Annotated in this window: 48 protein-coding genes and 2 pseudogenes (1 of these 50 only partly in view); 24 read left to right on the top strand and 26 right to left on the bottom strand. The window is 73.8% G+C overall.

What is annotated here, in order from left to right; all coding sequences use genetic code 11:
• Positions 1 to 381, bottom strand: the 5' portion of a protein-coding gene (locus ABZ318_RS04610; protein WP_356901026.1) for a hypothetical protein. It extends 42 nt beyond the left edge of the window; 381 of the gene's 423 nt are visible here — the first part of the coding sequence; it begins with the start codon at positions 379 to 381; its stop codon lies off the left edge, out of view.
• 253 nt (positions 382 to 634) lie between these two features.
• On the opposite strand from ABZ318_RS04610, the gene ABZ318_RS04605 reads away from it, so the two are divergent.
• Positions 635 to 1,816, top strand: coding sequence for a low temperature requirement protein A (locus tag ABZ318_RS04605; RefSeq protein ID WP_356901025.1), 1,182 nt, complete (start codon positions 635 to 637; stop codon positions 1,814 to 1,816).
• A gap of 52 nt (positions 1,817 to 1,868) precedes the next feature.
• Here ABZ318_RS04605 and ABZ318_RS04600 read toward each other — a convergent pair whose 3' ends face one another.
• From ABZ318_RS04600 to ABZ318_RS04580, 5 genes are all read right to left on the bottom strand, one after another.
• Positions 1,869 to 2,054, bottom strand: coding sequence for a hypothetical protein (locus ABZ318_RS04600; RefSeq protein WP_356901024.1), 186 nt, complete (start codon positions 2,052 to 2,054; stop codon positions 1,869 to 1,871).
• 58 nt (positions 2,055 to 2,112) lie between these two features.
• On the bottom strand, positions 2,113 to 2,496 hold the full coding sequence (locus ABZ318_RS04595) for a hypothetical protein (RefSeq protein ID WP_356901023.1): 384 nt from the start codon (positions 2,494 to 2,496) through the stop codon (positions 2,113 to 2,115).
• 66 nt (positions 2,497 to 2,562) lie between these two features.
• Positions 2,563 to 3,981 carry an amino acid permease gene (locus tag ABZ318_RS04590; protein WP_356901022.1) on the bottom strand — a complete coding sequence of 473 codons (1,419 nt, stop codon included), beginning with the start codon at positions 3,979 to 3,981 and terminating at the stop codon, positions 2,563 to 2,565.
• Positions 3,982 to 4,047: 66 nt separating this feature from the next.
• On the bottom strand, positions 4,048 to 6,198 hold the full coding sequence (locus ABZ318_RS04585; RefSeq protein ID WP_356901021.1) for a phage holin family protein: 2,151 nt from the start codon (positions 6,196 to 6,198) through the stop codon (positions 4,048 to 4,050).
• A gap of 93 nt (positions 6,199 to 6,291) precedes the next feature.
• A complete protein-coding gene (locus tag ABZ318_RS04580; RefSeq protein ID WP_093873244.1) occupies positions 6,292 to 6,696 on the bottom strand; it encodes a hypothetical protein in 405 nt (134 codons plus the stop codon).
• Positions 6,697 to 6,806: 110 nt separating this feature from the next.
• Between ABZ318_RS04580 and ABZ318_RS04575 the strand changes: the two genes are divergently transcribed.
• On the top strand, positions 6,807 to 7,586 hold the full coding sequence (locus ABZ318_RS04575; protein WP_356901020.1) for an MBL fold metallo-hydrolase: 780 nt from the start codon (positions 6,807 to 6,809) through the stop codon (positions 7,584 to 7,586).
• On the top strand, positions 7,583 to 8,302 hold the full coding sequence (locus ABZ318_RS04570) for a VTT domain-containing protein (RefSeq protein WP_356901019.1): 720 nt from the start codon (positions 7,583 to 7,585) through the stop codon (positions 8,300 to 8,302). Before ABZ318_RS04575 ends, ABZ318_RS04570 begins: the two co-directional genes overlap by 4 nt.
• On the opposite strand, the gene ABZ318_RS04565 is transcribed toward ABZ318_RS04570, so the two are convergent.
• From ABZ318_RS04565 to ABZ318_RS04555, 3 genes and pseudogenes are all read right to left on the bottom strand, one after another.
• Positions 8,282 to 9,352 (bottom strand): MBL fold metallo-hydrolase, encoded by a 1,071-nt coding sequence (locus ABZ318_RS04565; RefSeq protein ID WP_356901018.1) that lies wholly within the window; start codon positions 9,350 to 9,352, stop codon positions 8,282 to 8,284. The genes ABZ318_RS04570 and ABZ318_RS04565 overlap by 21 nt on opposite strands.
• A 76-nt stretch (positions 9,353 to 9,428) precedes the next feature.
• Positions 9,429 to 10,661 carry an aminotransferase class I/II-fold pyridoxal phosphate-dependent enzyme gene (locus ABZ318_RS04560; protein ID WP_356901017.1) on the bottom strand — a complete coding sequence of 411 codons (1,233 nt, stop codon included), beginning with the start codon at positions 10,659 to 10,661 and terminating at the stop codon, positions 9,429 to 9,431.
• A gap of 223 nt (positions 10,662 to 10,884) precedes the next feature.
• A pseudogene (locus tag ABZ318_RS04555) lies at positions 10,885 to 11,013 on the bottom strand (molybdopterin-dependent oxidoreductase); the annotation flags it as partial.
• Between the two features lie 269 nt (positions 11,014 to 11,282).
• On the opposite strand from ABZ318_RS04555, the gene ABZ318_RS04550 reads away from it, so the two are divergent.
• Together ABZ318_RS04550 and ABZ318_RS04545 are read left to right on the top strand one after the other, a co-directional pair.
• Positions 11,283 to 11,801 carry a GNAT family N-acetyltransferase gene (locus ABZ318_RS04550; protein WP_356901016.1) on the top strand — a complete coding sequence of 173 codons (519 nt, stop codon included), beginning with the start codon at positions 11,283 to 11,285 and terminating at the stop codon, positions 11,799 to 11,801.
• Between the two features lie 90 nt (positions 11,802 to 11,891).
• Entirely contained in the window at positions 11,892 to 12,728 is an 837-nt protein-coding gene (locus tag ABZ318_RS04545) for a methyltransferase domain-containing protein (protein WP_356901015.1), read from the top strand.
• Positions 12,729 to 13,055: 327 nt separating this feature from the next.
• Here ABZ318_RS04545 and ABZ318_RS04540 read toward each other — a convergent pair whose 3' ends face one another.
• Positions 13,056 to 15,149, bottom strand: a complete 2,094-nt coding sequence (locus tag ABZ318_RS04540) for a DUF5107 domain-containing protein (RefSeq protein WP_356901014.1) — start codon at positions 15,147 to 15,149, stop codon at positions 13,056 to 13,058.
• 178 nt (positions 15,150 to 15,327) lie between these two features.
• Here ABZ318_RS04540 and ABZ318_RS04535 point away from each other — a divergent pair, with 178 nt between their 5' ends.
• Complete coding sequence (locus ABZ318_RS04535) at positions 15,328 to 15,660, top strand: DUF6204 family protein (protein WP_356901013.1); 333 nt, start codon at positions 15,328 to 15,330, stop codon at positions 15,658 to 15,660.
• On the opposite strand, the gene ABZ318_RS04530 is transcribed toward ABZ318_RS04535, so the two are convergent.
• From ABZ318_RS04530 to ABZ318_RS04520, 3 genes are all read right to left on the bottom strand, one after another.
• The gene (locus ABZ318_RS04530; RefSeq protein WP_356901012.1) at positions 15,657 to 16,205 is read right to left on the bottom strand and encodes a GNAT family protein; all 549 of its coding nucleotides are present in this window, start codon (positions 16,203 to 16,205) and stop codon (positions 15,657 to 15,659) included. The genes ABZ318_RS04535 and ABZ318_RS04530 overlap by 4 nt on opposite strands.
• 138 nt (positions 16,206 to 16,343) lie before the next feature.
• Positions 16,344 to 16,694: a hypothetical protein gene (locus ABZ318_RS04525; RefSeq protein WP_356901011.1), complete on the bottom strand. Its 351-nt coding sequence runs from the start codon at positions 16,692 to 16,694 to the stop codon at positions 16,344 to 16,346.
• On the bottom strand, positions 16,691 to 16,942 hold the full coding sequence (locus ABZ318_RS04520; protein ID WP_356901010.1) for a DUF1049 domain-containing protein: 252 nt from the start codon (positions 16,940 to 16,942) through the stop codon (positions 16,691 to 16,693). Before ABZ318_RS04520 ends, ABZ318_RS04525 begins: the two co-directional genes overlap by 4 nt.
• Before the next feature lie 188 nt (positions 16,943 to 17,130).
• Here ABZ318_RS04520 and ABZ318_RS04515 point away from each other — a divergent pair, with 188 nt between their 5' ends.
• The gene (locus ABZ318_RS04515) at positions 17,131 to 17,892 is read left to right on the top strand and encodes a GntR family transcriptional regulator (RefSeq protein WP_356901009.1); all 762 of its coding nucleotides are present in this window, start codon (positions 17,131 to 17,133) and stop codon (positions 17,890 to 17,892) included.
• A 178-nt stretch (positions 17,893 to 18,070) separates the two neighbouring features.
• Positions 18,071 to 19,159, top strand: coding sequence for an adenosine deaminase (locus ABZ318_RS04510; RefSeq protein WP_356901008.1), 1,089 nt, complete (start codon positions 18,071 to 18,073; stop codon positions 19,157 to 19,159).
• 19 nt (positions 19,160 to 19,178) lie between these two features.
• Here the strand turns inward: ABZ318_RS04510 and ABZ318_RS04505 are convergent, their stop codons facing one another.
• Positions 19,179 to 20,966: a CocE/NonD family hydrolase gene (locus ABZ318_RS04505; RefSeq protein ID WP_356901007.1), complete on the bottom strand. Its 1,788-nt coding sequence runs from the start codon at positions 20,964 to 20,966 to the stop codon at positions 19,179 to 19,181.
• Positions 20,967 to 21,166: 200 nt separating this feature from the next.
• Here ABZ318_RS04505 and ABZ318_RS04500 point away from each other — a divergent pair, with 200 nt between their 5' ends.
• A complete protein-coding gene (locus ABZ318_RS04500; RefSeq protein ID WP_356901006.1) occupies positions 21,167 to 21,853 on the top strand; it encodes a GntR family transcriptional regulator in 687 nt (228 codons plus the stop codon).
• A gap of 150 nt (positions 21,854 to 22,003) precedes the next feature.
• Here the strand turns inward: ABZ318_RS04500 and ABZ318_RS04495 are convergent, their stop codons facing one another.
• The 5 genes from ABZ318_RS04495 to ABZ318_RS04475 form a co-directional block, all read right to left on the bottom strand.
• The gene (locus tag ABZ318_RS04495) at positions 22,004 to 22,951 is read right to left on the bottom strand and encodes an LD-carboxypeptidase (RefSeq protein ID WP_356901005.1); all 948 of its coding nucleotides are present in this window, start codon (positions 22,949 to 22,951) and stop codon (positions 22,004 to 22,006) included.
• Positions 22,948 to 24,969 carry a prolyl oligopeptidase family serine peptidase gene (locus ABZ318_RS04490; RefSeq protein ID WP_356901004.1) on the bottom strand — a complete coding sequence of 674 codons (2,022 nt, stop codon included), beginning with the start codon at positions 24,967 to 24,969 and terminating at the stop codon, positions 22,948 to 22,950. Before ABZ318_RS04490 ends, ABZ318_RS04495 begins: the two co-directional genes overlap by 4 nt.
• Before the next feature lie 21 nt (positions 24,970 to 24,990).
• Positions 24,991 to 26,325: a M20/M25/M40 family metallo-hydrolase gene (locus ABZ318_RS04485; protein ID WP_356901003.1), complete on the bottom strand. Its 1,335-nt coding sequence runs from the start codon at positions 26,323 to 26,325 to the stop codon at positions 24,991 to 24,993.
• Positions 26,318 to 27,151, bottom strand: a complete 834-nt coding sequence (locus ABZ318_RS04480; protein WP_356901002.1) for a M55 family metallopeptidase — start codon at positions 27,149 to 27,151, stop codon at positions 26,318 to 26,320. Before ABZ318_RS04480 ends, ABZ318_RS04485 begins: the two co-directional genes overlap by 8 nt.
• 95 nt (positions 27,152 to 27,246) lie before the next feature.
• Entirely contained in the window at positions 27,247 to 28,998 is a 1,752-nt protein-coding gene (locus tag ABZ318_RS04475) for a hypothetical protein (protein WP_356901001.1), read from the bottom strand.
• 199 nt (positions 28,999 to 29,197) lie between these two features.
• Here ABZ318_RS04475 and ABZ318_RS04470 point away from each other — a divergent pair, with 199 nt between their 5' ends.
• The gene (locus tag ABZ318_RS04470) at positions 29,198 to 30,295 is read left to right on the top strand and encodes a hypothetical protein (protein ID WP_356901076.1); all 1,098 of its coding nucleotides are present in this window, start codon (positions 29,198 to 29,200) and stop codon (positions 30,293 to 30,295) included.
• An 11-nt stretch (positions 30,296 to 30,306) separates the two neighbouring features.
• Here the strand turns inward: ABZ318_RS04470 and ABZ318_RS04465 are convergent, their stop codons facing one another.
• From ABZ318_RS04465 to ABZ318_RS04450, 4 genes are all read right to left on the bottom strand, one after another.
• Positions 30,307 to 31,515: an FAD-dependent monooxygenase gene (locus tag ABZ318_RS04465; RefSeq protein WP_356901000.1), complete on the bottom strand. Its 1,209-nt coding sequence runs from the start codon at positions 31,513 to 31,515 to the stop codon at positions 30,307 to 30,309.
• A gap of 45 nt (positions 31,516 to 31,560) precedes the next feature.
• A complete protein-coding gene (locus ABZ318_RS04460; RefSeq protein ID WP_356900999.1) occupies positions 31,561 to 34,461 on the bottom strand; it encodes a BTAD domain-containing putative transcriptional regulator in 2,901 nt (966 codons plus the stop codon).
• A gap of 144 nt (positions 34,462 to 34,605) precedes the next feature.
• Positions 34,606 to 37,116, bottom strand: a complete 2,511-nt coding sequence (locus tag ABZ318_RS04455) for an MFS transporter (RefSeq protein ID WP_356900998.1) — start codon at positions 37,114 to 37,116, stop codon at positions 34,606 to 34,608.
• Between the two features lie 199 nt (positions 37,117 to 37,315).
• The gene (locus ABZ318_RS04450; protein WP_030686492.1) at positions 37,316 to 37,759 is read right to left on the bottom strand and encodes an SRPBCC family protein; all 444 of its coding nucleotides are present in this window, start codon (positions 37,757 to 37,759) and stop codon (positions 37,316 to 37,318) included.
• A 149-nt stretch (positions 37,760 to 37,908) separates the two neighbouring features.
• On the opposite strand from ABZ318_RS04450, the gene ABZ318_RS04445 reads away from it, so the two are divergent.
• The 4 genes from ABZ318_RS04445 (at position 37,909) to ABZ318_RS04430 (ending at position 42,618) form a co-directional block, all read left to right on the top strand.
• On the top strand, positions 37,909 to 38,940 hold the full coding sequence (locus tag ABZ318_RS04445; RefSeq protein ID WP_356900997.1) for an Rv2578c family radical SAM protein: 1,032 nt from the start codon (positions 37,909 to 37,911) through the stop codon (positions 38,938 to 38,940).
• A 123-nt stretch (positions 38,941 to 39,063) separates the two neighbouring features.
• Positions 39,064 to 40,692 (top strand): alpha/beta hydrolase, encoded by a 1,629-nt coding sequence (locus ABZ318_RS04440; protein WP_356900996.1) that lies wholly within the window; start codon positions 39,064 to 39,066, stop codon positions 40,690 to 40,692.
• A gap of 82 nt (positions 40,693 to 40,774) precedes the next feature.
• Positions 40,775 to 41,182, top strand: coding sequence for a RidA family protein (locus tag ABZ318_RS04435; RefSeq protein ID WP_356900995.1), 408 nt, complete (start codon positions 40,775 to 40,777; stop codon positions 41,180 to 41,182).
• Between the two features lie 179 nt (positions 41,183 to 41,361).
• Entirely contained in the window at positions 41,362 to 42,618 is a 1,257-nt protein-coding gene (locus ABZ318_RS04430) for an MFS transporter (protein ID WP_356900994.1), read from the top strand.
• Here the strand turns inward: ABZ318_RS04430 and ABZ318_RS04425 are convergent.
• Complete coding sequence (locus ABZ318_RS04425) at positions 42,589 to 43,191, bottom strand: HEAT repeat domain-containing protein (RefSeq protein WP_356900993.1); 603 nt, start codon at positions 43,189 to 43,191, stop codon at positions 42,589 to 42,591. The genes ABZ318_RS04430 and ABZ318_RS04425 overlap by 30 nt on opposite strands.
• Before the next feature lie 299 nt (positions 43,192 to 43,490).
• On the opposite strand from ABZ318_RS04425, the gene ABZ318_RS04420 reads away from it, so the two are divergent.
• The 9 genes from ABZ318_RS04420 (at position 43,491) to pssA (ending at position 54,409) form a co-directional block, all read left to right on the top strand.
• Complete coding sequence (locus tag ABZ318_RS04420) at positions 43,491 to 45,272, top strand: 3-hydroxybutyryl-CoA dehydrogenase (protein WP_356900992.1); 1,782 nt, start codon at positions 43,491 to 43,493, stop codon at positions 45,270 to 45,272.
• 115 nt (positions 45,273 to 45,387) lie between these two features.
• Positions 45,388 to 46,227 (top strand): TetR family transcriptional regulator, encoded by an 840-nt coding sequence (locus tag ABZ318_RS04415; protein ID WP_356900991.1) that lies wholly within the window; start codon positions 45,388 to 45,390, stop codon positions 46,225 to 46,227.
• Between the two features lie 412 nt (positions 46,228 to 46,639).
• Positions 46,640 to 47,977 carry a crotonyl-CoA carboxylase/reductase gene (gene ccrA / locus ABZ318_RS04410; RefSeq protein WP_356900990.1) on the top strand — a complete coding sequence of 446 codons (1,338 nt, stop codon included), beginning with the start codon at positions 46,640 to 46,642 and terminating at the stop codon, positions 47,975 to 47,977.
• A 10-nt stretch (positions 47,978 to 47,987) separates the two neighbouring features.
• Complete coding sequence (locus ABZ318_RS04405; RefSeq protein ID WP_356900989.1) at positions 47,988 to 50,024, top strand: protein meaA; 2,037 nt, start codon at positions 47,988 to 47,990, stop codon at positions 50,022 to 50,024.
• On the top strand, positions 50,021 to 50,986 hold the full coding sequence (locus ABZ318_RS04400; RefSeq protein ID WP_356900988.1) for a CoA ester lyase: 966 nt from the start codon (positions 50,021 to 50,023) through the stop codon (positions 50,984 to 50,986). The genes ABZ318_RS04405 and ABZ318_RS04400 overlap by 4 nt, the downstream gene beginning before the upstream one ends.
• A 5-nt stretch (positions 50,987 to 50,991) precedes the next feature.
• Positions 50,992 to 51,516 (top strand): MaoC family dehydratase, encoded by a 525-nt coding sequence (locus ABZ318_RS04395; RefSeq protein WP_019890462.1) that lies wholly within the window; start codon positions 50,992 to 50,994, stop codon positions 51,514 to 51,516.
• 2 nt (positions 51,517 to 51,518) lie between these two features.
• Entirely contained in the window at positions 51,519 to 52,724 is a 1,206-nt protein-coding gene (locus ABZ318_RS04390) for an acyl-CoA dehydrogenase family protein (protein ID WP_356900987.1), read from the top strand.
• Between the two features lie 169 nt (positions 52,725 to 52,893).
• The gene (locus tag ABZ318_RS04385; RefSeq protein ID WP_356900986.1) at positions 52,894 to 53,550 is read left to right on the top strand and encodes a phosphatidylserine decarboxylase; all 657 of its coding nucleotides are present in this window, start codon (positions 52,894 to 52,896) and stop codon (positions 53,548 to 53,550) included.
• Complete coding sequence (pssA, locus tag ABZ318_RS04380) at positions 53,543 to 54,409, top strand: CDP-diacylglycerol--serine O-phosphatidyltransferase (protein WP_356901075.1); 867 nt, start codon at positions 53,543 to 53,545, stop codon at positions 54,407 to 54,409. Before ABZ318_RS04385 ends, pssA begins: the two co-directional genes overlap by 8 nt.
• A gap of 77 nt (positions 54,410 to 54,486) precedes the next feature.
• Here the strand turns inward: pssA and ABZ318_RS04375 are convergent, their stop codons facing one another.
• Positions 54,487 to 54,999 carry a GNAT family N-acetyltransferase gene (locus ABZ318_RS04375; protein WP_356901074.1) on the bottom strand — a complete coding sequence of 171 codons (513 nt, stop codon included), beginning with the start codon at positions 54,997 to 54,999 and terminating at the stop codon, positions 54,487 to 54,489.
• Positions 55,000 to 55,059: 60 nt separating this feature from the next.
• Positions 55,060 to 55,485 (bottom strand): annotated as a pseudogene (locus ABZ318_RS04370) (GNAT family N-acetyltransferase); the annotation flags it as partial.
• Between the two features lie 58 nt (positions 55,486 to 55,543).
• Between ABZ318_RS04370 and ABZ318_RS04365 the strand changes: the two are divergent.
• Positions 55,544 to 55,840, top strand: coding sequence for an NAD-dependent epimerase/dehydratase family protein (locus ABZ318_RS04365; RefSeq protein ID WP_356900985.1), 297 nt, complete (start codon positions 55,544 to 55,546; stop codon positions 55,838 to 55,840).
• The last annotated feature ends 125 nt before the right edge of the window (positions 55,841 to 55,965 follow it).

The raw sequence follows: 55,965 nt of genomic DNA, 5'->3' as shown, positions 1-55,965 counted from the left end.
GAAGCCGGCGACGGTGGCCGCCTGCACGGGGGTCCAGAACAGGCCGGCGGTGGTCGGCTCCAGCCAGGCGACGAGGGCGACGACGCTGAGGACGGCCCAGATCACGTTGGCGTCGACGACGAGCTTCACGGCGAGGGCCGGGGGCTGTGGGCGGCTCGCGAGCCAGGCGACGCCCGCGGCGAACGCGGTGAGGAAGACGCCGAGTCCGAGGAGGAGCCCGGCGTCGACGCCGAGGAGTTCGCCGAGGGGGCCGGAGGCGGCGAGGTAGGCGATCCCGTTGGCTCCGGTGACGACGGCGTCGAGGGCGAGGAAGCGGCGCACCGCGGACTGGGGCCGGGTGGTGCGGGCGGTCCTCAAAGATCGGCGTAGGGCCTGGGACATGGCGGATCACCCTCCAAAGGGGGACGTTCGTGCTGGTGGTGGGCCCGGAGCCCGAGCGGAGTGCGCCGCCCGGGTTCCGGTGTCCATGAGCATGCCGGGCGGCGCGGAAGGGGTCGATTACCTGACGGGTAATGCCGGGCTGTGGACAACCGCGTCGCCGCTCCCCCGGGTGTGAGTAGTCTTCCCGCCGGGGTGGCCGAGGCCGGTGCTCCGAAGGGGGAGAACGCAGATGACGTGGAACAGGGAACGGGCCATGGTGGCCACAGAGGACGATCACAAGGTGACGCCCGCGGAGCTCTTCTTCGACCTGGTGTTCGTGTATGCGATCACGCAGGTCACCGCCCTCATGGCGGCCGCGCCCTCACCGGTGCGGATGGTGGGCGCGATGGTCGTGCTCGCGCTGCTGTGGTGGTGCTGGTGCGCCTTCGCCTGGCTGGGCAACGTCGTACGGGCCGACTCCGGCGCGCTGTTCGGCGTGCTCGTCACCGCCATGGCCGTCGTCCTGATCGTGTCCCTCGCCGTGCCGGAGGTCTTCGCGGACGCGCCCGGCGGGCTCTCGGCACCGCTGGTGTTCGTGCTCTGTTACGGCGCGGTGCGCGTCCTGCACCTGGCCTCGTACTGGCTCTCCAGCCCGGGCGACGCCGCGCTGCGGGCGACCCTGCGGCGCACGGCCATGGCGTCCGTGCTGCCGCCGCTGATGCTGCTGCTCATCGGCTGCGCGTACGACGGCCGGACCCAGCTCCTGTGGTGGCTGGGGGCGGTGGCCGTCGACTACGGCGGGATCTACGTCACCGGTTCCTCCGGCTGGCGGGTCAACGCCCCCGGGCACTTCGCCGAGCGGCACGGTCTGATCGTGATCATCGCCCTCGGCGAGTCCATCGTGGCGATGGGCGTCGGCGTCTCCGGTTTCCCGCTCTCGTACGCCGTGCTCGGCGCCTCGGCCGCCGGGCTGCTGCTCTCGGCCGGGCTGTGGCGGCTGTACTTCCGGCAGCTCGGCGAGGCCGCCGAGCACCGTCTCACCGGGCTGGACGGCGACGACCGCACCCGCTTCGCGCGGGACGTCTACACGTTCCTGCACCTGCCGCTGGTCGCCGGGGTCGTGCTCTGCGCGCTCGGGATGAAGAAGGTCCTCCAGCAGGTCGCCGACACCGGGCACTACGGCCTCGCCGAGCCGCTGCACGGCGTCGTGGCCTGGTCCCTGACCGGGGGCGTCGGCGTCTATCTGCTGGGCGCCGCCGCGATCGTGCTGCGGACCTCGGGGCGGCGGCCCACCGCCCTGGCCGTGGGCGGGGTGTGCTGCCTGGCGGCGGGCCCGCTGGTCGGCCTCGTCCCGGCCCTGGTGGCGCTCACGGTCCTCGCCGCGGCGGCGGCGCTCCTCGTGGGGCTGCACTCCCGGCGGGGCACGCGGACGCTCGGAGCGGTGGAGGCGGCCTGACACCCGGCCGGTCGGTGCCCGGCGCGGCGGTGGCCGCGCCGGGGACGGGGGTTCAGCGCAGGCGGTCCTCCCGGTGGGCGGTCGGTTCGGGCGTGCGGGCGGGGCGCCCGGAGGTCCGGGCGGTCGGCTCGACGGGGCGGGTGGGCGCCGGGGATCCGGGCTCGGGAGCGGTGCGCCGGGCGCGCGAGGCCTCGGCGCGCAGCAGGGCCTGGAGGACGGCGTACGGGTCGACGGGCATGACGGAACTCCTCGTGGTGCGGGGGTGATGTGGGGGAACTGCGGGGAGGCGGGGCCTCTCAGCAGCGCATCACCACGCACCGGAGCGCGTCGCCGCACGGGGCGGGTACGGGGGCGGGGGCCGGAGTCCGGCGGTGGCCCCGGGGGGCGTGGGGCCGGGGCACGGGCCCGACGGCGCGGAGGTGCGCGCGGTGGGTGCGGGTCCGGCCGGGGAGTCCGGCCACGGTGCCGACCGGGTCGTGGGTCTCGCCGCCCGGGTCGGAGGCCGGGGCGGCGGCCGCGGCGCGCGTCTCGGCGACGGGGAGCGCGGCGGCGGCCCCGGCGCCGAACAGCGCGGCGAGGACGAGGAGGAACGCGACCCACCGGTGCCGGCCCCGGGCCGGGCGCGCCCGGTGCCCCGCCGGGGCGGCGGGCGCGGCGGGCGTCTGGTGCGCGGGGCTCACGGAGATCCGTACTGCCCCGCCGTGGGACCGGTACGGCTCCCCCGGCCGGGGATCCGCCCGAGCGGCCTACGCCAGGGCCCCGGATTCACCGCCCCGGCGGTCACCGTCAGAAGACACCCCCTGAGCGGTGGCGCGCTGCCTGCGGGCCGCCATCCAGGCGTACACGAGGACGCCGGCGAAGAGGAACAGGACTCCCTGGTAGACGGCGGCGTAGCCGGAGCCGGCGACCAGCCAGAGGGAGAAGCCGAAGGCGGCGAGGGCGAGGACGGCGTCGCGGACCAGGCGGGGACGGTGGACCCGGTCGGTCTGTCCGGAGAGCAGGAAGTAGAGCTGCGCGGCGGTCGACAGGAGGTACGGGACGGTGGCGGTGAAGGTGGTGACGAGGACGAGGACCTCGAAGACGCCCTCCGTGCCGGCCGTGTAGTTGTAGACCGTCAGGAACGAGGCGAGGACGACGGTGACGAGGACGCCGACGGTCGGAACACCGCGCCGCTTGACCGTGAACACCTTCGGGAAGAGTCCGTCGCGGGCAGCCGCGTAGGGGGCCTGGGCGCTCAGCAGGGTCCAGCCGTTGAGGGCGCCGAGCATGGAGACCATGGCCATGCAGGCGACGGCCGCGCCGCCCCAGGAGCCGCCGAACATGGCGTTCACGGCGTCGGAGAAGGGCGCGGTGGACGTGACCAGCTTGTCGTGGGCGACGGTGCCGAAGACGGCGAGGGTGCCGAGGAGGTAGACCGCGGCGGCGCCGAGGGTGCCGAGGACGGTGGCGCGGCCGACGTTGCGGCGCGGGTCGCGGACCTCGCCGGCGCTGACGGCGGCGGACTCGACGCCGAGGTAGCTGAAGAGCAGGATCGCGGCGGAGGCGGAGACCGCGCCGAGCGCGCTGCCGTCGCTCGCGTGGAAGGGGCCGAGGTTGGCGCTGTCGAAGAAGAGCAGGCCGCCGACGGCGACGAGGATCAGCGGGACGAACTTGAGCACGGTCGCGACGATCTGTACCGCGCCGACGTAGCGGGTGCCGGCCAGGTTGGCGAGCGCGGGCAGCCACTGGAAGAGCAGGGCGGCGGCGATGGTTGCGGCCTTCGACCCGTGGACGGGGACCAGGACGTCGAGGTAGCCGACGGCGGCGACGGCGAGGGCCGCGTTGGAGACCCAGGTGGTGATCCAGTACGACCATGCGGTCAGGAATCCGGCGAAGTCGCCGAAGGCCTCGCGGGCGTAGACGTAGGGTCCGCCGGTCTGCGGGTGGCGGTGGGCGAGGCGGCCGAAGACGAGGGCGAGGGCGATCGCGCCGAGGGTGAGGACGCCGAAGGCGACGAGGCTGAGGGTGCCGTAGGGGGCGACGGAGGCGGGCAGCAGGAAGATTCCGCCACCGATGATGTTGCCCATGACCAGGGCGGTCGCGATGGGGAGGCCGAAGCGGCGGGCGTGCTTGTCGTCCGTCCGCTGTGCCGCGTCCCGCTGTGGAGTTGTGGTGGCCGTGCTCATGGGGTGGTGCGCCTTCCGTCGTACAAATCCGGACCATCGTCCGGTAAGGGCGAACAGGCGTCCAAATCAGTGGTTTTTGTCCTGCGGGACCGGACCCTCAACCGGAAGAAGTGGTTCCGAATCGTCCGTGGACGGGGAAATCTCCAGAGGACCGAGCGGCACCTGCGGACCCGAGGACTCGCGCAGCCAGCGCCGCAGCACCCGGTGCACCTGCTCCGCCCCGACCAGCTCCTCCCCCGCCCCCACCGGCGGCGACAGGTCCGGCGGCGAAAGGAGGAAGGCGTGCGACTGCTCCCCGCCGAGACCGCCGTGCGAGCCGATCTGCTCCTCGAAGGCGTGCACGCTCCCCGTCGCCGGGTCGTACATGGAGTTGACCATGATGTCCGCGACGTGCGGGAAGCCGTCCGTGCGCCGCACCGCCCGCGCCGCGCCCCGCCCGAAGACCGCGAGCGGTCCGTCGTCCGCGAGCTCGGCGACCGGCACCTCCGCGCCGTCGCGGGCGAGCACCACCGAGCCGTGCTCGGCGCTCGCCACCAGCACGAAGCCGATGCCCGGGTGGTGCGCAAGGGTGCGCAGGAGGGCCGGATGACGCCGGTCGATCTCCTCCCGGGTCATCCGGTGCGGCACGTCGGGGAAGGAGACGAGCCCCAGATTGCCCGAGGCCAGGACCACCGGCTCGGAGGGCCGGGCGGGCAGCTCCCGGGCCGTCTCACCGCTCTCGTCCACCGGCCGGTGCAGCGCGCTGCGCAGCGCGTCCCTGGCCGCGTCCCGTGCCTCCGAACCGCTCCGGGTGCGCCGCACGCGGCGCGGCACCGGCAGCCCGCACCCGGCCCGTACGAGGTCCTTGAGCGTCAGCCCGTACGCCGACTCGAAGGTCTCGCCGGGGCTCTGCCCGTGGTCGGAGAGGAGCACGATCCGGTACGGACGCGGGGCGTGCTCGGCGACGGTGGCGATGAGCGCGATCGCCCGGTCGAGGCGCGCCAGGACCTGGTCCGTGTCACGGCCGTGCGGCCCCGAGTGGTGCGCCACCTCGTCGTACGCGACGAGGTCGGCGTAGACGGCGGTCCGCCCGGCCAGCATGTCCCCCATCACGGCGGAGACCACGACGTCCCGCTCGACGACCGTCGCGAAGGCGCGGACGAAGGGGTACGTGCCGCCGCGCGAGACCCTCGGCGTCTCCCGGCGCAGCCGCGCCCGCGTCGACTGGTACACCTCCCGGACGCACTCGGCGACGAGCGATCCGGCGGTGCGGACGGCGTTGGCCGGGTCGGAGAAGTACGCGAAGTAGCCGGCCCGGGAGCGGTTGCGGCGGCCGCGCCGGGCGGCCATCGACAGGACGAGGGCGAGCTGGTCGGCGCCGCCGCTGAAGAGGTTGCCCCGGGAGGCCCCGTCGACGGTGAGCAGACCGCCGTCCCCGGTGCGGCGCACGGCCCTGCGCTGGAGCTCGACGGCGCTCGCCGGGCGGTTCGACACCATGAGCCGGCCGGTGTCCTTCTCGTACCAGCGGAAGGCGGGCACGTCCTCGTTGGAGCCGTGCAGGATGCCGAGCTGGCTGGCGCCGGTCTGGCTGGACCAGTCGGTGCGCCACGGGGTGAGCCGGTGGCCGGCCTCCAGCCATCCCGCCACGGTCGGCATGAGGCCGTCGGCGACGGCGCCGCGCAGCACGTGGTGGCCGACGCCGTCGAGTTGGAGGAAGACCGTGCCGGGCACGGACCCCGCCGTGTCGCCGGGGTCGCGGGGGCGGGTGCGGCCGGTGAGCCGGTAGAGCCGGCGCCGGTAGGCGTCGTCGTCGCGGACAGCGAGGGCGGTGGAGGTGGCGGAGGCCACGGCGGACATGACGGCGGCCACCGCGACCGCGGTCTCGGGGTCGGCGGCACCTCGCCCGTCGGGGATCAGCCACAGCGCGACGAGCAGCAGCGAGCCGTTGAGGAAGAAGACGAGCAGCCCGAGGACGAGCGCCGGGACGAGGAGCAGCGCCCGCACGATCAACGGCCAGACGAGCGCGCCGAGCAGACCGAACGCGCCGGCGGCCGTGGCGGCGGTGAGGGCGGTCCTGGTGAAGCTGTCGCCGTCGGCGGACTGGAGCTGGAAGTCGGGCAGCAGCCCGGCGAGGAGGAGCATGGTGAGCGTGGACACCGCCCAGACCAGGAGCACCCGCGCCAGAGTCCTGCCCGCGGACCGCCAGCGGTCGGCGCCACCCCATCGCCCGTCACCCACGCCCACTTCGCCTTTCGCCCGTTTCCTGCCCCAAGCGTGGCACAACGGCCGCGATCGGGCGTGGGAGGCGGGAACCCCGCCGGGGACGGGACGTCAGGAGCCGTCGTACCCGGCGGTGGGCATCGAGAGCCGCCGGTGCACGCCCGCCTTGGCCGCCTTGTCGTACGGAGGTTCGTCAAGTCCGACGGTCTCCACCCGCACACCGCGCCGCTCGCACTCGGCGCGGAAGCCCGGAACGGAGGTCAACGCGCGGGCGAGGACCCGTTCGTTGGGGGCCACGAAGAGGTCCACCGTCCCGGCCTCCACATCGGCCCAGAGCGCCGCGTGGTCCGGGCGGATTCCGTAGCAGAACAGCTGGCGGGCGAGCACGTACCCCTTGTCGTCGGCCCAGCGGGCACACACCGCGTGCTGGCCCCGCGTGTCGACCAGGAAGGGGTCGCTGTCCAGCTCTTCGAGCGGGGTGAGGCTGGCGATCGCCGCCACCCGAACGTCGTCCATGGACCGACCCTACTGCCGGAAGGTGACGCCCGAACATCCTCCGGAGCGCGCTCCGGACAATTACCCTCGTTACGACAGACGTCTGACGAGACGGACAGCGGAAGGGCGGCATGCCGGTGGAGGTCACCTGGTGGGGGCACGCCACCTGCACGGTCGAGGACTCCGGGGTCCGCTTCCTCACCGATCCGCTGTTCGCGCGGCGGCTCGCGCACCTGCGCCGGCGGCGCGGCGCCCTGCCGCCGCCCGAGGCCGCCCGCGCCGAGGCCGTCCTCGTCTCGCACCTGCACGCCGACCACCTCCACCTCCCCTCGCTCGCCCGGCTCCCCCCGGGGACGCGGATCCTCGTGCCGCGCGGCGCGCCCGCCGCCGTGCCGGGGCTGCGCAGGCTCGACCGGAACGGGCTGCGGCTGACCGAGGTGGAGCCGGGTGACGCGGTGACGGTGGAGGGCCTGACGGTACGGGTCGTCCCCGCGCTCCACGACGGGCGGCGGCTGCCCGTGGGACCGCACCGCTCCCCCGCGCTCGGGTACGTCGTCGAGGGCGAGGCGCGCACGTACTTCGCCGGGGACACCGGCCTGTTCGACGGCATGGCGGACGCGGTGGGCCCGGTGGACGTGGCCCTGCTGCCGGTCGGCGGCTGGGGTCCCTACCTCGGGCACGGCCACCTCGACGCGGGGCGGGCGGCCCAGGCGCTCGCCGCGCTCTCACCGGCGGCGGCGGTGCCGGTGCACTACGGCACGTACTGGCCGATCGGGCTCGACGGGGTCCGGCCGCACGAGTTCCACGCGCCGGGCGACGAGTTCGTCCGCCACGCGGCCCGGCTCGCGCCGAAGGTGGCGGTCCACCTCCTCGGCCACGGCGACCGGGTGCGGCCGGAGGTCGCGCGGTGATCGGTGGACTCGTGGGGGCCGTGCGCGAGCTGCCGCCGGAGTCGACGCAGCAGGCGGTCGGCTATCCCTCGCTGTTCCTGCTCGTGGCGCTCGGCGCGCTGGTGCCGATCGTGCCGACGGGCGCGATCGTCAGTTCGGCGGCGGTGGTCGCCTTCCACCAGTCCTCGCCGTTCTCGCTGCTCTTCGTCTTCCTGGCGGCGGCGTTCGCCGCGTTCCTCGGCGACACGGTGCTGTACTGGCTCGGGCAGCGCGGGGTCCGCTCCCGCAACGGCTCGCGCTGGCTCGCCGCGCTGCGGTCCCGGGTGACGCCGGAGCGGCTCGCGCACGCGCGGGAGCGGCTCGACACGCACCAGGTGTCGGTGCTCGTGCTGTCCCGGCTCGTGCCGGCCGGCCGGATCCCGGTGATGCTGGCGTGCCTGCTCGCCCAGATGCCGCTGCGCCGCTTCGCGCGCGGGGACGTGGCGGCCTGCCTGGCGTGGGCGGCGACGTACCAGCTGATCGGGATCCTGGGCGGCTCGCTCTTCCCCGAGCCCTGGCAGGGCGTGGTCGCGGCGGTGGGTCTGACGGTGCTGGTCAGCGCGGTCCCGGCGCTGTGGCGGCGGCTTCGGGGCTCCGGGTCTCCGTCGGGGCACGAGCACCGCGAGGGCTCGCCCGGCGCGTCGGGGCACGAGCACCACGAGGGCTCGCCCGGCGCGTCAGGGCACGAGCACCCGTGACCCGCCGACCGGCAGGTCCCACAGGTCCTCGCGGGGCAGACCGGCCTTCTCCCAGGCGGCCCTGACCCGGGTGAGGGGTTCGAGGACCGGCTCGGAGGACAGCACGAACGTGGCCCAGTGCATGGGCGCCATCCGTCGCGCGCCGAGGTCCTGGTGGGCGCGGACCGCCTCCTCGGGGTCGGTGTGGACGTCGCTGAGCCACCAGCGCGGGGCGTACGCGCCGATCGGGAGCAGCGCCAGGTCGATGCCGGGGTAGCGGCGGCCGATCTCGGCGAACCAGTGGCCGTATCCGGTGTCGCCGGCGAAGTGGATCCGGCGCCCGGCCCGGTCGGTGAGGACCCAGCCGCCCCACAGGGAACGGCAGGTGTCCAGGAGCGTGCGCTTGGACCAGTGGTGCGCGGGGACGAAGTCGAAGCGCACCCCGTCGAGTTCGGCCGCCTCCCACCAGTCGAGCTCGGTCACGCGGCTGAACCGGCGGCGGGTGAACCAGCGGCCGAGTCCGGCCGGGACGAAGACCGGGGTGTGCCGGGGCAGCCGCTTGAGGGTGGGGCCGTCGAGGTGGTCGAAGTGGTTGTGGCTGATGACGACGGCGTCGACGGCCGGCAGGTCCTCCCAGCGGACCCCGACGGGGGTGAGGCGGGCCGGCGTGCCGAAGATGCGGCGGGACCAGACCGGGTCGGTGAGAACGGTCAGCCCGCCGACGCGCAGGATCCAGCTGGCGTGCCCGGCCCAGGTGACGGCGAGGGTGTCGGGTCCCGCGGGCGGCAGCGGGCCGGGCTCGAAGGGCAGCAGGGGGATGTCGCGGAGGCCCTCGGGGCGGGGGCGTACGGCTCCCTCGCGGGCGAGGCGCGCCAGGGCCCGGACGCCGGGGAGGGGCGCGGTGAGCCGGTCGGCGAAGGTGCGGGGCCAGTCCTGCCGCAGCCGGCCGACGGGCTGCAGTGCGGGCTCGGGGGCGGGGGGCCCGGCCTGGCCGGGAGGCGCGGCCTGGCCGGGGTGGTGCGGGGCCGGGGCCTGTCCGGCCCGGGCGGGAGGTGCCGTCCGTTCGGTCATCTGCGGGCTCCGTTCCGCTCGTGCTCGGCACATCGTGGAGGGGCGGTGGTCGCGGGGCGCCGGCGCCCGGGCCCGGTCATCTGAGCTCCTCCAGGGCTCCTCCGAAGTCCTCCAGCGCGCGGGCGACGTGCGGCAGTTCCACGGGGTCGGACGCCCCGAGGGCCTCGGCGCGCTCCTCCTCGGTGGCACCCAGGAACATGCCGGTGCCGAACCTGACGCGCAGCGCGCCGAGTTCGTCGCCGAAGCGGTGGCCGCCGGTCGCCGGGGCGCCGAGCCGCGCGGTGAGGTGGCTCTCCAGCTCCAGGGAGTCGGTGACGCCCCGGGCGGCGAGCCCGGCGCGCAGCGGCCCGAGGTCGGCGTAGAGGTGGCGGCCGGCCTGCGGCGGCCGGGCCAGGGCTCCGGCGGCGAGGACGGTGTGGTGCGCGGCCCCGGCGAGCCGCCCGTGGACGGCGGCGGCGCGCCGGGCCCGTACGGTGACGTCCTCGGGTTCGTCGAGGGCGTGGGCCATGGCGGGGGCCACGGGCCCGGGGACGAGGGCTCCGAGGGCGGTGAGCACGTCGAGGACGCGGGCCCTGCGGTCGGTCCAGCGGTCGGCGCGGGACGGGTCGGTGGGCGGGAAGCGGGCGACGGCGCAGGGCCAGGCGGCGGGGGTGAGGGCGCCGCCGAGGTCGGTGAGGACGGTGACGTCGTCGGGGCACATCTCGGCGGGGCTGAGCAGCACGGCGCCGCCCGGCTGGTGGAGGGTGTCGCGCCAGGTCTCGTCGCTGACGACGTGCAGGCCCTCGGCGACGGCCGCCTCGCAGGCCTCGCGGACGAGTTCCGGCGCGGCGACGGTGGCGGTGGGGTCGTCGGCGACGGAGAGCAGCACGACCCGGGGGTCGCCGCCCTCGGCGCGGATCCGGCGGACGGTCTCCAGGAGGGCGTACGGGTCGGGGACGCCGCCCGCCTCGGCGGGCGTGGGCACGTGGTAGGCCGGGCGGCCGAGGAGCCGGGCCTGCGGGGTCCACCAGGCGGGGCAGGGGCGGGGCAGCAGGAGGTCGCCGCCGTGGGCGGCGATCAGGGCCAGGAGGAGCGCGGGGGCGCCGGGCGCGGCCACCACGTCCTCGGGGTGGGTGCGCAGGCCGCGACGCCACCAGTAGCCGGCGGCGGCCTCGCGCAGGACGGGCCCGCCGCCGGGCGGTTCGGGGGCGGTCCGTCCGGCGGCGGCGGCGAGCAGCCCGGCGAGTCCGGGCAGGACGGGGAGGCCGGTGTCGGGCGCGGGAGGGCCGTAGCGCACCGGCCCGCGGCCTTCCGGAGCCGTCTGCCGCATGTCCCGTACCTCCTGAGCGCGCGGGGGCGCCGGCGGGCACCCCCGTGCCCTTTATACGAAGATTCGGGCGTTCTCGCCCCTTCAGGCGACGGTGACCGGTGACGCACGCCCGCGTGTGGCGCACGATCCGCTCCGGCCGGGTGTTCCCGGCGGCGCCGGTGGAGGCCTCACGGTCCGCACGGGCGCGAGGGCGGACCGGGGCGCCGTCGACGGGCCGGACCGGGTGTCCGGGGTCGTACGGGAGCGGCTCGCCGTTCGTCCCGTACGCGAGGATCACGTCGTCGAGCGCCTGGGCGACCGGCTCGCCCTGCTGGGCGGCGTAGGGGCCGCGGCTGTTTCCGGCGCATCCGATCGGGGCCGTACGGGTGACGGAGGGCAGGTCCCGCGGCCGCCCGCAGGTGAAGCGGACCGGGCCCCGACCGCGGAGCCCTCCGGAGGGCGGGCGGTACGGGCGGGGCGCGAGCTCTCCGGAATGCGGGGGTGGTGCGGGCGGGCATCGGGGCCCGGAATGCGGCGGCGGTACGGGCGGGTATCGGGTCCCCGGAATGCGGGGCGGTACAGGCAGGCATCGGAGCCCGGAATGCGGCGGCGGTACGGGCGGGGGCCGGGTCAGAATGCCGCATGCCGATACGTGAAGCGCTTCCCGAGGACGCCGCGGCCCTCGCCGCCGTGCACGTCCTGTCCTGGCGGGCCGCCTACCGCGACCTGCTCCCCGGCCCGTATCTCGACGCCCTGGACGTCGAGGAGCGCGCCGGCGTCTGGCGCGCCCGCCTCGCGGCGCCGGACCGGCCCACGGTGCTGGTGGCGACGGGGGACGGCGGGCGGCTCGTCGCCTTCTCGTGCTTCCGGCCGTGGCCGGACGGGGAGTTCGCGCCCGGGAGCACGGCCGAGCTGGCGGCGCTGTACGCCCTGCCTGAGGTCTGGGGCACGGGTGTCGGGCGGGCGCTCATGGCGGCGTCCGCCGAGGCGCTCGTCGCGGCCGGGTTCCGGGCGGCGGCACTGTGGGTGTTCGCGGACAACGCGCGAGGGCGGAGGTTCTACGAGGCGGCGGGCTGGCGGCCGGACGGGACGGCGGTACGGGAGGAGACGGGCGGCCGGGTCCTGGAGGAACTCCGGTACCGAAGAGCCCTGTTGGAATGACCCTTTGTCCACATGACAAGACACGGGTCTCATCATCCGGCCATCGTGCGTACGGTGGAGGCACGCACCCACACCGAGGGAGTCGCTTCGATGACGCACGCCTCCGCGCAGCCCGCGGCCTCTGAGACCGCCGTCTACACGCATGGCCACCACGAGTCGGTCCTGCGCTCGCACAGCTGGCGGACCGCCGCCAACTCCGCCGCCTACCTGCTGCCCGAACTGCGCCCGGGCCTGGACGTCCTGGACGTGGGCTGCGGGCCCGGGACCATCACGGCCGACCTGGCCGCACTGGTCGCGCCGGGCCGGGTCACCGGGGTCGACACCGCCGAGGACGTACTGGCGAAGGCCCGCGGAGTCGCTTCCGAACGCGGCCTGACGAACGTGGAGTTCAGGATCGCCGACGTCCACGCCCTGGACTTCCCCGACGACTCCTTCGACGTCGTCCACGCCCATCAGGTACTGCAGCACGTCGGCGACCCGGTCCAGGCGCTGCGCGAGATGCGCCGGGTGTGCCGGCCCGGCGGTGTCGTCGCGGCCCGCGACAGCGACTACGGAGCCTTCACCTGGTTCCCCGAGCGGCCCGCCCTGGACGGCTGGCTGGACCTGTACCACCGGGTCGCGCGCGCCAACGGCGGCGAACCGGACGCGGGACGACGACTGTTCTCCTGGGCCCGGCAGGCCGGCTTCACCGAGATCACGTCGACGGCCGCCACCTGGTGTTTCGCCACCCCCGAGGAGCGGGACTGGTGGAGCGGCCTGTGGGCGGACCGCACGACCGCCTCCGGCTACGCCGAGCTGGCCGTGGACGGCGGGCACACGACCGCCGCCGAGCTGGAGTCGATCGCGGAGGCCTGGCGGGAGTGGGGCGGGCAGGAGGACGCCTGGTTCATGGTCCCGCACGGCGAGATCCTGTGCCGGGTGTCCTGACGCCCGACGACGGAATCGGACCGCCTCAGTCCCGGAAGAAGTCGTGGAACCCGAGGCAGTCCGGGTCCTGGAAGGGACAGCTCGGATGCGGGGTGCGGTCCGGCTCCGGCCGGGCGGGCTCGGGATCAGCGGAGCCGGCCGCCGGCGGCGGCAGCTCGAACCCACCGCACAGGCAGGCGCCGCAGGCACCGGAGAACCGGGGCTCGGAATGGCGGAAACGCGGGTGGCCGCACCGGCACTCGGCCGTCGCCCAAGTCGCCATCTCCGTCCCCCGCCCCTTCCGCCCTCGCCACTCGGTCCACGCTACCGCCGCCCGACGCCCGCCCGTCAGCTCGGACGCATCCTGAACTCGTAGGCGTCCGGAAGGGGTTCGTCGGTGAGCTCCGCCCACAGCTCGCCCAGGATCTCGGCGCCCTCGCGCAGATCGGCGACCTCGAAGCCCGCGTCGAAGACGGCACGGGCTTCGCCCGTCCTGCCCTCGGCGAGCAGGATCCGCGCCTCCAGGAGTCGGAACGCTCCCCGTTCCCGGACCTCCTCCGGGAGGCTCGCCCACAACTCCCCCGCCGTGCCGGGCCGCCCGGCGGCGAGCAGGGCGACGATCGCCTCGCGCCCGAGGGCCGCGACCACCGCGACGTCTTCGGCGGCCCGCGAGGCGGGACCGGCGCCCACAGGCCCGGTCTCGGCACCGGCGGTCTCGGCACCGGTGGTCTCGGCACCGGTGGTCTCGGCGTGGTCGGACTTCGCATGGTCGGACTTCGCATGGTCGGACTTCGCGTGGTCGGTCTCCGCGTGGTCGGCGAAGGCCTCCGCGAACCGCTCGGCGGCCCGCCGCGGATGCCCGTCTTCCTGGTCCGCGACGGCCAGGCAGTACAGCAGGGGCCAGCGCACCTCGGCCCGGTGGAGTCCGCGCTCCCAGCTCCGTACCGCCTGGGCGCGGTCTCCCGCGTGCCACTGGGCGATGCCGAGGTGGTACTCGGTGGACGGGTCGGCGGGGGCGGTCTCCAGCATGTCCCGCCAGGGGGTGGCGACCAGCGGCGCACCGGGTCCCGCGCCCTTCGCCGGGGGCGGCAGGACGCCGGTGCGCAGGAGCTCCCGCCAGGGTTCCTGGTCCGGGCCGAGGGTCGACTCGGGGAAGGGCGTACCGGGCAACGCGTGTCCCCCGCGCAGGACTTCGAGGGCTCCCCAGCCGGAGCCGACCGCGAGGACGGTCTCCGGTTCGGCGTCCGCGGCGCCCTCCCGCCAGGCGGTGTACGCCGCGTCGACGGCGGTGCGGGGCAGCGCCGCCGCCAGCTTCGCCTCGACGTCGGCGCGGGCGGCGGCCCAGTCGTCGCCGAGGGCCGCGGCGGGGTCGGCGGCGAGCGGCCCGTACGCCTCCAGCCAACTGAACTCGGCGCCGCCCGCGAGCTCCAGGTGCTCCAGCTGGGTGCGGGCGAGTCCGGCCTGCATCTCGGCGTAGCCGGGGGTGCCGGGCTCGGTCAGCCACTCCTGCCAGCGCCGGCCGCCGCGCCCGGCGCCCCACAGGAAGAGCTTGCGGCCGCGCAGCGCGTCGGTGGAGGTCTGGACGAGTCCGTGGCCGTCCGCGTCGAGGGCGGCGATCCAGCGGCGCTGCCCCTCGGGCAGGTCGTAGAAGTAGTCCGCGGCGTGGGCGCCGTTCAGCGGGTACGAGTGGTCGGTGCCGTCCTCGGCGACCGGCACGGGGAGGCGGTCCAGGCCGTGTTCGTAGCCGTGGTGCCAGGCCGCGTCGGCGGGCGCGAGGATCCTGTGCTCCTCGGGGACGGCGGTGTTGGACCACCAGTAGGCGGGGGCGGTCCGCTCGTGGGGGTTGCGGACGCGGACACCGACGTACAGGAAGTCGGAGCCCTCCGGGAGCCACAGGTCGACCTGGAAGGGCAGGTCGCGCAGGCGCTCCCACTCCCACAGGCGGAGCATCGGACCGCCGTCGGGGGCGCGGACGACGGCCGCGTGGAGGGGCGAGCAGGAGAGGGTGGTGTGGCCGGTGGCCCCGATGTTCCACTCGATGCCGCCGGAGAACCAGGCGCCGTTGAGGGCGAAGGCGGCGGGCTGGAGGACGGGGTTGCGGTAGAGGAGTTCGCGTCCGGTGGGCTTGTGGTGCAGGGAGTGGACGCGGCCGCCGAGGCCGGGCAGCACGGTCACCCGGAGCCGGTCGTTCTCGATCACGATCGTGTCGAGGTCCGCGGGCGTGCGCTCGCGGCCGTAGCCGTCGCGCACGGGGGCCGGAAGCAGGCTGCGCAGGGGCGCCCGTCCGATGCCCCGGGCCATGTCGCGCGGGAGCTCCGCGAGGGTCCGCGCGTCGACCGCGTGGGACCCGGCGCCGGCGGGGGCCCGCAGTGCGGGGAGGGGGTTGTCCGGGCCCAACGGGGCCACGGGCAGCGTCAGTACGGCACGTCGTACGGTCGTCATCGATCCATGGAACACGCCGGGGCCGGTCCTGACCAGGGGTTCTCCGCGTCGGGCTTCGGCAGAGCCGCCGGAGGACCGGGCCGGATATTCCCGGCGCCGGGGGTGCCCGCCGCCGTAGTGTGGAGGGTCGGCCCGCCGCCTGGGCGGGCGGGGACCAGTGGCACAGGGAGTACGAGGAATGGGCACGCAGCACACCTACCGGGTCATCGTGCGCGGCACGTTCGACGGTCTGTCCGAGGAGAGCCGGTCCCGGCTGCTCGCCGAGGTGGACGCGCACGGGCTGACGGCGATGCAGTTCACGGAGGAGGGCTCGCTGGCCTACGACCGGACGCTGAAGCACTTCTCGTACCGCCTGGTCGTCGTCTCGGACGCCGAGGACGGCGACGAGATGGCGGGCGCGATCGCGGAGGACCGGGTGGAGAAGGCGCTCGGCGAGCTGGGCCACGGGTACAAGGCGCTGCGCTCGACGGTGACGGACCTCGACACGATGAAGATCAACTACAAGCGTTAGGGCTGGTCGGGTGCGGTGATCGCCCAGCGTTCGTGGTCCCGCCAGGCCCCGTCGATGTGCAGCATCGCGGGCGAGAAGCCCTCCAGGCGGAAGCCGGCGCGGCGGACGAGGGCGCGGGAGGCGGTGTTGCCGGGCTGGATGTTCGCCTCCAGCCGGTGCAGTTCCAGGGGGCCGAAGGCGTGCTCCAGGACCAGCCCGAGGGCCTCGGTGAGGAGTCCGCGTCCAGCGGCGTGCGCGAAGGCGCCGTACCCGAGGGCGCCGCTGCGGAACGCCCCGCGGACGATGTTGTTGATGTTGACGAAGCCGGCGATCCCGCCGCCGTCGGCGCGCTCGCACACCAGGAACCCCGCGCGCGCCGGGTCCTCGATCAGGACGCCCGCGTAGGCGGCGTACGCCTCGGTCGTGCACGGCGGGAAGAGCCAGGGGCGGTGGAGCTCCCGGCTCTCCCGGGCGCGGGCGGTGAACTCCTCGGCGTCGGCGAGGGAGAAGGGACGCAGGCCCACCCGGGGCCCGACGGCGAGGTAGGCGGCGGGTTCGTCGGACATGGGGCCAGGCTATTCGGTGCGGAGGCGGGGCAGCGTCTCGTACGGGCGGGGCAGCGTTTTGTACGGGACAGCGTCGCGTACGGGCGGGGGCAGCGTCTCGTACCCGCGCGGCATCGTCTCGCACCCGCGCGGCAGCGCTCAGCGGCGGGCGTCGCGGACGCGGGGTGGGCAGGTCTCGCCCTTGCGTACGACTCCGATCATGGCGGTGGTCCGCCGGTCGAGGGCCGTGCCCGCCGTCGGGTACTGGGTGCAGACCGCCCAGCGCGGCGGCCAGAGCACCCGCCGGTCGCGGCCGCTCACGTCGTGGACGTCGAGCCGGGTCCGGCGGTCGAGGCGGGTGAAGACCTGCCACAGGCCCCGGCCCAGGAAGTCCGGCATCGGCCGTGTCCCGGCCTCGTCGCCGGGCGTGGCGGCGTCCTCCGCCGAGGAGGCGGCGACGGCCGCGAACGCCAGGACCGCGCCGACGCCGACGACGGCGGCCCGTCTCACTTCCGCCTCCGGGCGGCGAAGTAGCAGCCGCAGCCCGCGCCGAGGAGGGCGGTCGCGAGCAGCGCCACGTAGAGCGGCAGGGTGACCTCGGGGACCAGCAGGCGGATCTTTACCTCGCGGGTGTTCTCGAAGATGAGGACCAGGGTGAGGACCGCGACCGCGACCATCGCGATCCGCCCCGGGGCGAGGGCTCCGGCCGTCCGGGAGGCGCCCCCGCCCGCTGCCCGTGACGCCTGCTTGGGACTCATGCCCGGCCCCTCTCCTCCGTCGTGCCGTCGGTCGTACCCGGCCGCAGCCGTGGGACCAGAATGGGACGCGCGGCGCCTCCCCGTGACGGCGAGCAGAGCCGTACGGGTGACTTGTCAGACAACGTGAGCCGACTACCGTGGTGCGAAGACCGGCACGGAGCGGGCCGGGGACGAGACGAGGAGGGGCCGTGGCGGTCAGCGGACAGCGGCGGCGACCGGTCGTGGCGCTCTACGAGCGGATCGCGGACGCCGTCCACGACGGCACCTACCCGCCGGGCTCCACGCTCCCCTCCGAGCCGAAGCTCGCCGCCGAGCTGGGCGTCAGCCGGCCGGCCCTGCGCGAGGCGCTGCTGCTGCTCCAGGAGGACGGCGTCCTCACGGTGCGGCGCGGGGTGGGCCGTACGGTCAACGACCGCCCGCCCCGGCGCGGCTTCGAGCACGTCCAGCCGCTGGAGGAGCTGATCGGCGCGGGCGCCCCGCTGCGGGTGCGGGCGCTGCTCAGAAGCGTCGAGGAGCCGACCGACTTCACCACCCAGCACCTGCTCGCGCCCGCCCGCGCCGAGCTGCGGTTCTGGGAGTCCGTACTCGGCGGGGAGGGCACGGCGGCGGCGCTGAGCCACGAGTGGGCGGCGCCCGACGAGCTGCTCGACCGGGTGCACCCGGAGTTCGCGCGGGCCCTGCGGGCGACGGAGGCGGACCCGAAGGCCCGCGGCGCGGTCTCGATGCTGGCGGTGCTGGTGGGGGCCTCGCGGGAGACGGCCCTGAGCGCGCACAGCGGGATCACGGCGACGCTGCTCGGGCGGCGGCGCGGGGAGCAGCTGGGGCGCCCGGCGGACACCCCCGCCGTCCTGGTCACCCAGGTGGTGCGGGTCGGCGAGACGCCGGTCCTGGCGGCCAAGCACATGCTCCCGACGGGCACGCCCGCGCTGCCGGTGCTGCAGTCGTACTGAGCGGGGACGCTCCTTCGACCCCGGCCGCCGCTCCTCGATCATCACCCCGGCCGCCGCCGCACCGAGCGCCGCCGTCGCACCGAGCGAGGGAGGGGGAGCCCGCCCGGGGCCCGGCCCGCCGGCCGCCCGTCGGGCCCGTCACAGCACCCCGCGCGCCCTTGGCGTACACTTCCCCGCCATGCACTTGTCTGACAACTCTGCCATGCCTGCCGCCGCCACCGTCTCCGAGTGGATCCGCCGGGCCCCCAAGGCCGTCCTCCACGACCACCTCGACGGCGGGCTGCGCCCCGCGACCATCGTCGAGCTGGCGCGGGAGTGCGGCTACACCGCGCTGCCGACCGAGGACCCGGCCGAGCTCGCGGTCTGGTTCCGGGACGCCGCCGACTCCGGTTCGCTGGAGCGCTACCTGGAGACCTTCGCCCACACCTGCGCGGTCATGCAGACCCGCGAGGCGCTCGTGCGCATCGCGGCCGAGTGCGCCGAGGACCTGGCGGCGGACGGCGTCGTCTACGCCGAGATCCGTTACGCCCCCGAGCAGCACCTGGAGGGCGGCCTCACCCTCGACGAGGTCGTCGAGGCGGTGAACGACGGCTTCCGCGAGGGCGAGCGCCGCACCGGCGGCCGGATCACGGTCCGCGCCCTCCTCACCGGCATGCGCCACACCGACCGCTCCCTGGAGATCGCGGAGCTCACGGTCGCGCACCGGGACAACGGCGTGGCGGGCTTCGACATAGCCGGCGGCGAGATCGGCAACCCGCCGGCCCGCCACCTCGCCGCCTTCCAGCACCTGAAGCGGGAGAACTGCCACTACACGATCCACGCCGGCGAGGCCGTCGGCGCGGAGTCGATCCACGAGGCCGTGCAGGTCTGCGGCACCGAGCGGATCGGCCACGGCGTGCGGATCACGGACGACATCGCCGAGGACGGCACGCTGGGCCGGCTCGCCTCGTACGTCCGGGACAACCGCATCGCCCTGGAGGTCTGCCCGACCTCCAACCTCCAGACGGGCGCCGCGAAGGACTACGCCTCGCACCCGATCGACGAGCTGCGCCGGCTCGGCTTCCGGATCACGCTCAACACCGACAACCGGCTGGTCTCCGGCACCACCATGAGCGAGGAGTTCCAGCACATGGTGGACGCGTTCGGATACGGCCCCGAGGTCTTCGAGGAGTTCACGGTCGCCGCCCTGGAGGCCGCCTTCCTGCCGCTGCCGGAGCGGCAGCGGCTGATCGACGAGGTCGTCCGCCCGGGGTACGCGGCGCTGTAGGCCCGCGGGCCCGCGGGCCTCAGCCGACCCTTCCCCCGTCCACCAGGGGAAGGGAGAGCGTCCCCGTGGACTCGGGGGCGCTGACGACGGTCACCGGCTTGATGCCCCGGTTGCCGGAGTACGCGGTGTCGCTCGCCGCGACGACGAACTCCAGCCGGTGGCCCGTCTCGTACCGGTGGACGATGCCCGGCAGCTCGACGGTGAAGGGGCGGGTGACGTCCGGCACGCGTACCGGCGCGACCAGCCGGTTGACCAGGGTCTTCGTCCCGTCGGGCGCGACGTCGTAGAGCTTGGCGAAGAGGACGAGCTTGTCGGCGGCGTCGCCCGAGTCCTGGACGCGTTCGGTCGCCGGGGACACGACCCGGAGGGTCGCCCTCGGCGCGCCGACGAGGTCCACGGGCGCGGCGAGCGGGGCGCTGGTCCAGCCGAGGTAGGTGCCCGGGGTGTCGTACGGCCGGGGGTCGGGGAGCCCGATCATCCCGGCGAGCGAGGACTCGGAGTGGCTGGTGGGGACCAGCCAGTTGCTGTACTGCCGGGAGCCGCGGGCGACCTTCGTACGGTTGTCGACGAGCTTGCCGTCGCCGGAGAGGTACAGCTTCTGGCTGAGCACCGGGACCCGGTCGGCGGTGCCGTAACCGCTCTGCCCCTCGCGGTACCAGGCGAAGGCGGGGCCGGTGTCCGCGGCCGCGTTCTTCCGGAGGTGGCGGTCGAACCAGGCGAGGACGCGCTGTCCGACGTAACTCCCCTCCGGGTCGCCGAGGTCGAGTTCGCCCGGCTTCTGTCCTCCGCTGTGGCCCCAGGACTGCCAGATCATCCGGGTGTCGACGCCCCGCTCGCGCAGCCGGTCGTAGGTGGCGCGCGCCTCGTTGAGGTTGAACAGGCTGTCGGACTGGCCCTGGACGATCAGGGTGGGGGCGGTGATCCGGTCCAGGTAGGAGACCGGGGAGACGCTGCGGGCGTACGTGAGCATCTTCTCGGTCTCGGCGGCCGGGTAGCGGCCGGAGTTGAGGAGCCTCACGGTGTCGCAGGCGTCGGTGACGAAGTGCAGACAGCCGAGGGAGTTGATGCGGCTGGGGTCGAGGGACGGGGAGAGCAGGGGCTGCCCCTCGCCGATGAGGTAGAAGCCGTTGGCCCACTGCCATTTGAAGACGCCGGGGGTGGCCCGGTCGGCGGCGTTGGGGGCGAGCGAGTACGCGAGGTCGTTCCAGGTGATGAGGGGGACGAGGGCGTCGATACGGGGATCGACGGAGGCGGCCGCGAGTTGGACGGCCCCGCCGTAGGAGCCGCCGATCATGCCGACGCGCGGGTCTCCCGCGCCGTCCCGCGTGACGAAGTCGACGCGGGTGCCGTCGTCGGCGGCCCGGCTGCCGGCGAGGAAGTCGACGAGGCGGGCGGCGGCCCGGCCGTCGGCCTCCGGGGCGTCGAGGGAGATCAGGCAGCCGGACTTCCCGAAGCCGAGGCCCGAGTAGACGAGGCCGACGTAGCCGCGCTCGGCGAAGGCCTTGCCGATCGCGGCGGTGGAGCCGTCGCTCTTGCTGCCGCCGAAGCCGTTGGTGGCGAGGACGGCGGGCGCGGGGTGGGCGGCGTCCGCACCGGCGGGCCGGTAGAGGTCGGCGTCGACCGCGCAACTCCGGCCGCCCGCCTCGACGGTGAACCGGAGCGGGGTGACGGTGTACGCGCCGGAGCCGGCCTCGGCGCCGTTCGCGGGCGCGGCGAGGGCGAGCGGTGCGGCGAGCGCGGCCGCGCCGGCCACGAGCGCGAGGGCCTTGCGGGATCGGGGCACGGCACGGGACACAGGGACCTCCACGCTGAGGACGACACCGAGAGACCCGGCACCACCTACCGACTGGTAGGTACCCGGGCAGCGCCCATGCTGTGACACGTGTCATAAGCCCGTCAACGCGCCGGACGAAGGTTGTTGACGGAGATTCAGTGAAGGTGACACACCCCGCGTGGGCGGCCGGGTCCCGCGGATCCCCGCCCGCTCCCCGATGGGAGAATGGCGGCATGACAGGCGCTGAGGAGTTCAGACCCGAATCGGAGCGGGTGACGCGCGTCCTGCGCGATCAGATCATCGACGGGACCCGGGCCCCCGGCAGCAGGCTGGTGGAGCGCGAGATCGCGGCCGAGCTGGACGTGAGCCGGCTGCCCGTCCGCGACGCCCTGCGGGACCTGGTCGCGGAGGGTCTGGTGACGCCCCGCCCGCGCACCTGGGCGGTGGTCCGCGAGTTCACGGCGTCCGACATCTCGGACCTCGGCGAGGTCAGGTCCGCCCTGGAGATCCTCGGCTTCCGGCTCGCCGCGCAGCGCCGCACCCGGGCGGGGCTCGCCAAGCTCCGCGCCGACCTCGACGCCGAGCTGGCGGCCGCGGCCAAGGGCGACGGGCCCGCCGCCCGCCGGGCGGCCGCCGACTTCCACGAGACCGTCACGGAGCTGGCCGACAACGCCCTGCTCAGCGAGCTCAACGCGACGCTGCGCAGCCGGATGCGCTGGCTGCTGGGGCAGCACGACGACTTCACCGTCGTCGCCGAGGAGCACGCGGAGCTGTACCGGGGGATCGAGGCGCGGGACGTGGAGCGCGTCGAGAAGCTGGCCCTGCGCCACCTGGAGACGAGCCGGGACGAGGCCGCCGCGCACCAGCGCAGGACGGCGCCGGATCAGGAGCTTCGTCGAGGCGCTCCGGAAGACCGGTGAGGGCGCGACCGCCCGCCCCGGCGAGATCCGGCGGCCCGGGGAGCCGGTGCGGGGTCGGCGCCGCGCCCGCCCGGCACCGAGGACCGGGCCCCGGACGCGACCGGGGCGCGGGAACGGGCCGCGTCCGCGTCGTACGGGCGTGGCCTCCGCTCACCGCAAGGCCGGTGCGTCCAGGGTGAGCGTGCCCGTGTCCGCGTCGAGTGCGGCGGGCACGCCGAGCGGCATGGTCAGCGCGGTCGTGCTGTGCCCGAAGCCCATCTCCTCCACGACCGGCACCCCGAGCCCGCCGAGCCGGTCGGCGAGCACCGCCCGCACCTCCTCGTACGGACCGCACTCCTCCCAGGAGCCGAGGCCGATGCCGGCGACCCCGTCGAGCCAACCGGAGCGCAGCAGTTGGGTGAGGACGCGGTCGAGGCGGTACGGCTCCTCCCCCACGTCCTCCAGGAGCAGCAGCCCGCCGCGTGCCGAGGGCCGCCGGTGCGGGGTGCCGAGGTCGGCGGCGAGGAGGCTGGCGCAGCCGCCGAGCGTCACGCCCCGGGCGCGACCGGGCACCAGGGGCCGTGCCGTCTCCAGTCCGAGCGTGAGGACGGTCTCGGGCTCGAAGAGGGTGGCCCGCAGCGACTCCTGGGTGCGCGGGTCCGACAGGAAGGTGCCGGCGGCGACCATCGGTCCGTGCAGGGTGGCGAAGCCCGCGCGGACGGCGAAGGCCTCGTGCAGGGCGGTGACGTCGCTGTAGCCGACGAACGCCTTGGGGCCAGCCGCCCGTATCGCCGTCCAGTCGACCAGGTCCACCATGCGCTGGGCCCCGAACCCGCCGCGCGCGCAGAGCACGGCGGAGACCGACGGGTCGCACCAGGCCTCGGTCAGATCGCGGGCGCGCGCCCGGTCCGCCCCCGCGAGGTGGCCGAGCGTGGGGTGGGCGTCCAGGACGTGCGGGGCGACCACCGGTTCCAGGCCCCAGCCGCGCAGGATGTCGAGCCCGGCGGTGAGCCGCTCCTCGGGGACGGGACCGCTGGGGGCGACGACGGCGACCCGTGCCCCCGGGCCGAGCCGTTCGGCCCGGGTCAGGGGTTCGACGGTGGGGGACGGGACGGTCATGTGCGGTACTCCAGGTTCGGCACGTCCGGGCGTTCGATGCCGAAGGCACGTACGTACAGGGCCAGTTCGGCCTCCAGGGCCTGGATCATGGTATCGGCCCTGCGGAAGCCGTGCCCCTCCCCCTCGAAGGCGAGGTAGGCGTGCGGGACGCCCCGGCCGGCCGCGCGGGCGAGGAGGCGCTCGGCCTGTACGGGCGGACAGATGACGTCGTCGAGGCCCTGGAGCAGCAGGAACGGGGCCGTGACGCGGTCGACGTGCTCGATCGGCGAGCGCTCCTTGTAGCGGGCGGGCACCTTGTCGAGCGGTCCGATCAGTCCGTGGAGGTACTGGGACTCGAAGTCGTGGGTCTCGTCGGTGGCCCAGCTCCGCAGGTCCAGGACGGGGTAGATGATCGTGCCGCAGGCGTACACGTCGGTGGAGGAGAGGGACGCAGCGCTGGTCCAGCCGCCCGCGCTGCCGCCGCGCACGGCGAGCCGGGCGGGGTCGGCGCTGCCCTCGGCGGCGAGGGCCGCCGCGACGGCCGCGCAGTCCTCGACGTCGACGACGCCCCACTGTTCGCGCAGCCGCTCCCGGTACTCGCGGCCGTAGCCGGTCGAGCCGCCGTAGTCGACCTTGGCGACGCCGATGCCCCGCGAGGTGAAGTAGGCGGTCTCCAGGTCGAGGACGAGCGGGGTGCGGCTGGTGGGGCCGCCGTGGGCCCAGATCACATAGGGCGGCAGCTCTCCCTCGGGTCCGGTGAAGTCGGGGTGGCGCGGTGGGTACACCTGGGCGTGGATCTCCCGCCCGCCGGGGCCGGTGAAGGTGCGGATCCGGGGCTCGGGGAGGTAGGCGGGGTCGACGGCGTCGGTGTGCGCGGCGCCGACCACGCGGCTGCGGCCGGTGCGGGTGTCGAGCTCGACGAGCTCGGTGGAGCGGTGCGGTCCGGCGGCGACGCCGACCACCCGGGTGCCGTGGGCGGCGAGGGTGGCGGCCCACTCGGTGCGGGATCCGCCGGCGTCGACGAGGGCGCGGCGCTCGGGGTCGAGGATGCCGAGGGTGGTGGTCCCCCTGCCGTGGACGACGGCGATCAGACCGTTCTCCAGGGGCGTGAACCAGCGGAGTCCGATCTGCCAGAGCGGGCCGCCGAACTCCTCGGCGCGGGGACAGAGCGCCTCCGGTTCGGCGAGGCGGCCGTCGGCGTCGACCTCGGCGCGGTAGAGGTTCCACCAGCCGGTGCGGTCGCTGACGAGGAGCAGCCGGCCGGCCGCGTCCCAGTCGACCTGCGGGATCGACTCGGCGGTTCCGCCCGCGACGGTCCTGGCCTTCCGGAAGGTGCCGTCGGGGGTGACGTCGGCGAGCTGGACCTCGGTGCCGTCCCAGGGCATCCGGGGGTGGTCCCAGGCGATCCAGGCCGCCCGGCGGCCGTCCGGGGAGAGCCGGGGCCCGGTGACGAACCGGTGGCGCCCGTCGGAGAGTTCCCGGACGGCGCCGCGGTCCTCGGCGGCCGAGCCGTCGAGGGGCACGGCGGCGAGGACGCGGCGCACGTCGGTGGGCGCGGGGCCGGTGAACTCCTCCAGGACGCACCACACCTCGCCCCGGTCCGGGTGGATGACCGGGTCCGCCCACCGCAGTCCGCCGCCGACGGAGGAGACCGGGGTGAGCGGCCGCGGCTCCGCGGCGGGCTCGGCGTCGGGTTCGTACGCGTAGAGCCGCTGGTCGGGGAAGTGGCAGAACACGGCGAGCGGTCCGCCCGCCGGGCGCGCGACGGCCGCCCAGGGCTGTCCGCCGTACTCGATCACCCTGCTGCGGACGTTCCACGGGGCGGGCAGCAGGCTCTCCTCGGTGCCGTCGGCCCGCCGCCTGACGAGGGCGCGCCGGCCGCCCTCGGCGGGGCGGGGCGCGGTCCACCAGAGCTCGTCGCCGACGGCGCCGAGGTACTCGGGCCGCCCGTCGTGGGCGGCGGCGAGCGCGGCGTCGACGGGCGACGGCCAACTGCCGTACCCGGCCGTGGTCATGGCCATCTCGTCTCCCCCTGTCATGGGACTGGTTCCCCCTCCGTCCTACGCGGACTTCAGATAGTGGTCGAGCACGCGGACGCCGAAGTGCAGGGCGTCCACCGGGACGCGCTCGTCGACGCCGTGGAAGAGCGCCCCGTAGTCGAGGTCCGGGGGCAGCCGGAGCGGCGAGAAGCCGTAGCCGGTGATGCCGAGCCGCGAGAACTGCTTGGCGTCCGTGCCGCCGGACATGGTGAACGGCAGGACGTGCCCGGCCGGGTCGAAGCGCTCGACGGCGGCCCGGAGCTTGGCGAAGGTCGGGGAGTCGACCGGGGCCTCCAGGGGCACCTCGCGGTGGTGGAACTCCCACTCCACGTCGGGCCCGGTGAGCAGGTCCATGGTCTCGGCGAACTCCTCCTCGCCGCCCGGCAGCATCCGCCCGTCGACGTAGGCCACGGCCTGGCCCGGGACGACGTTGACCTTGTAACCGGCCTCCAGCATCGTGGGGTTGGCGCTGTTGCGGACGGTCGCCTCGACGAGGGCGGCGGCGGGGCCGAGCTTGTCGAGGAGGAGGTCGACGTCGAGGTCGGGGGCGCTCGTGTCGACGTCGATGCCGTACAGCGCGGCGAGTTCGGTGAGGGCGGCGCGGACGGTCGTGGTGAGGCGGACCGGCCAGGCGTGGGCGCCGATCCTGGCGACGGCCGCGGCGAGGCGGGTGACGGCGTTGGCCGTGTTCACCTTGGAGCCGTGGCCGGCCCGGCCGCGGGCGGTGAGCTTGAGCCAGGCGGTGCCCCGCTCCCCCGCCGCGATCGGGTAGAGGGTGGTGCCGGGCTGCGGGTGGAAGCTGAACGCCCCGGACTCGCTGATGCCCTCCGTGCAGCCCTCGAAGAGCGCCGCGTGCCGGTCGGCGAGGAAGTCGGAGCCGTCCTCGGCGCTGGCCTCCTCGTCGGCGGTGTAGGCGAGGACGATGTCGCGGCGGGGCCGGATGCCGTGGCGGGCCCAGGAGCGGACGACGGCCAGGACCATCGCGTCCATGTTCTTCATGTCGACGGCGCCGCGCCCCCAGACGACCCCGTCGCGCACCTCGCCGGAGAAGGGGTGCACGGCCCATTCGGCGGGGTCGGCGGGCACCACGTCCAGGTGGCCGTGGACGAGGAGCGCCTCGGCCGAGGGGCCGGTGCCGGGAATCCGCGCCACCACGTTGGTGCGGCCGGGGGTCCGCTCCAGGAGGGTGGGTTCGATCCCGGCGTCCGCGAGCCGCTCGGCGACGTACTCGGCGGCCGGCCGCTCGCGGCAGTCGCCGCCGCCCCGGTTGGTGGTGTCGATGCGGATGAGCTCGGAGGTGAAGGTGACCACCTCGTCGAGCGCCGTCGTGTCCGGGCCCCGGACCTCCTCAGCCATACTGCTCCTCCACCGCGGCCGAGACGATGGTCGTGACCGCCTTGAACGTGCGAATTGCCTCGTACATCGTCTCGCTGGTGTACGCGACGCGCCGCTCACCGCTCCGCGCCACGCCGGGAACCACCGTGGCGGCGGCGCCCAGATGCTCGGCGTCGAACTCCAGCTCCACGGTGAACGGGCCGCCCCGGACCGGCTCGTACCGGACGGCGAGCGCGGCGGCGGACTTGGCCGCCTCCCGGATGTCGGCGGCGGTCCTGGCCGGGGTCCGGCACACCGCCGCGTACCGCGAGACGTGGTCCTTGACGGCGACCTTGAGCGCCTCGGGCGCGTAGCCGAGGGCGTCCTCGCAGGTCAGGTCGTCCCCGGTGACGAGGACGACGGGCACGCCGTACTCCGCGACCACATGGGCGTTGAGCAGGCCCTCGCTCGCCCGCTCGCCGTTGAGCCAGACCCCGGTGACGGAGTTGGCGAGGTAGGTGTGCGCGAGGACGCCCTCGGCGCCGGCGCCGGTGTGGTAGCCGACGAAGGCGATGCCGTCGACGTCCCCGTGCTGCACTCCCTCGACCATCGAGAGGGACTTGTGCCGGCCGGTGAGCATCTCGGCCCGCTCGTCGAGCCGCTCCAGGAGCAGGTTCCGCATGGACCAGTGCGCCTCGTTGATGAGGACCTCGTCGGCGCCGCCGTCGAAGAAGCCGAGCACGGCGGCGTTCACGTCGGAGGTGAACATCGCGCGGCACCGCTCCCACTGCGGCGTGCCGGGCAGCACGTCGGCGGGCCAGGTCACACCGGTGGCGCCCTCCATGTCGGCGCTGATGAGGATCTTCATGCCTGGCACCGTACGCGCCGCCCGGCGGCCCTACCACCCCTGTGGATAACCTCCGTTGGAGTGGACCAATGACGTCCACCGGGTGGCGGTACGACTCATCCGGCGGGTTCCGGATACCCCCTGGGGTCCTCCTCCTCGAACCGGCGCAGCGCTGCGGCGGCCCGCCGCTCGGGCGGGGTGCCGTCCTCGGGGAGGTGCCACAGGTACTGCCGCGGCGGGGTGTCCGGCGTGCCTCCGTCGGCCGGGGGCAGGTCGTCGTAGGTGACCACGGTCGTGTCCGGCTCTCCGAACGCGGTTCCCGTCCATCCCGGCCGCAGCCCCCAGCGGGCGAGGAGGCCGGGCCGGTCGCGCAGTCCTGCGGCGATCAGCCGGGCGGTGTCCCGGGCCGGCCAGCTCCAGCCCCGGTCCCGCTCGGCGCGGGTGATCTCCGTGTCGTACGCGGCGGCGTCGAAGCGGAGGACGGGCAGGTCCGGCAGTCCTCGCGGGGCGCCGGGCCGGCTCCAGTCGCCCCAGACCACGTGCGGGCCCTCGCGGCGCACCGTGACGTGGAGCGCGCCGCAGCAGCCCTCGCTGCAGTACGCCTCGGCGAGCCGGACCTCGCGGGGCTCGTCCCCGGCGCGGAGGGCGCCGGTGTCGAGGAGCCGTTCGGGCGGGTCGCCGGGCCCCCGGCCGAACGCCCAGGGCACGAGGGGCCGGCCGTCGACCAGGAAGCGGGTCTCGACGACGTCCGGGTCGCCGGGGTCGGCGACGGCGACCTCGATCCGCAGCCGGGGCGCCCCGTCGGGCTCCTGGGCGGCGGGCGCCGCGTGGAGACGGGGTGCCGTGCGGCGGATCCACGCGGCCCGCTGCCGCGCGCGCGGGTCGGCGTCCGTGTCGGCGGACTCCTCCGGCGGCTCCCCGACGGCGGCGAGCAGGGCGCCGAGGACCGCCTCGCGCCGGCCGGGCGGCCAGTCGAGGAGGTACGAGGCTCCGCCGTGCAGGTCGAGGGCGAGCGAGAGGAGCAGGGCCTGCCGGTCCAGGTCGCCCACCGGCTCTGCCACGCGCGCGGCGATCGCCTCGTACAGCTCCCTGGCGTCCTCGTACCGCAGCACCGCGGTCGTGTAGTCGCGGCGGCTGGTCATCCGGGTCAGCAGGAGCACCACCTGCGCGAGGAGTTCGGGGTCTTCGGGGTGCGCCCGGAGGAGCGCGGGGAGTCCGGTGGCCTCGGCGATCCGACGGGCCTGTTCGGGGCCGACGTCCCGGGACGTCCGGGCCGGCACCGCCACGACGAGGTCGCGGAGGTCGCCCGTACGACCGGAGAAGAGGGCGTCCACGAGGGCGCGCTGCGCGGCTCCCCGCGCGCGGTGGGCCAGGCTGATCGACGCCGCTGCCTGCCGGTCCAGTGGTGTGAGGGCCTCGACGACGGCGCTGCCGAGTTCGGCGAGCAGCCCGAGGTCGCGCAGGTACGGCACGTCCTCGGGTTCCCCGTACCGGCTCAGCAGCCCGAGTCCGCCGGCCACACCGACCAGGGTGGTCCCGGTGCGAACGAGGCGGCGGCCGAGGGCGCGGGCGGCGGGTTCGTCGGGGTGTTCGAGTGTCGCGGCGGCCCGGAGGACGGTTCGATAGCGGATCCCGGTGGCCACGAGGGCGCCTTCCGGGTCGGTGCCGGGCGCGGCGAGCAGGTGGTGGAGGACGTCCGTCACGGCGGCGCGTACTTCGCCATGACGGCGGCCGGGGCGGCGGGGACGGCGCGTGCGCGCACTGTCGGGGAGGGGGTGGCCGCCTGTGGGGACGGGTGCGCCGCGCAGGGCGCGGGCATGGTCGGACAGGGAGGGTGCGAGCGTCGAGCGCTCGTGCGAGGCGCTCACCGCGCGCGGTGGAGCTCGATTCCATGAGTCATGGGGGCATGCTGCCCTCTGAGCCGGCGGTTCGTCATCCTGTTGACGATGTCCGGAGAGAGCAAAACGGCATCAAGGGGTGCGTATAGGCTGTCTCAGTTGTCGTTCCCGACCTTCCGGAGAGCCCTCGGTGACCACCGCCTTCACCCCGTCCGAAACCACGCCCCTCATGGCCGAGGAGCCGGAGTTCTGGGAGCCCTCGGCTCCCGAGCCCCAGGAGGCGCGGAGCGCCCAGGAAGCGGACGGCCACGAACCGGTCACGGACGCCCCCGACCCCGTCGTCGTGCGTGACGCCCGGGACTTCGGGGTCTACGCGCGGACCGGCGGCTGGGCCTTCGCGCTGAAGGTGGCCCGGAGCGTCCGGCCGGGCGGTCAGCCCGCCGAGGGGACGGCCCGGACGAAGGTCTCGGCGAAGGCCTTCGCGGAGCTCGCCGGGTGCTCGCCCGAGCGGGTCATGCGCTACTACAAGGCCTGGGACATGGCGGCCGACGACGGTCTGGTCCCGCAGTTCGAGGTCCTGGTCCCGGGCGAGGACGTCGAGCTGCCGGACGCGGACGTCTGGCTCTCGTACTACGCCTCCCGCAACAGCGCGTCCTCCGTGCGCGGCCAGGCGATCAGCGCGGCGGCCGAGGCGGAGGGCATCCGGCCGACGAAGGCCCTGGAGGTCGCGGAGAACCCGACGGCGCTGCGGGCGGCGATCCTCGCGGACCCCGGGACGGCCCAGGCCGCGCGCGGGGCTCTGCTGGACCGGATGAAGGAGGACCCGGCCCTCCAGACAGAGATGGCCCGCGCCATCGCCCGTACCGACGACCTGAAGAAGGCCGTGGCGAGCGAGGCGAAGGCGGCCGACCGCATCGGGTACGTGCGGCAGATCGTCGAGAAGGGGCAGATCAAGACCCCCGCCGGGCAGACCGTGGAGGCACCGGCCGAGATCCGGGCCGAGGCCGAGCGGCACCTGTCGCTCCTCGACGAGCTGGACGACTCGGAGGAGGCGGGCGAGTGGGCCGGCGAGGCCTACGACACGGTGAGGAACCTGGTCGCCAAGGCGGTCGAGGAGGATCCGGCGCTGCGCGTCCAGGAGCGGCGGACGAAGTTCTACAACAGCCTGCAGAAGGCGACGAAGGTCTTCGAGGAGCTGACGCTCGACGAGGTGATGGAGGAGGACATCTACGAGGCGGACATGCTCCAGCGCCTCGAAGCCCTCCAGGAGGCGATCGGCACCTGCATCAGCGCGCTGCGCAAGGCGACGACCGCCTCTTCCCGGTAGGGACCGCGGGGTCACCCGTCCCGGCCGTAGGTGCGCAGGGTGATGTTCTCCGCGGTCCTGCGGGCGATTTTGGCTGCCATGTTCTTGCCCGGCAGGTAGGGCACGAGCTTGTAGTAGCGGTTGAGGAGGGCGGCCATCAGCCGGCTGTCGGGGACCATCAGCCCGGCGATCCCGTCGCCCATCTTCCGGCAGCCCTCGGCGTACTCCCGCAGCTCCTCCTCGTAGCGGGCGAACGCGACGCGGTGGTCGCCGTGCGCGGCGGCCAGTTCTCCCGCCAGGACGTACGCGCCGACGAGGGCGAGTCCCGTGCCCATGCCGGACAGGGAGGACGGGCAGTAGGCGGCGTCGCCCAGCAGGGCGACGCGGCCGCGGGACCACGAGTCCATGCGGACCTGGCCGACCGAGTCGAAGTAGAAGTCGGGCGCGTACGGCATGTCCTGGAGCAGTCTGTCGCACTCCCATCCGGTGCCGGCGAACCGCTCGGCCAGGATCGCCTGCTGCCGTGGGACGTCCTTCCGGTCGAGGTCGAGGAGTTCGGAGGCGAAGTAGAAGACGGCCTTGGCCTCGGTGTTGTGGCGGGCGCTGTACAGGGCGGCGAGCTTGCCCGCGGTGCGGTAGGCGTGGCCGGTGTGGTCGAGCCCGAGGCGGTTGGCGGTGGTGAAGATCGCGCAGTAGACGCCGAGGTGCTTCACGAACCGCTCCTCGGGTCCGAAGGCCAGCCGGCGGGTGGTGGAGTGCAGCCCGTCGGCGCCGATCACCAGGTCGAAGCGGCGCGGCGCGGCGCGTTCGAAGGTGACGGTCACTCCGTCGGCGTCCTCGGTGAGCGAGGTGATGGAGTCCCCGAAGACGTACTCGGTGTGCTTCTCGGTCGCTTCGTAGAGGATTCGTGCCAGGTCGCCGCGGAGGATCTCGACGTCCCCGGCGAAGAGGTCGGCGGGCAGCTTCGCCTGCGGCTTGCCCGCGCTGTTGACGTACGACATGGAGCCCATGCCGGTCCTGGCCTGCTGGACGGCGTCCATGACGCCCATGCGGCGCAGGACCGACAGGTGGGCCTCGCCGCGGAAGTCGACGGCGTAGCCGCCGTCGCGGAGCGCGGGGGCGCGCTCCACCACCGTGGTGCGGAAGCCGTGGCGGTGGAGCCAGTGGGCGAGGGCTGGGCCGGCGACGGAGGCGCCGGAGATCAGGACGTGGATGCTCTTGGTGTTCTTCGTGTTCGTCACGGGAAGAGCTTCGGGCGAGCCCCTCACCGCGGGCTCACCGCGCGCTCACCGCCGTCGGCACGCCTCCCGCACGCTCTCCACGACGTGCTCGGGAAGACCCAGCAGACGGAGCGCGCCCAGGGTGTCGGACCCCATGGCGGCGGCGGACTCGCCGGTCTCCCGGTAGCGGGCGCGGGCGGTCGTGTGATCGCCGCGCGCCTCGGCGACGCGGCCCAGTCCCGCGAAGGTGCGGACCCGGGTGCCGACGCTCCTGATCCAGTGCGGGTCGACCTTTTCGAGGGCCTCCGTGTACAGGCGCTCGGCTTCGGTCAGGTCGCCGTCGAGCAGGGCCGTGTCGCCGAGCCCGCGCAGGGCCGCCGCGAGGCCGGTGGAGCTGCCTGCCCGGCGGGCGAGGGCCGTGGCCCTGTCGTAGTCGGCGCGGGCCGACACCGGGTCCCGGCCGAGGCGTTGGTCGCCCCGGTTGACGAGCAGGTCGGCGCTGTCCTCCAGGGCGCCGACCTGCTCGGTGAGCGCGAGGGCCTCGTCGGTCAGCGCGACGGCCCGCGCGAGGTCGCCGCGCCCGCCCGCGAGGCCCGCGAGCGCGTCCAGGGCCAGCGCGGTGCCCCAGCGGTCGCCGAGCGAGCGGAAGCCTTCGACGGCCGTGGTGAAGGCGCGTTCGGCCGACGCGGTGTCCCCCTCGCCGAGGGGGCCGAATCCCGACACGTACCGCGCGGTCGCCCTCGCCCACGGCTCCGCGCAGTCGCGCAGGGAGGAGACGAGGGCGAAGGCGCTCCGCTGGTCGGCTTCGCTCGCGTTGCGCAGCATCCACAGGAGCGGGGCGACGGGGTGACGACCCGTCCGTCCGTCCGCCCACGCGGCGGCCAGTGCCTTCTCGGCGGTCGTACGGTGGCGCTGCCACACCGGCCGTCCGGCGGCGCCGGAGGCCGCGAGCAGCACGCACAGCACGTATTCCTCCTCGTCGAGGGGTTCGCCGTCCGCCCCTTCCAGGAGCGCGATCGCATGCGGTGCGACCGAGGCGGAGACGCCCCGGATCCAGAGGTAGTTCGAGGCGTGGGCGAGCAGCTTCAGACCCGTCTCCCGCTCCGCGGCCCGGACCGAGCGGCGCACCGCCGCGAGGAGGTTGCCGTGCTCGGCGGCGAGGACGGGCAGCCACTCCAGCTGTTCGGACCGGCGCAGGTGGGGGTCGGCGGTCCGCAGCAGCTCCAGGAGCCACTGGGCGTGGGCGTGCTCCGCGCAGGCGCGTTCGCCCGCCGCGTCGAGCCGTTCCGCGCCGTAGGCCGCGATCGTCTCCAGCATCCGGTAGCGGCCGCCCGCCACCTCCAGGAGCGACTTGTCGGCCAGCGACTCCAGCGTCTCGCCGTCGGTCGCGCACACCCGCAGCGCGGACTCGGCCGTCGCTCCTCCGGCGAAGACCGTGAACCGCCGGGCCGCCCGCTGCTCGTCCTCGGAGAGCAGGTCCCAGCTCCACGCGACCACGGCGCGCAGGGTCCGGTGCCGTTCGTCGGCCGTACGGCTGCCCCGGGCGGCGACCCCGAGCCGGTCGTCGAGGCGTCCCGCGAGGTCGTCGACGTCGAGCGTGCGGACGCGTGCCGCCGCGAGTTCGATGGCCAGCGGCAGGTTGTCGAGGGCCGTGCAGATCCGGCCGACGGCCTTCGGATCGGCGGTGAAACCGCGGCGCACGGCGCGGGCCCGGTCGGTGAAGAGCCGCACGGCGGCGGCGTCGTCGAGCGGCTTGACCTGCCAGAGGTTCTCGCCGGTGATGCCGAGCGGCTCGCGGCTGGTCGCCAGGACCCGCAGGCGTGGGCAGACCGCCAGGAGCCGTGCGGCGAGCGCCGCGGTCTCCTCGATCACGTGCTCGCAGTTGTCGAGGACGAGGAGGAGCGTCCGGTCGGAGAGCGCCGCGATCAGCCGGTCGACGGGGGTCTGCCCGCCGGCCCCCATGCCGAGGCCGTTCTCGCGCAGGCCGAGCGCGCCCGACAGCGCCTGGGGCAGTGCGGCGGCGTCGCGCAGCGGCGCCAGCTCCACGAAGCAGATGCCGTCGGCCGCGACCTCGGCGAGTCCGGCGACCTCGATGGACAGCCGGGTCTTGCCGACTCCGCCGGGGCCGATCAGCGTGACCAGCCGGGCCGCCCGCAGCAGCCGGGCGACCTCCGTCACCTCGTCGGCACGGCCGACGAACGCGGTCAGCTGGGCGGGCGGCGCGGCGGGGCCGGGCGCCGGTTCGGTGCGCAGCAACTCCTGGTGCAGCGCGACGAGTTCGGCGGAGGGATCGGCGCCGAGCTCCTCGGCCAGGTGCCGTCGGGTCTCCTCGAACACCACGAGCGCCGCGGCCTGCCCGCCCTCGGCGAACAGGGCCCGCATCAGCAGTCCCGCGAGGCGCTCCCGCAGCGGATGGCGGCCGACCAGCTCGCGCAGCTCGGGTACGACGGCGCGCGGGTCGCCGGTCCGGCACTCCGCCTCGATCCGGTCCTCCAGGGCCCCGAGCCGGTGTTCCTCGAGCCGTGCGGCGGCGGGCCCGGCGGTCTCGCCGTCGGCGAGGCCGGCCAGTGCGGGCCCCCGCCACAGTCCCAGCGCCTCGCGCAGCAGAGTGAGGGCGCCCGCCGCGTCCCCGGCGCGCAGGGCGGCCCGCCCCTCCCGGGCAAGGCGCTCGAAGCGGCCGGCGTCCACGTCGTCGGGGGCGACCAGGATCCGGTAGCCGGCCCCGGCCTGTTCGATCACGGCCCCGGAGCCGAGGGCCTTGCGCAGCCGGGACATCTGGGACTGGACCGCGTGTGCCGACACCGCGCCGTCCGGGTCGACGGCGTCGGCCAGCCGGTCCGTGGGCACGACCTCCCCGGGCCGCATCAGCAGCAGGGCGAGCAGCGAGCGACGGGCCGGTCCGCCCAGGGGAACCTCGGTACCGTCGCCGTACCACGCCCGCGTCTCGCCGAGGATTCCGAACAGCATGCCGGTGATTATCCACCGGAGTCGATCACCCGTAAGCGATCGGACCGGGGCGGGTACCGCCCGGGACGCCGGTCGTCCGGTCGGCGGCAGGGCCACTGGGGCGGTGAGCGCTCGCCGCGCGCGCACCGCCCGCCACGGTGGTCCTCAGTCCTCGTGGCCGAGTTGGAGGTCGCGCTCGGTGCGGCCGCCGCCGGCCACCTGGAGGACGGTGGCGACGGGCGGGTACCCGGCGGCGATGACCGTGTACTCGCCGGAGGACAGGTCGACGAAGCGGAAGGTGCCGTCGGGGCCGGTGGTGAGGGTGTCGACGACGTTGCCCGCGGCGTCGAGGAGGGTGACCCGGGCGTCCTCCACGGGGCGCCCTCCCCCGGCCCGTACGGTGCCGCGCAGCACCGCGCCGCCGGCCAGTTCGATGTCCTGGCGGGTCTCTCGGGAGGCCTGGACGCTCACGGGGAGCGCGGCGGGCCGGAAGGCGGGGGCGCTGGCGGCGAGCGTGTACTCGCCCGCGACCAGTTCGCCGATGACGTAGCCGCCCTCGCGTCCGCTGCGGGTGGAGGCGACGACCTCGCCGCGCACGTCGGTGAGGGTGACGGCCGCGTCGCGTACGGGCGTGCCGTCGGCGGTGACGACGCTGCCCGCGAGCCGGCCGGCGCCGCCGAGGACGACGTCGAGCTCGACCGGCCGGTCGCCGACGGTGACGGAGACGGCCTGCGGCTGGTGGCCTCCGGCCGCGGCGATCAGGACGTACGCGCCGCCGCCGGGGACGCTCAGGGCGTACCGGCCGTCCTCGCCGCTCGCGCCGCGGCCGATCTGCCGGCCCTGGACGTCGATGAGGGTGAGCGCGGCCCGGGGGACCCGGCTGCCGTCGTGGTGCTGGACGGTGCCGCAGACGGGCACCCCGGAGTGCGGAGGGGCGGCGGCGGTTTGGGCGGGGGCGGCGTGGCGGGCGTGCGGGACCGACTGGATGCCGCCGGTCTCGTCGGCGTGCGTGGCCTCGGTGAGGGGGCTGTGGTGGGACACCAGCGGTTTCTCCTTGAGGAAGAAGGCGAGGACGAGGCCGAGCACGAGGACCGGCACGAGGTAGAGGAAGATCCGCGGCATCGCGTCCGCGTACGCCTGGATGTACGCGTCGCGCAGGGCGGGCGGCAGGGTGTGGACGGTCCCCGGGGTGATCGACTCGGCCGGCGGCAGCGGGGTGGAGCCGTCCTGGGCGAGGACGCCGGCGAGCCGGTCGCCGAGGGCGTCGTCGAGGCGGGAGGCGAAGAGGGTGCCGAAGACGGCGGCGCCGACGCTGCCGCCGATCTGGCGGAAGTAGGTGTGGGCGCTGGTGGCGGTGCCGAGGTCGGCGGGGCGTACGGAGTTCTGCACGGCGAGCACGAGGACCGGCATGACGAGGCCGATGCCGGTGCCGAGGACGGCCTGCCAGAGGCTGTGCTGGAGGCGCGGGGTGTCGGTGTCCATGCGGGAGAGCAGCCACATGCCGAGGACGGAGACGGCCCCGCCGATCACCGGGTAGGTCTTGTAGTGGCCGGTGCGGCTGATGAGCTGGCCTGAGACGACGGAGGCGATGACGATGCCGCCCATGAGGGGCAGCATCAGGAGGCCGGATTCGGTGGCGCTGGCGCCCTCGACCATCTGCAGGAAGCTGGGGAGGTAGCTGGCGGCGCCGAAGAGCGCGATGCCGACGACGGCGCCGACGAGGGCGGTGACGGTGAAGACGGAGTCGCGGAACAGCCGGAGCGGGATGAGCGGTTCGGGTGCGAAGTGCTCGACCACCAGGAAGAGCAGGGTCGTTCCGGCGGCTCCGCAGCCGAGGGCGAGGATGACCCGGGAGTCCCAGGCGTACTCGGTGCCGCCCCAACTCGTCAGCAGGACCAGGCAGGTGGAGGCGGCGGCGAGGAGCAGCGCGCCGAGGACGTCGAAACGCGCGCGTGCGGCGGGTTTCGGGAGCTTGAGGACGGCGGCGACGACGGCGAGGGTGACGAGCCCGAAGGGCACGTTGAAGTAGAAGCACCAGCGCCAGGAGACGTGGTCGGTGAAGAAGCCGCCGAGCAGGGGTCCCGCGACGGAGGCGAGGCCGAAGGCGGCACCGATGAGCCCCATGTAGCGGCCGCGTTCCCGGGCCGGGACGACGTCGGCGATGATCGCCTGGACGCCGATCATGAGGCCGCCGGCGCCGATGCCCTGGATCGCGCGGAAGGCGATGAGCTGGTCCATCGTGCGGGACCAGCCGGCGAGGCCGGAGCCGATGACGAAGACGACGATGGCGAAGAGGAAGACGCCCTTGCGGCCGAGGAGGTCGCCGAGCTTTCCGTAGACCGGCAGGCCGATGGTGGAGGTCAGCAGGTAGGCGGTGATCGCCCAGGACATCCGGTCCAGGCCGTGGAGCTCGCCGACGATCTTCGGCAGGGCGGTGGCGACGATCATCTGCTCCAGCGCGGCGAGGAGCAGCGCGAGCATGAGGCCGCAGAAGACGAGCCGGACGCGGCGGGGGTCGAGGCCGGCGGGTCCCGGGCCGGACGGTGGCGCGGGGTCGGTGGGCGGGCCGTCCGGGGCGAGCGGTTCCGCGTCCCCGGCAGCACCCTCGGCGCCCTTCACGATCGTGATCGCACCCACGTGTCTGCTCCCCTCGTCACGGCGTCTGCGCCGCGCCATTCTTCGCATTGCGCGCGAAGGGGGAGCAAGTCGGGCGGTACGGGAGGGCGATGGCGGCCCGGGGGGTGAACGTCCCTGCACCACGGCGCACTTGGGGCGCTCATCAGCGCGTTTACGAGAAGGCCCGCGCCCCCCGGCGCACGGAGGGCCGGTACGGGGAGCGCGGGCGATCCACTCGAATCGGTGAACGCTCCGGGCGTTACTTCTCGACCTCGTCGGCCAGCTTGGCGAGGACGGCGTCGTAGATGCGGCCGAGCCCCTTGGGCGCGAAGGTCTTCTCGAAGAAGCCGCCGATGCCGCCGGCGCCGTTCCAGACGGTGGTGACGACGGCGCGGGACTTGCCCTCGCCGGCGGGCGTCACGGTCCAGGTGGTGACCATGGAGGAGTTGCGGTCCTTCTCGACGAGCTGCCCGTCGGTGGGCTCGGTGACCTCCAGGAGGCAGTCGCGGACGCGCTTGCTGGTGGCCTGGAGCTTCCAGTGGACGAGGGTGCCCTCGCCGTCGCCGCCCTCGCGCACCTCGTACTCGCTGAAGTGCTCGGGGAGCAGCTTCGCGCGCGTGCCGCTGTAGTCGGCCAGGGCGTCGAACACCGTCTCCGCGTCCGCGGCGATGATCCGTTCCGTGGTGGCCTCGACCTGCGCCATTGACTTCCTCCAGCTCGTGATTCCTCGGGGGGTGCGGGGCCTAGCGAACCACGTGGGCTCCGGGGGGCGAAATCCGGGTTGCGACGATCAAGGGAACAGATGTTCTATTCTGAGCGAACGGTCGAGGCCGAGCCATCGAGGAGACGTCCATGCGCTGGGACAATCTGGGCGACACCCCCGCCGCCCCCGCCGGCACCGCCCTGTTCGGCACGGACGCGGTCACCACCCGCACCTTCGACACCCCCGAGTTCCGGGGCATCACCTTCCACGAGGTCCGGGCCCGCTCGATCCTGAACCGGGTGCCCGGCGCCTCCCGGATGCCGTTCGAGTGGACGGTCAACCCGTACCGGGGCTGCACGCACGCGTGCGTGTACTGCTTCGCCCGCAAGTCCCACGGCTATCTCGACCTGGACACCGGCCTGGGCTTCGACTCCCAGATCGTCGTCAAGATCAACGCCCCGGAACTGCTCACCCGGCAGCTCGCCTCCGCCCGCTGGCAGGGCGCGCACGTCGCCATGGGCACCAACGTCGACTGCTACCAGCGCGCCGAGGGCCGCTACCGCCTCATGCCGGGCATCCTCACGGCGCTGCGGGACCGGGCGAACCCGTTCTCGATCCTCACCAAGGGCACCCTGATCCTGCGCGACCTGGAGCTCCTCGCCCAGGCCGCCCGGGTCACCGAGGTCGGCATCTCCGTCTCGGTCGGCTTCATCGACCAGGAGCTCTGGCGGACGCTCGAGCCCGGCACCCCCTCACCGCAGCGCCGCCTCGACGTCGTCCGCACCCTCGGCGAGCACGGCATCGACTGCGGGGTCCTGATGGCGCCCGTGGTGCCCTTCCTCGGCGACCGGCCCGAGCAGCTGCGCGCGACGGTCCGCGCGATCGCCGAGGCCGGCGCGAGCTCGGTCACCCCGCTCGTGCTGCACCTGCGGCCGGGCGCCCGCGAGTGGTTCACGGCCTGGCTGCACGAGCACCACCCGGACCTGGTCCGGCGGTACGAGCGGATGTACGCGGACGGGGCCTACGCGCCGACCTGGTACCAGCGCCGGATCACCCGTCAGGTGCACGAGCTGGCCGCCGAGTTCGGCATCGGGCCCGCCCACCGGGGCGCGGCGCGCCGGATCCCCGTACCGGAGGAGCCGTCCCCGGCGGCCGTCCCGGAGCAGCTCACCCTCCTCTGACCGCCCCGCAGACTTCTCGGATCATCGGACCGGTCACCTGACACGCCGTCGGATCCGCATCCGTTCGGGTCAACTCTCGCCGAAACAGGTCCCCTCGGCGCCGGTTCGGGACACAAACGCCCTATGACCCCACGCGCAGGAATGCTGATCGCCGCTGGAGCGCTGGTCGCCGGGACGGTCACCGTCCTGCCCGCCGCCCCCGCCGGCGCCGGTGAACCGACCCCCCGGCCGCTCCCCCGGCTCGCCTGGACCGAGTGCGCCACCAAGGCGTACCCCCGGCTCCAGTGCGCCACCCTGAAGGTGCCGCTCAACCACGACGACCCGGCCGGGCGGAAGATCACCCTGGCCCTCACCCGCGTCCCGCACACCGCGAAGACCTTCCAGGGCCCGCTGCTCGTGAACCCGGGCGGCCCCGGCGGCAGCGGGCGCGGCATGGCCGGATACGTGGCGACCTCCCTGCCCCCGAAGGTGGCCGCCGAGTACGACGTGATCGGCTTCGACCCGCGCGGGGTCGGCAAGAGCGAGCCCGCGCTCGACTGCAGGCCAGGCCACTTCGCGCCGGTGAGGGCGGACTCGGTGCCGACCGGGGCCACCGCCGAGCGGACGGCCCTCGAACGGGCGCAGTCCTTCGCCGAGGCCTGCGGCGAGAAGTACGCGGACGTGCTGCCGTACATCGACACCGTGAGCACCGCCCGGGACCTGGACGCGATCCGGCAGGCGGTCGGCGCGCCGAGGATCAACTACCTCGGTTACTCGTACGGCACCTACCTGGGCTCCGTGTACGCGCGCCTGTACCCGGACCGGGTGCGGCGGATGGCGCTCGACTCCGTCGTGAACCCGCACGGCGTCTGGTACGAGGACAACATCGCGCAGGACTACGCCTTCGACGACCGCCACAAGGACTTCATGGCCTGGGTGGCCCGGCAGAACGCCGTGTACAAGCTCGGCACCGACCCGGCGGCGGTCGAGGCCGCCTGGTACCGGATGCGCGACGCGCTGCGCGCGACCCCGGCCGGCGGCAAGGTCGGCCCCGCCGAACTGGAGGACACCTTCCTGCCCGGCGGGTACTACAACGGCTACTGGCCCCGCCTGGCGAGCGCCTTCGCCGCGTACGTCAACGACGCGGACCCGGCGCCGCTGAAGGAGGCGTACGAGCGGTACGGGGAGGCCGACGCGGCCGCCGACAACGGCTACTCGGTCTACACGAGCGTGCAGTGCCGGGACGCGGACTGGCCCCGCGACTGGAACGTGTGGCGCAAGGACAACTGGGACGTGCACGCGAAGGCGCCGTTCTCCACCTGGAACAACGCCTGGTACAACGCGCCCTGCGCCTTCTGGCCGGTGGAGTCCCTGACCCCGCCGGACCTGACCAACGACCAGCTGCCGCCGGTCCTCATCCTCCAGGCCACGGACGACGCCGCGACGCCGTACGAGGGCGGGGTCGCCCTGCACCGTCTGATGCGCGGCTCCAGCCTCGTCGTCGAGGAGGGCGGCGGGAACCACGGGGTGTCCCTCGGCGGGAACGACTGCCTCGACGAGCACCTGGCCGCCTACCTCGCCACGGGCAAGGTCCCGCGCGGCGAGGGCGACACCGAGGTGGACGCGATCTGCGCCGCGCTCCCCGACCCGGAGCCGGAGCCCGTGACCGCGGCTGCGCCGACGACCCCGGAGAAGAGCGGCAAGCGGGCGGGCGCGGTGCGCGCGGAGCGGGCCGGCATCGCCCTCCACGGTCTCCTCGGCCACGTGCGCTGACCCTCCTCCCGCCTCTCCCCGGTGCCCACTCCCCGAAAAAGGGGGGCGGGCACTGTCGGTGGCGTGCGCGAGGATGGGAGGCATGACGAGCCACCTCACCCACGTGCCCGCGCCCGACGGCCTCGCGCCCAGCCCCCAGTACAGCCACGTCGTGTGGGGCACGGGCCGGTTCGTCGCGATATCCGGACAGTGCGCCCTCGACGCCTCCGGCGCGGTGGTCGGGGAGGGCGACGCGGCGGCCCAGGCCCACCAGGTCTTCGCGAACCTGGAGCGCTGCCTCGCAACGGCCGGTGCGGGCTTCGGGGACGTGGTGAAGCTGACGTACTTCGTCACGGACGTGGCCCACCTCCCGGCGGTACGGGACGCCCGGGACGCCCACTTCGCGGGCGCGCCGCTGCCGGCGAGCTCGGCGGTCCAGGTGTCGGCGCTGGTCCGCCCTGAACTGCTCATCGAGATCGAGGCGTTCGCGCTGGTGCCGGAGCAGGCCTGAGCTCCGCCCCGGTGAGACCGGCGCGGAGCTCCGTTTGCTAGGTTGACGCGCATGTTCCTCTTCCGTGCGTAGGAGTCGGCGATCCGACGACCGTGCCCAGCCGGGCGCGGTGTCCCGCCGTCCCCGCACGCCCCGGCGCCGCAGGCCGCTGCCCGGCGCCCCTTCCGAGGAACTCCGTCATGTCCGTGACCTCCCCTGTCCACTCCCCCGAGCCCACGTACGCCGCGGTGCTACGGACCCCGCACGCCCGCCGCACCTTCGGCGCGGCCCTCCTGGGGCGGCTGTCCAACGGCGTCACCCCGCTCTCCCTGGTCCTCTCCGTGAAGGACGGGACCGGTTCGTACGCCGCGGCCGGCACGGCCATGGCCGTGTTCGGGCTGGCCGGTGTCCTGCTGTCGCCCGCGCGAGCCGGTCTCGTCGACCGGTTCGGGCCGCGCCGCGCGCTGGTGCCCCTGGCCGCCGCGTGCGCGCTGCTGCTCGTCGCGCTCGCGGTGGCGGCGGCCCGGCCCACGGCCCCGCCGGTCGCCCTCGCGGTCCTGGCCGCCGCCGCGGGGGCGGTGATCCCGCCGCTCGGCCCGGTGACGCGGGCGCTGTGGAGCGAGATGCTGCCCGACCGGGACCTGCTGCGGCGCGCGTACAGCCTGGACACGGTGGCGGAGGAACTCCTCTTCGTCACGGGCCCGTTGCTGGTGGGGCTGCTCGTGCGGTACGCGGCGGCGCCGGCCGGGCTCGTGGTGAGCGCCGGGCTCGTCCTGACCGGCACGCTCGCACTCGTCACCTCGCCGGTCGTGCGGGGCGCGACGAAAGAGCGGGAGCGCGAGGCTCCGGAGACGGCGGCGGGCCCGGTGGGGGCGTTCGGCGGCGGACCGGCCCGGGCGGCGGCCGTCGCCGCGGCGATGGGCATGTGCCTGGGCGCCCTGGACCTGCTCGTGATCGCGTTCGCGGACGCGCACGGGCGACCGGGGGTGGTGCCCTGGGCGCTGGCCGCGCTGTCGGCGGGCAGTGCGGTGGGCGGTCTGGTCCACGGCGCCGTGTCCTGGCGGCTGCCCACCGCCGTGCGCCTCTCCCTGCTCACGCTCGGCCTCGGCGGGGCCCTGGCGGTGGCGGGGCTCTCCCCGCATCCGTACGCACTGGTCGGCGTGGTGGCGCTCGGCGGCCTGTTCCTGGCACCGGCGCTCACGAGCGCGTACCTGCTGGCGGACGAGTCCGCCGGTCCCGGCCGCCGCACCCGGGCCGGGGCCTGGGTCAACACCGCGTTCAACGCGGGCAGCACGACGGCGACCGCGGGTGTGGGCCTCCTGGTGGGGCGGCTGCCGCTGCCGCTGTGCTTCGCGCTGGCCGCGTTCCCCGCGGTCCTCGCGGCGGCCGGGACCCTGGTGCCGGCACTCCCGCGTCCCGGCCTCCGGTCAGTCGGCGGGGCCGAGCAGGTGCAGTGACCGTGCGGCGGCCGTGCCGAGCCTGGGGTGCGGCAGCGCCTCCTCCAGGACCGCGCGGGCCCTGGGATCCCCCAGGGCGCCCAGGCCCTCCGCACAGGCGAGGCCGACCCGCCAGTGGGGGTCGTCGGGCCGAAGTCGCCGTCCGAGGACGGCGATCAGGGCCGGCACGGATTCGGGCGCGCGGAGTTCGGCGAGCAGCCGGACCGGGAGCAGGGCGTAGGCGACGCGGAGTTCGTTGGTGGCGAGGGCCGCGGCCGCGCGCGCGGTGCGGGGGTCGCCGAGCCGGACCAGGGCGTGGGCGGCGGTGACGCAGCGCTCCGGGTCGCGGTGGTTGAGGAGCAGGACGAGGGCCTCGAAGGCACGGGGGTCGCCGGCGACGCCGAGGGAGTAGGCGGCGATCTCGCGGGCCCAGAGCGGCCGGCCGGGTTCCGTGAGGACGCGGTGCAGTTCCTCGCGATCCTGTGTCGCGACGAGTTCCGTGAATGCCGCCGGGACTTCTCCGGAGCCATTCTCGATCTCGTCCCGCAATCGATCGATCATCGAGCAGAATTCCGGATCCTCGGAGATTTCCATGAATGCGACCCTATCCGCGATCCAGATCACACTTTCCCAACTTCCCGGGACTGGCGCGCTCGTTACCGGCCGGTTAGTCTCAGGTGAGCGGGCACCCCCCGCACTTCTCACGACGGCCTGGTGACGCAGCCGTTGTGTTCGCTCGTAGGTTCGGCAGTTTCGACGTGGCTCCGGGACAGAGCCCGTCGCACCTTTTCCCTGGGCACCGCCCTCTTTTCCGGGCCTCGCCCTCGCTCTTTCCCGCGCCCCTTTCGTGCGCGCACTGCCCTCAGTCGTCACTCTTCCTCTGGAGTCCCCTGATGGACACCCCTCTCTCCACCATCGCCGTCGTCGGTCTCGGCACCATGGGCACGGGTATCGCCGACGTCCTCGCCCGGGCCGGCCGCGAGGTCATCGGCATCGACATCAGCGACACCGCCGCCGCCCAGGCCGTCGCCGCCCTGGAGGCCTCCACCGCCCGCGCGGTGGCCCGCGAGCGGATCACCGAGGAGGAGCGGCAGGACGTCCTGGCCCGCTTCCGTACCTTCTCCGACCTCCAGGCGGCCGCCGGGGCCGACCTCGTGATCGAGGTCGTGCCCGAGTCGTACGAGGCGAAGCAGGAGGTCTTCCGGGCCCTCGACGGGATCGTCCGCCCGGACGCGATCCTGGCCACCGGCACCAACGCCCTCTCGGTGACCCGGCTCGCCGCCGACTCGGCGCACCCCGAGCGGGTCCTCGGCCTGCACTTCTTCGCCCCGGTCCAGGCGATGAAGCTGGTCGAGGTGGTCTCCTCGGTGCTGACCGACCCGCGGGCCGTGGACGCCGTCACCCGGCTCGCCCAGGACCTCGGCAAGGAGCCGGTGGCGGTCGGCGACCGGGCCGGTTTCATCGCGGACGGGCTGCTCTTCGGCTACCTGAACCAGGCCGCCGCCATGTACGAGGCCAAGTACGCCTCCCGCGAGGACATCGACGCGGCGATGAAGCTGGGCTGCGGCCTGCCGATGGGCCCGCTGGCGCTGCTCGACCTGGTCGGCGTCGACACGGCCCGTACGGTCCTGGAGGCCATGTACGCCGCCTCGCACGACCGGCTGCACGCCCCTGCCCCGATCCTCAAGCAGCTCAGCGAGGCCGGTCTGACCGGTCGTAAGGCGGGCCGCGGCTTCTACACGTACGCGGCGCCGGGCTCCGGCGAGGTCGTGCCCGACGCGCTGACCCCGCTCGCCTCCGCCGACGCCGGCGGCGGCCGTGAGATCCGCTCGGTCGGCGTCGCCGGCTCGGGCACCATGGCCTCCGGCATTGCCGAGGTCTTCGCCAAGGCCGGTTACGCGGTCGTGCTCGCCGCCCGCTCCCAGGAGAAGGCGGACACCGCCAAGGCCCGGATCGCCAAGTCCCTGGCCCGCTCGGTCGACAAGGGCCGGATGACGGCCGAGGCGCGCGACACGACGCTCGCCCTGATCACCCCCGCCGGCTCGCTCGACGCCTTCGCCGAGGTCGACCTGGCCGTCGAGGCGGTCGCCGAGGACCTGGCGGTCAAGCAGGAGCTGTTCGGGCGGCTCGACAAGATCTGCAAGCCGGGCGCGGTGCTGGCCACCACGACCTCCTCGCTGCCGGTCATCGCCTGCGCCCGCGCCACCTCGCGCCCGCAGGACGTCATCGGGATGCACTTCTTCAACCCGGCGCCGGCGATGAAGCTGGTGGAGATCGTCCGTACGGTCCTGACCGCCGACGACGTCCACGCCACCGTCCGCGAGGTCACGACGAAGATCAGGAAGCACCCGGTGGACTGCGGCGACCGCGCCGGCTTCATCGTGAACGCGCTGCTCTTCCCGTACCTGAACAACGCGGTCAAGATGGTCCAGGAGCACTACGCCACCCTGGACGACATCGACGCGGCCATGAAGCTGGGCGGCGGCTACCCGATGGGCCCGTTCGAGCTGCTCGACGTGGTCGGCCTGGACGTCTCGCTCGCGATCGAGCAGGTGCTGCACCGCGAGTTCCGCGACCCGGGCCTGGCCCCCGCCCCGCTCCTGGAGCACCTGGTGGCGGCGGGCTGCCTGGGCCGCAAGACGGGTCGCGGCTTCCGCGAATATGCCCGACGCTGAGCCCCGCACCGCCGGCTGGGGCGGTCTGCTGAGTCCCCCGGGCACCGCCGGTGCCCCGGGGGCTTCCCCGCCCCCACCTGGGCACACTCCCCCTCCGATGCAGTACGTTCGGACCATGCCCAAGGCCGCGAAGACACCCCGTGCCACGTCCCCGTCCGACGCTCCGGAGAGCGCGGCGGGCACCCGTGCCGCCGCGCAGCGGCTCAAGATGCGCCGGGAGCTCGCCACCGCCGCCATGGAGCTCTTCGCGACCAAGGGGTACGAGGCGACCACCGTCGACGAGATCGCGGCCGCGGCCGGGGTCGCGCGGCGGACGTTCTTCCGGCACTTCCGGTCCAAGGAAGAGGCGATCTTCCCCGACCACGACGACACGCTGGTGCGGGCGGAGGCGGTGCTGAACGCCGCGCCGCCGCACGAGCACCCGCTCGACACGGTGTGCCGGGGCATCAAGGAAGTCATGAAGATGTACGCGGGGTCCCCCGCGGTCTCCGTGGAGCGCTACCGGCTCACCCGCGAGGTGCCGACCCTGCGGGAGCGGGAGATCGCCTCGGTGGCCCGCTACGAGCGGCTCTTCACCCGCTATCTCCTCGGGCACTTCGACGAGCGGGACCACCACGACGGCAACGACGACCCGCTGCTCGCCGAGGTGGCCGCGTCGGCGGTCGTCACCGCCCACAACCACGTGCTGCGCCGCTGGCTGCGGGCGGGGGGCGAGGGTGACGTGGAGGCCCAGCTCGACCACGCCTTCGCGATCGTCCGGGAGACCTTCGGCTCGGGCATAGGCGCCCGGCCGGCGGCCGCCGGGAGCACCACCGCCGCACCGGCCGAGCCGGCCCCGGAGACGCCGGCCGCGACGGCGTCCACGACGGGCGACGTGGTGGTCGCCGTGGCCCGCACGGACGCCCCGCTCGACGAGGTCATGCGAACCATCCAGCAGGCGCTCACCAAGGCCTGAGCCCCGCTCCGCCGAGAGGGCCGCCCCCGGATTCCGGGGGCGGCCCTCTCGGCGTTCCGCGATGTTCCCGCAGCTCACGGGCCATTTCGATCGATCATCGCTCATCCGTGACGGGCAGATCGCATCTGAGGGAAATTGTTGGCACGCAGTGCCTTGTCAGGTGACACGGCGTGCCATACGTTGATGTTGTCCGGGCGGCCGGCGCGCAGAGATCACACCTCGCTCGCCGGCTGTCCCCACCAACCGACGGTTGGTGCGCCCGGACGCCTGCGTCACAGGCACCCTCGCGCTCCACCACACAGCGCCGCCACCGCACCACCGAGCCGAACCGACGGCACACCTCCACAGCAGTACTCACCGCCGTAACCCTCAGGCGTCCCTCCCTCAGGACGCTCACCGCCGGAGGCAACCCGTGAAGGAAATCCTGGACGCGATCCAGTCCCCGGACTCCACGTCCGCCGACTTCGCGAACATCAAGCTCCCCGAGTCGTACCGGGCCGTCACCGTCCACAAGGACGAGGCGGAGATGTTCGCCGGCGTCGCCAGCCGCGACAAGGACCCGCGCAAGTCGCTCCACCTCGACGACGTCGCGCTCCCCGAGCTCGGCCCGGGCGAGGCGCTCGTGGCCGTCATGGCGAGCTCGGTCAACTACAACTCGGTCTGGACCTCGATCTTCGAGCCGGTCTCGACCTTCGGCTTCCTGGAGCGCTACGGCCGGCTCTCCGAGCTCACCAAGCGCCACGACCTGCCGTACCACGTCATCGGCTCCGACCTCGCGGGCGTCGTCCTGCGCACCGGCCCGGGCGTCAACGCCTGGCAGCCCGGCGACGAGGTCGTCGCGCACTGCCTCTCGGTCGAGCTGGAGTCCTCGGACGGCCACAACGACACGATGCTCGACCCCGAGCAGCGCATCTGGGGCTTCGAGACCAACTTCGGCGGCCTCGCCGAGATCGCCCTCGTCAAGTCCAACCAGCTGATGCCGAAGCCCGGCCACCTCAGCTGGGAGGAGGCGGCGGCGCCCGGCCTCGTCAACTCCACCGCCTACCGCCAGCTGGTCTCCCGCAACGGCGCCGGCATGAAGCAGGGCGACAACGTCCTCATCTGGGGCGCGAGCGGCGGACTCGGCTCGTACGCCACGCAGTTCGCCCTGGCCGGCGGCGCCAACCCGATCTGTGTCGTCTCCTCCCCCGAGAAGGCCGACATCTGCCGGTCCATGGGCGCCGAGGCGGTCATCGACCGCAACGCCGAGGGCTACAAGTTCTGGAAGGACGAGAACACCCAGGACCCGCGCGAGTGGAAGCGGTTCGGCTCCAAGATCCGCGAGCTGACCGGCGGCGAGGACATCGACATCGTCTTCGAGCACCCGGGCCGCGAGACCTTCGGCGCCTCCGTGTACGTCACCCGCAAGGGCGGCACCATCACCACCTGCGCCTCGACCTCGGGCTACATGCACCAGTACGACAACCGCTACCTGTGGATGTCGCTGAAGCGGATCATCGGCTCGCACTTCGCGAACTACCGCGAGGCGTGGGAGGCCAACCGCCTGATCGCCAAGGGCAAGATCCACCCGACGCTGTCGAAGGTCTACTCCCTGGAGGAGACCGGCCAGGCCGCGTACGACGTCCACCGCAACCTCCACCAGGGCAAGGTCGGCGTCCTCGCCCTCGCCCCGCAGGAGGGCCTGGGCGTCAGCAACCCGGAGCTCCGGGCCCAGCACGTCGACGCCATCAACCGCTTCCGGAACATCTGAGGTCCCGAAGATGACTGAGCGCCAGAAGGACCGGCCGTGGCTCATGCGGACGTACGCCGGTCACTCGACCGCCGAGGCGTCCAACGAGCTGTACCGGCGCAACCTCGCCAAGGGTCAGACCGGCCTCTCGGTCGCGTTCGACCTGCCGACGCAGACCGGGTACGACCCCGACCACATCCTCGCCCGCGGCGAGGTCGGCCGGGTCGGCGTCCCCGTCTCGCACCTCGGTGACATGCGCCGGCTGTTCCAGGACATCCCCCTGGAGCAGATGAACACCTCGATGACCATCAACGCCACCGCCATGTGGCTGCTGGCGCTCTACCAGGTGGCCGCCGAGGAGCAGGGTGCGGACATCACCAAGCTCCAGGGCACCACGCAGAACGACATCGTGAAGGAGTACCTGTCGCGCGGGACGCACGTCTTCCCGCCCGGCCCCTCGCTCCGCCTCACGACGGACATGATCGCGTACACGGTCAACCACATCCCGAAGTGGAACCCGATCAACATCTGCAGCTACCACCTGCAGGAGGCCGGGGCCACGCCGGTCCAGGAGATCTCGTACGCGATGGCCACCGCGATCGCGGTCCTCGACTCGGTCCGTGACTCCGGTCAGGTCCCCGAGGACCGCTTCGGCGAGGTGGTCGCCCGCATCTCCTTCTTCGTGAACGCGGGCGTCCGCTTCATCGAGGAGATGTGCAAGATGCGCGCCTTCGGCCGCATCTGGGACAAGATCACGCTGGAGCGGTACGGCATCGAGAACGCCAAGCAGCGGCGCTTCCGCTACGGCGTCCAGGTCAACTCCCTCGGCCTGACCGAGGCGCAGCCGGAGAACAACGTCCAGCGGATCGTCCTGGAGATGCTGGCCGTCACCCTCTCCAAGGACGCCCGCGCGCGCGCCGTGCAGCTCCCGGCCTGGAACGAGGCCCTCGGCCTCCCCCGGCCCTGGGACCAGCAGTGGTCGCTGCGCATCCAGCAGGTGCTCGCCCACGAGTCCGACCTGCTGGAGTACGAGGACATCTTCGCCGGCTCGCACGTGATCGAGGCCAAGGTGGGCGCCCTCGTCGAGGAGTGCATGGCCGAGATCGACCGGATCCAGGAGATGGGCGGCGCGATGGCCGCCGTCGAGTCCGGCTACCTCAAGTCGCAGCTGGTCTCCTCGCACGCCGAGCGGCGCGCCCGGATCGAGGCCGGCGACGAGAAGATCGTCGGCGTGAACATCTTCCAGTCGACCGAGGAGAACCCCCTCACCGCCGATCTGGACACCGCGATCATGACGGTCGACCCGGCGGTCGAGGCCCGGGTCGTCGGCTCGCTGAAGACCTGGCGCGACAACCGCTACCAGCCGCCGTTCAACCACCCGCGGCCCTGCAAGGCCCTGGAGCGCCTCAAGGAGGCCGCCAAGGGCACGGACAACCTCATGGAGGCCACCCTGGAGTGCGCCCGCGCCGGGGTCACCACCGGCGAGTGGGCCGGGGCCCTGCGCGAGGTGTTCGGCGAGTTCCGCGCCCCGACGGGCGTCTCCTCCGCCCCGGTCGCCGTGACGGCCGAGGCGGGCACGCCGCTCGCCCTGGTCCGCGAGAAGGTGGCCCGGACCGCCGAGGACATGAACGTCGGGCGGCTGCGGCTGCTCGTCGGCAAGCCGGGCCTGGACGGGCACTCCAACGGGGCCGAGCAGATCGCCGTACGCGCGCGTGACGCCGGGTTCGAGGTGGTCTACCAGGGCATCCGGCTGACCCCCGAGCAGATCGTCGACGCCGCCCTGGCGGAGGACGTGCACTGCGTGGGTCTGTCGATCCTCTCCGGCTCGCACTCCGCACTGGTCCCGGACGTCCTCGACCGTCTCCGCGAGGCGGGCGCGCCGGACATCCCGGTCATCGTCGGCGGAATCATCCCGAACGCCGACGCCGCAGAACTGAAGCGCGCGGGTGTCGCCGCCGTCTTCACACCGAAGGACTTCGGTATCACGGAGATCATCGGCCGTATCGTCGACGAGATCCGGCAAGCGAACAAGCTCAGCCCCCTGGAAAGTACGGAGGTCCTCGCATGACCAGCCTTGTGAACCGGCTCCGCCCCCGCCGCTCCTGCCTGGCGGTCCCCGGCTCCAACCCGCGCTTCCTCGAGAAGGCCCAGGGCCTCGCCGCCGACCAGGTCTTCCTCGACCTGGAGGACGCGTGCGCCCCGCTGGCCAAGCCCGAGGCCCGGCACACCATCGTGAAGTTCCTGAACGAGGGCGACTGGACCGGCAAGACCCGCGTGGTCCGCGTCAACGACTGGACGACCCACTGGACCTACCGCGACGTCGTCACGGTCGTCGAGGGCGCCGGCCAGAACCTCGACTGCATCATGCTGCCGAAGGTCCAGGACGCCCAGCAGATCGTCGCCCTCGACCTGCTGCTCACGCAGATCGAGAAGACCATGGGCTTCGAGGTCGGCAAGATCGGCATCGAGGCGCAGATCGAGAACGCGCAGGGCCTGACCAACGTCAACGCGATCGCGCAGGCCTCCCAGCGCGTCGAGACGATCATCTTCGGCCCGGCCGACTTCATGGCCTCCATCAACATGAAGTCCCTCGTCGTCGGCGAGCAGCCGCCCGGCTACCCGGCGGACGCGTACCACCACATCCTGATGAGCATCCTGATGGCGGCCCGCGCCAACAACCTCCAGGCGATCGACGGCCCCTACCTGCAGATCCGCAACCAGGAGGGCTACAAGGCGGTCGCGCAGCGCGCCGCCGCCCTGGGCTTCGACGGCAAGTGGGTGCTGCACCCGGACCAGGTCGCCGCCGCGAACGAGATCTTCTCGCCCTCGCAGGAGGACTACGACCACGCCGAGCTGATCCTCGACGCGTACGACTACTACACGTCCGAGGCCGGCGGGAAGAAGGGCTCCGCGATGCTCGGCGACGAGATGATCGACGAGGCCTCCCGCAAGATGGCCCTGGTCATCTCCGGCAAGGGCCGCGCCGCCGGCATGCAGCGCACCAGCAAGTTCGAGATCCCGGAGGCCTGATCCCGATGCAGTTCGGCCGCACGTACGAAGAGTTCGAAGTCGGTGCCGTCTACAAGCACTGGCCCGGAAAGACGGTCACCGAATACGACGACCACCTCTTCTGTCTGCTGACGATGAACCACCATCCGCTGCACATGGATGTGAACTACGCCGAGAACACGACGGATTTCGGCAAGAACGTCGTCGTCGGCAACTACATCTACTCGCTGCTGCTCGGCATGTCCGTGCCGGACGTCTCCGGCAAGGCCATCGCCAACCTGGAGATCGAGTCGCTGCGGCACGTGGCGCCGACCTTCCACGGCGACACGATCTACGGCGAGACCACGGTCCTCGACAAGACCCCGTCGAAGTCGAAGAACGACCGCGGCATCGTCTACGTCGAGACCAAGGGCTACAAGCAGGACGGCACCCTCGTGTGCGTCTTCCGCCGCAAGGTGATGGTCCCCACCGAGACGTACATCAAGGAGCGCGGCGGCGAGCAGCCCGGCCGCCCCGAGCTCATCGAGCCCTCCAAGAAGTCGGAGAAGTAGTCATGGCGCGACTCGCCCAGACCCACGGTCTGACCGATGTCCAGCAGGAGATCCTCGCCACCGTCCGGGACTTCGTCGACAAGGAGATCATCCCGGTCGCGACGGAGCTGGAGCACCGCGACGAGTACCCGCAGCAGATCGTGGACGGGCTCAAGGAGCTCGGCGTCTTCGGCCTGATGATCCCCGAGGAGTACGGGGGCCTGGGAGAGTCGCTGCTCACCTACGCGCTGTGCGTGGAGGAGATCGCCCGCGGCTGGATGTCGGTCTCCGGCATCATCAACACCCACTTCATCGTGGCGTACATGCTCAAGCAGCACGGCACCCAGGAGCAGAAGGAGTACTTCCTTCCGCGGATGGCGGCCGGCGAGACGCGCGGCGCCTTCTCGATGTCGGAGCCGGGCCTCGGCTCGGACGTGTCGGCGATCACCTCGAAGGCGGTCAGGGACGGCGACGAGTACGTCCTCAACGGCCAGAAGATGTGGCTGACGAACGGCGGCACGTCAACGCTGGTGGCCGTCCTCGTCCGAAGTGACGAAGGACACCCGGAGGGCACGGCCCCCCACAAGTCGATGACGACCTTCCTCGTCGAGAAGGAGCCCGGCTTCGGAGAGGTCCGACCCGGCCTCACGATCCCCGGCAAGATCGACAAGATGGGTTACAAGGGCGTCGACACGACCGAACTCATCATGGACGGACTGCGCATTCCGGCCAATCGTGTGCTCGGCGGGGTCACCGGCCGAGGGTTTTACCAAATGATGGACGGCGTCGAGGTCGGCCGCGTGAACGTGGCTGCCCGTGGTTGCGGCGTCGCGCAGCGTGCTTTCGAACTGGGCGTCTCGTATGCCCAGCAGCGTCACACTTTCGGCAAGGCGATCGCCCAGCACCAGGCGATCCAGTTCAAGCTGGCCGAAATGGCTACCAAGGTCGAGGCCGCCCATGCCATGATGGTGAACGCAGCACGCAAAAAGGACTCCGGGGAACGAAACGACCTCGAAGCAGGGATGGCGAAGTACCTCGCCTCCGAGTACTGCAAGGAGGTCGTCGAGGACGCCTTCCGCATTCACGGCGGATACGGCTTCTCGAAGGAGTACGAGATCGAGCGTCTCTACCGGGAGGCTCCGATGCTGCTCATCGGCGAAGGTACCGCCGAGATCCAGAAAATGATCATTGGTCGTCGGCTCCTGGAGGAGTACCGATTCCAGGGCTGATTGTCGCTTTTGAGTCGGTACGGCCGCGAAGAAGATCACACCCTGTGTTCGTCTTCCGGCCGTCGACTCGGTTCCTGGCTTGCCCAGTTGCGCCCCGCAACCGATAGCATCGCCGGAAAGCCGCCGTCCCCCGTTGCCAGTGCGGCATCATCCGCTACGAAGGTCATCCATGCCCGACAGTCGAACCTCTGCACATCGCGACAGCCTCAAGGGCGTACGCATCGCACGCGGAGCATCGCCGTGGCTTCTGCCGACCGTGGCCACCGCGGCGCTCAGCCTCGCGCGCTCCCGCAAGTCGAGGCGCGCCGCGGCCATCGCCGTGCCGACCACCGCTCTCGCGGCCGGCATGCTCTGGTTCTTCCGCGACCCCGAGCGCGAGATCGCTCAGGGCCGGGTCATCTCCCCCGCCGACGGTGTGGTGCAGAGCATCATGCCGTGGAAGGACGGGCGGACCCGGGTCGCCATCTTCATGAGCCCGCTGAACGTCCACGTCAACCGCGCGCCGCTGGCCGGCACGGTGACGTCCGTGGAGCACGTCCCCGGCGGGTTCGTCCCGGCGTTCAACAAGGAGAGCGAGAACAACGAGCGCGTTGTCTGGCACTTCGACACTGAGCTCGGTGACATCGAGATGGTGCAGATCGCGGGCGCCGTCGCCCGACGGATCGTGCCGTACCTCCCGCAGGGGACGAAGGTCGAGCAGGGCGACCGCATCGGTCTGATCCGATTCGGCTCGCGCGTCGACATCTACCTCCCCGAGGGCGTCGAGGTCGCGGTCGAGGTCGGCCAGGTCACCACCGCGGGGGTGACTCGCATTGACCGTGATTGATCCCGACACACGGGCCGCCGACTGGGTCGCCGACGCCGAGGCGGAGGCGGCCGAGGACACCGAGGAGATGCCGCTGTCGCTGAGGCTGTCCATAGCGGACGCCCTCACGCTCGGTAACGCCACGTGTGGCTTCATGGCGGTGTACTTCACCACCACCGGCATCCTCATCCCGGACCTCACCGGCAGCAGCGAGACCGGCATGGCGCGCAACAGCGCCGCCACCGCCGTGATCCTGATGCTGGCCGCGGCGATCTTCGACCTCTTCGACGGCATCGTGGCGCGCAAGCTCCGCAGCTCGCCGATGGGTGCCGAGCTCGACAACCTGTCGGACCTGATCAGCTTCGGTCTGGCCCCGGCCTACTTCGTGCTCGTGTACGGAATGGTCGCGGACGGCGCGCAGCAGAAGGTCTCGGCGGTGGCCGCGATCGTGGTGCTGCTCGCCGTGGTGCTGAGGCTCGCGAGATTCTCCTGCGTGACCATGAAGGACGGCATGTTCCAGGGCATGCCGAGCCCCTTCGGCGCGCTGACGGTGGTCTCGATCGTGCTCCTGGAGCTGCCGTTCATCCCGACGCTGCTCGCGATCATCGGTGTCGCCTGGCTGATGGTGAGCCGGGTCGAGTACCCCAAGCCGCGGGGCGTCCTCGCGGTCGCGATGCTCAGCTGGATCGTGGGCGCGATGGGCATGCTGGCGGCCTGGGCGTTCGACGCGCCGGGCGGGCAGCTCCTGCTCCAGACCGGCTGCGCGCTGCAGGTCGTGATGGGCGCCGTGATCCCCCTCTTCGCGACGGCCCGTCGGGTGAACACCTTCCGCGACAACCGGCGTGAGAGCCGGGAGGCGCGGGCGGCACAGCTGCCGTAGCGGACAGCGGAACAGCGTACGAAGGGCCCCGGGAGGCGATCCGCCTCCCGGGGCCCTTTCGCGTGCCCGGGGCACCCCTAGAGGCGCTTGTAGTAGAGCGTGGTGGGGCGGAGGCTGCCGGTCGGGTCTGCGGCGAAGTCCGGGATCGTCCCGGCGACGGTCCAGCCCGCGCCCCGGTAGAGGCGCTCGGCCGGGCTGCCGGTCTGGGTGTCCAGGACCAGCAGCCCGAGGCCCGTGGCGGCGGCGTGCGCCTCGGCCGTGGCGAGGAGGCGCTGCCCGAGGCCCCGGCCGCGGGCCGAGCTGTGGACGAGGAGCCGGGCGATCTCGCCGCGGTGCCGGCCGTTGGGCGCCCCGGCACGGACGAGGGTGACGACGCCCGTCAGCCGCCCGTCGGGGGCGCGGGCCGCCCAGACGTCCCGTACCCCCCTCGCAGCCTCCTCGGCGACCCCGGCCCACCAGGAGGCCGCCTCGGCGGCGTCCAGGGGCGCCAGGAAGCCCACGGACGCCCCGCCGTCGACCGCGTCGACGAGGAGCGCGGCGAGCCCGGCCGGAGCATGGGCCCGTACGGCGTCGGGGTCCAGCCGCTCGATGAGATCGAGCCGCCGCTCCAGGCAGAGGAGGCCGGGACGGTCGTCCCAGGAGGCGACGGGCCCGAAGCCGAGGCTCCGGTAGAGGGCGAGCGGCTCCTCCCGCCAGTTCCAGACCGTGAGGCGCACGGCGGGGGCGCCGTCAGCCGCCGCCCGGCGCAGGGCCTCGGCCATGAGCGCCTTCGCGATCCCCTTCCCACGGGCCTCGGGCGCCACCCAGAGCCGCTTGACCTCGGGCGCGCGGCCCTCCCGGGGAGCCTTGAGGACCACGCAGCCGACCGGCTCGTCGGCGCCGGGCGGAGTGGCGAGCAGGACGGTGTCGGCGGCGAACGCGGCGGCCGGGTCCTCGGCCTCCGCGCGGTACCCGGCCGGAAGCTCGGCGGCGGTCGCGACGGCGGCGCCCTTCTCGGCCTGGTTCACGAGGTGGTAGGCGGTGAGCAGGGCGGGGAGGCGGGGGTGGGAGCGGTTCTCCTCGATACGTGCGGTCATGGGCCGAGCTTCACACCGGCGTGTTTCCGGGAGATGACGATCTTCTGGGCCGAAGCCCATGCGTGTACTGGTCGCGGGCGCCACGGGTGCCGTCGGTCGTCAGCTCGTACCCCGCCCGGAGGCGGCCGGCCACGAGGTCGTGGGCATCTCCCGGCGCGGGCCGCGTCCCGTGGACGCGCTCGACGCGGAGGCGGTGCGCCGGGCGGTGGCCGGCATCGCGCCGGACGCGGTGGTGCACCGGCTCACCGACCTGGGCGGGCTGGGCCCGGGGCGCGCGGGACACCCGGGCCCGTGCGCTGGGGTGGACCCCGGCCCGACCGTCCTGGCGAGGGGCTTCGCGGACCAGGGGGCGTAGGCCGCGCCCGCTCGCCGTGTGGGCCCGCGCCCGGCGGGGCGGTGCCCCCCGCCCACCCCCCCCCGTGTGGGCAATCGTCCCGCAGGGCGGGACGGGTGGGCACACGGGACGGCGCCTCTGCGGGC

This window comes from Streptomyces sp. NPDC006197 (assembly GCF_040613865.1).
GTDB lineage: Bacteria > Actinomycetota > Actinomycetes > Streptomycetales > Streptomycetaceae > Streptomyces.
This window is presented reverse-complemented; position numbering and strand designations above follow the sequence as displayed.

Bases quoted from the DNA above. Each gene is read 5' to 3' on its own strand.
- ABZ318_RS04485 (WP_356901003.1), bottom strand. From the start codon at position 26,325: ATGGCTGAGGAGGTCCGGGGCCCGGACACGACGGCGCTCGACGAGGTG.
- ABZ318_RS04455 (WP_356900998.1), bottom strand. From the start codon at position 37,116: ATGGCGCGGCGCAGACGCCGTGACGAGGGGAGCAGACACGTGGGTGCG.
- ABZ318_RS04470 (WP_356901076.1), top strand. From the start codon at position 29,198: ATGGCCGAGGAGCCGGAGTTCTGGGAGCCCTCGGCTCCCGAGCCCCAG.
- ABZ318_RS04450 (WP_030686492.1), bottom strand. From the start codon at position 37,759: ATGGCGCAGGTCGAGGCCACCACGGAACGGATCATCGCCGCGGACGCG.
- ABZ318_RS04390 (WP_356900987.1), top strand. From the start codon at position 51,519: ATGGCGCGACTCGCCCAGACCCACGGTCTGACCGATGTCCAGCAGGAG.
- ABZ318_RS04575 (WP_356901020.1), top strand. From the start codon at position 6,807: ATGCCGGTGGAGGTCACCTGGTGGGGGCACGCCACCTGCACGGTCGAG.
- ABZ318_RS04535 (WP_356901013.1), top strand. From the start codon at position 15,328: ATGGGCACGCAGCACACCTACCGGGTCATCGTGCGCGGCACGTTCGAC.
- ABZ318_RS04560 (WP_356901017.1), bottom strand. From the start codon at position 10,661: ATGCGGCAGACGGCTCCGGAAGGCCGCGGGCCGGTGCGCTACGGCCCT.
- ABZ318_RS04600 (WP_356901024.1), bottom strand. From the start codon at position 2,054: ATGCCCGTCGACCCGTACGCCGTCCTCCAGGCCCTGCTGCGCGCCGAG.
- ABZ318_RS04445 (WP_356900997.1), top strand. From the start codon at position 37,909: ATGCGCTGGGACAATCTGGGCGACACCCCCGCCGCCCCCGCCGGCACC.
- ABZ318_RS04435 (WP_356900995.1), top strand. From the start codon at position 40,775: ATGACGAGCCACCTCACCCACGTGCCCGCGCCCGACGGCCTCGCGCCC.
- ABZ318_RS04420 (WP_356900992.1), top strand. From the start codon at position 43,491: ATGGACACCCCTCTCTCCACCATCGCCGTCGTCGGTCTCGGCACCATG.
- ABZ318_RS04510 (WP_356901008.1), top strand. From the start codon at position 18,071: ATGCACTTGTCTGACAACTCTGCCATGCCTGCCGCCGCCACCGTCTCC.
- ABZ318_RS04540 (WP_356901014.1), bottom strand. From the start codon at position 15,149: ATGACGACCGTACGACGTGCCGTACTGACGCTGCCCGTGGCCCCGTTG.
- ABZ318_RS04490 (WP_356901004.1), bottom strand. From the start codon at position 24,969: ATGACAGGGGGAGACGAGATGGCCATGACCACGGCCGGGTACGGCAGT.
- ABZ318_RS04500 (WP_356901006.1), top strand. From the start codon at position 21,167: ATGACAGGCGCTGAGGAGTTCAGACCCGAATCGGAGCGGGTGACGCGC.
- ABZ318_RS04520 (WP_356901010.1), bottom strand. From the start codon at position 16,942: ATGAGTCCCAAGCAGGCGTCACGGGCAGCGGGCGGGGGCGCCTCCCGG.
- ABZ318_RS04605 (WP_356901025.1), top strand. From the start codon at position 635: ATGGTGGCCACAGAGGACGATCACAAGGTGACGCCCGCGGAGCTCTTC.
- ABZ318_RS04565 (WP_356901018.1), bottom strand. From the start codon at position 9,352: ATGACCGAACGGACGGCACCTCCCGCCCGGGCCGGACAGGCCCCGGCC.
- ABZ318_RS04530 (WP_356901012.1), bottom strand. From the start codon at position 16,205: ATGTCCGACGAACCCGCCGCCTACCTCGCCGTCGGGCCCCGGGTGGGC.
- ABZ318_RS04405 (WP_356900989.1), top strand. From the start codon at position 47,988: ATGACTGAGCGCCAGAAGGACCGGCCGTGGCTCATGCGGACGTACGCC.
- ABZ318_RS04395 (WP_019890462.1), top strand. From the start codon at position 50,992: ATGCAGTTCGGCCGCACGTACGAAGAGTTCGAAGTCGGTGCCGTCTAC.
- ABZ318_RS04365 (WP_356900985.1), top strand. From the start codon at position 55,544: ATGCGTGTACTGGTCGCGGGCGCCACGGGTGCCGTCGGTCGTCAGCTC.
- ABZ318_RS04430 (WP_356900994.1), top strand. From the start codon at position 41,362: ATGTCCGTGACCTCCCCTGTCCACTCCCCCGAGCCCACGTACGCCGCG.
- ABZ318_RS04580 (WP_093873244.1), bottom strand. From the start codon at position 6,696: ATGGACGACGTTCGGGTGGCGGCGATCGCCAGCCTCACCCCGCTCGAA.
- ABZ318_RS04425 (WP_356900993.1), bottom strand. From the start codon at position 43,191: ATGGAAATCTCCGAGGATCCGGAATTCTGCTCGATGATCGATCGATTG.
- ABZ318_RS04545 (WP_356901015.1), top strand. From the start codon at position 11,892: ATGACGCACGCCTCCGCGCAGCCCGCGGCCTCTGAGACCGCCGTCTAC.
- ABZ318_RS04415 (WP_356900991.1), top strand. From the start codon at position 45,388: ATGCCCAAGGCCGCGAAGACACCCCGTGCCACGTCCCCGTCCGACGCT.
- ABZ318_RS04440 (WP_356900996.1), top strand. From the start codon at position 39,064: ATGACCCCACGCGCAGGAATGCTGATCGCCGCTGGAGCGCTGGTCGCC.
- ABZ318_RS04480 (WP_356901002.1), bottom strand. From the start codon at position 27,151: ATGAAGATCCTCATCAGCGCCGACATGGAGGGCGCCACCGGTGTGACC.
- ABZ318_RS04460 (WP_356900999.1), bottom strand. From the start codon at position 34,461: ATGCTGTTCGGAATCCTCGGCGAGACGCGGGCGTGGTACGGCGACGGT.
- ABZ318_RS04495 (WP_356901005.1), bottom strand. From the start codon at position 22,951: ATGACCGTCCCGTCCCCCACCGTCGAACCCCTGACCCGGGCCGAACGG.
- ABZ318_RS04590 (WP_356901022.1), bottom strand. From the start codon at position 3,981: ATGAGCACGGCCACCACAACTCCACAGCGGGACGCGGCACAGCGGACG.
- ABZ318_RS04550 (WP_356901016.1), top strand. From the start codon at position 11,283: ATGCCGATACGTGAAGCGCTTCCCGAGGACGCCGCGGCCCTCGCCGCC.
- ABZ318_RS04385 (WP_356900986.1), top strand. From the start codon at position 52,894: ATGCCCGACAGTCGAACCTCTGCACATCGCGACAGCCTCAAGGGCGTA.
- ABZ318_RS04400 (WP_356900988.1), top strand. From the start codon at position 50,021: ATGACCAGCCTTGTGAACCGGCTCCGCCCCCGCCGCTCCTGCCTGGCG.